Consider the following 56,524-nt stretch of genomic DNA (forward strand, 5'->3'; position numbering starts at 1 on the left):
GAAGCCTACCTCCAAACAGGAGCGGCAGGAACGCCTTCTGGTCAAAATCAAAGAAATCATCGGTGAACATGAAGACAATTGCAATTACGGCGTCCTTTCCGGAATCGTTCTCCCCGATAAAAATCGAAAACTTTTGAAGAGGCAGGTTTTCAATTTCTTTTAAACAACGAAAATTCCTAATTGAAACAGTCGCAATCCGCATTATTCTCCTCCTACCAAATACATTTCCTTAAATATTCCAGATTTTTCGACAAATTCCTTCAAAAAAAGAACGAAATCGACTGATTTCGTCCAGATGTTTAGTATTGATTTTGCATTAGATTTCCGATAACGTTCCTCGCATTCACGAACTCCCGTAGGGAGTTGTCGCAGCATCAACTTCCTCGAACCTACGTCTGCGACCGAGGGTGTCAGCCCGATGCGTGAATGCGGTGTTATGTGATGCCTCGGGCTTCCCTGAATTACTTACAAATTGTCTTTAAATATACCCTTTGCAGGAAAGGCTCGTTACTAGGCTCCTCAACTTCTTCTTGTTCTTGGATAGGTATACCATTAAGAAAAGGAGATAGTATAAATTCTGTAATAATGCTTTCAAGGTTATCAGTTATCTCGATATCACACCCAAACGGAAGTTTAGTATGATAATCTGAAATAAGGTTTAATCGCAATTGACCTGCAAGATGGTCAACCCAAACATAGAAGAGCATTCCATGATCTAGCGTTGATTGAGTAATCTGATGTTCTCGGTTCTGAATGACCTTATTCAAGAACAAAATAAAATCATTTGTTTCTATCCGAGCCGCAACTTCATTAGTAATTCCTATGCCCCAAGTATTGTTAGCTATTTCAGTCTTTAAATCATCTTTCGTTTTCCCTATAAATAATGTATCAATAATTATTTCATTCAGATTATTAAAATAATCGGCTTTGTTCATATACGCCCCTTTGTGTTTAAATAGTTTTTCCCGAGGATTCACATAACGTTCCTCGCATTCACGAACCTCCGAAGGAGGTTGTCCGCAGCACCGACTTCTCCGAAATCTCTTCTGCGGACCGAGGGCGTAAGCCCGATGCGTGAATGCGGTGTTATATGATGTTGTGGGGCTACCTGAGCTACTTTCAAAAATCACTTGGAATTTCAATATATTCTGACACTCTCGATTTCAAAATCTCAATTAGGTCTTCGTCCATAAAAGTATAATCATCAGGAATATCAAGACAAACTAATTGTTTGTACTGCAGTTCATGGTTAAATTTATCCCTTAATCTTCTAATATGTTTCTTCTCCATAACGAAAATGATATCCGCCCAACCAATATGCCCTTCTGTAACTTTAACCCTGGCTCCCTCTTCAGTACCAGCCGATCGAACATCATAAGCAGTTAAGACACTAAAGATCTTTTCTGCTGTTAAACTTCGCCATTTGTTTCTACTACATACGAAAAGTAATTTGATTGTTTCACCTTCTATTATTTAGTTTTTTTCTGTGTTTCCCCACAATTTCATATAACGTCTCTCGCATTCACGAACCTCCGTAGGAGGTTGTCCGCAGCTCCCACTTCTACGGAATTGCTTCTGCGGACCGAGGGCATAAGCCCGATGCGTGAATGTGGTGTTAGCTGAAGTTGACGTCATCTTCGATTATCCTTCAGAATCAATTCTTATGAGCTTATCGATCCTCATTTGCTTAAAATAACGCTTTAGTACCGGTGTATCAATATGGCTTACACTCGGGGGGAAGTTTTGAAAATGAAATAAAACTCCTGCTAATGTATCTTGTCCCCAACCCTCAAAATACCATCCTATTTTTTTATCATCTGGTATAGATCTGTTCCATACAAAATGTTCCTTAAATTTATAGTTATAAAAAATCCCTGAATTATTTATAGCAACCATATCCGCCTGTTCCTCAAGTGATACATTATTTTCTTTGTAGTACTTAATAATATCTTTGCCGGTACTTAATACGTCAGACTTCGCTCTTAATGAGAAGATAACGAACGGGAGCTGTTTGGAGTGTTCATATAAATGAGGGTGGTTTATTTCGAGAAACCCTGATCCTTTAGCTCTTCTTAATCTTTTAATTGATATTCCTTGGATCAAGCCTCTTGATAACTCAGCATAAGTAGATAGATCTGGCTTAACCTCTACGGCTATATCTACCCCATCGGCCAAGAGCAATCTAAACTTTCCTTTTGTATCAATTGTGTGTGGGTGAACAGGATTACAAATTACACAATCAATAGAGTCTGAACGGTTACCGAAACTATCAAAAATTCCACCCTTGGTTACTCTATATGGAAAAGGATAATACCGCTCTATAAAAGATTGAAAACTATTCTCCCTAAAATCAGCAATTTCCTGAGGTGTCCCTTTACCTTCAATGCTTGCTCTTTCAAAATCTATCTCTAATTGCTTTGAATCTCTTCTTAATATTTCCAAAAGTTCAGGTAGCATAACAATTCTCCTTCTTTAGTCAATTTCAGCTAACATCTCTCGCATTCACGAACCCCGTCAGGGGTTGTCCGCAGCACCGGCTACTTCGAGATTTCTTCTGCGGACCAAGGGCGTCAGCCCGATGCGTGAATGCGGTGTTATACGATGTGGTTGGCTCCTTCGAATAATCCTTCGTATCTGCTTTTAACAGTTATTTTATTATCAATTTTTGTCTTCATTTTTTACCAGGCGGGACTGGCGGTTCTGGCATACTTCTTTGAAAACACTCCGTTCAAACCCGGCTAGTTCAACTTTATTCTTTTTTCATTTTGTTCGTTTTTTCCGTTCAAACCTAGCCAGTCCCGATAATGTATTTAACAACGTAAGTCCATAAAGTTTTTATCCGTTTTTCAACCATGTCGTATAACGTCTCTCGTATTCACGAACCCCCGCAGGGAGTTGTCCGCGGCTCCTGCTTCCTCGTATTTACTCCCGCGGACCAAGGGCCGTCAGGCCCGACGCGTGAAAACGGTGTTAGCTGAAGTATCACACTTCTTCGAAATGCCCCTCAAAAGCTCTTCTTGATAAAAGGCAAGACTGAAAGCTCCTTAATGTTGTTGTTTATTTCAAGGAATATGTCTTCAAAATCATATTCCTCTTCGTCTAATTTAACTATCCAATGGTGACCGGCTGTAACTTTGGATACCCCAGCATTACCTTCAGGATTTACAAAAGCCTCCCATCTAATAAAGGGTAAATTGTTATGAACCATGTTTCCTTGAAAAGTATTTATTAATTCTCGATTTATAAAATCAGTATTATTTAAGTAGCTTTTATCTATCTCGAATTGATACTCAATTTCTAATTCAGTGAATGCCTCATTGGGAAGGTCATCATGAGTACACTCTTCGGTTTCATCATGGTAAAGAGAGCAATTACCCCCGTATATTGATTCAGCTGTCATCATGCTGTCCCAATGAAAACTTACTTCAGCTCTTATTAAATGCGGGGGATTTTCAATTGCCGGAACACAGAGGAATGAGAAACCTCTTTCTAAGCTTGTAGTTTCAATTTTATTTTTAATGTAATATGGTTCCAATCCAGAATCGCGGGCAGATTGTAACAATTGGTTTGTAAAATCTTCATATTTAATCATAGGTACCTCCGAGTGATTTCTTAATCTATCCTTTGTGATATTTCAGCTAACGTTTCTCGCATTCACGAACTCCCGGAGGAAGTTGTCGCAGCATCCGCTTCTTCGAACCCACGTCTGCGACCGAGGGCGTTAGCCCGATGTGTGAATGCGGTGTTATCCGAGTGAACCTTGAGCTACTCACAAATTTCTTTCATTGATCTTCTTGTACAGTACTGGCATCGCATCTCTAATATAATTCACGAGTTCTTCCATCTTTACGGCGAAATCGTCTTCTTCGGGGGAACCAATATTTACAGATAAAGATGTCCCGTTATACATCTCATTGAACAATGGAATTGTTCTGTTGTACTCTTGTTTTATATAATCCCTATGTAATTCACTCATTCCAACAATAATGTCCTGCGTATCAAAACATTCTTCAGTAAATTGTGTCCTCGTAAAACCTTCTAATTTAATACCTTTACTCTCCATAATGTCAAAATGCAGGTTTGAATATTTACTTATCTCACTTGATGCTCTTACCCCAGACGAACAAACATTGATTGACACATCATTGATTCGTTGCAAATAATCCTTTAGGCAAAATTCTGCAATCACACTTCTTGTAAAATTGTCAGTACAAACAAACATAATATTCATCAATTTCTTCCTTTCAGGGTTTATTTCATGCTTCGTTCTTTCGGATAACGTCTCTCGCATTCACGAACCCCGTAAGGGGTTGTCCGCAGCTCCAGCTTCTTTGAGTTCCCTTCTGCGGACCGAGGGCGTAAGCCCGATGCGTGAATGCGGTGTTATCGGAAGTTCTTGCCATCTCTGAGATTTCTATATTCTCTTATTCCACTTTGAACTCCTTGAGATCACTCGAGATATTAATTTGTTCTTGTTTACCTTCATTATTAATCGAAAATTCAACATGCATTTTAACTTTATAATATCCCGGCTCGTGGATAACAAATTCATAATACTCCTTACTTCTCTGCCCTTCACCATTATTTCTGTATTCTTCGTCGGCTTTGAGTTCCACCATATAGCCAATATCATTTCTTATGAAAATTGTAGTATTAGGGAGAATTTGGTCTCCGTCTTCATTATAGATCTCATATGTAAACATTCCTGAGCCATGGGATACCTCTAATGTTCGTTTTGACTTGTTTTTTAGATATCCTATTATTTCAAAGGCCTCGTTGGCCTTAACATTCTTAAGCTCGTCTACTCCAACTTGGAAGATGGAGTCATGTGTTTCTGATTCAATATCACTTGTACAAGCACTCAAAGTTATAAGTAATAATAGCGCACTTATTACAATTTTTATCCTCTTCATTGAACTACTCCCACCCCTATTGCAAGAATTTCCGATAACGTTTCTCGCATTCACGAACTCCCGTAGGGAGTTGTCGCAGCAACCACTTCATCGAACCCACGTCTGCGACCGAGGGTGTAAGCCCGATGCGTGAATGCGGTGTTATCTGAAGTAACCGACTTCTTCGAATTCACTCAATCCCAATTATTATAAATTACATCGCTCACTAACTGAGGCCTCCAATACTTCATAACACCTAGTTCTACAGGATTCAATTCACTAATCAACTCTTTATTCAATTCACGGTTTAAATCTAACTTTGAAAGAACTTTATAATAATCCGCCTCATTCTCTAGAATCTTCGCAAATCTATAATTCATTTTAGATATGTAATCCGATATGTCAGTATAATCAACAAAGTTAGCATTCCCATATACATACGAATTTGCAAACGATATGAATGGATAATACCGATTCATCAATATAAACAAATACTCATTGTCCGACAAAAACTTACCGAGGTAGTAGCTTTCATGAATAGTCTTAATCACATCAAATCCACGAAATCCAAAACTGTTTTGTAAATGAAAACATAACTGTTTGAATTCAATTTCTTCAATTCCTGAACCGACTATATCACCAAAGCCGGTGATTCCTTTGGGTAATCTTTGCATCATTGGGCTACCTTCTTTATATGTGTTTTACGGTTATTTCAGATAACGTTTCTCGCATTCACGAACTCCCGAAGGGAGTTGTCGCAGCAACCACTTCCTCGAACCCACATCTGCGACCGAGGGCGTAAGCCCGATGCGTGAATGCGGTGTTATCTGATGCCGCCCGCTTCGTTGAAAATACCTGCAACTTTCTTTTAGATTACATTCCATCCGACTGCCAATTCACTTAGTTCTTGTTCACCTATTTTTATCATCTTCTCACCCATCACAGTTCCACCAAAACTTTTGTAAAAACCGAGTGTTGGATTATCTTTTAACACCCATAACATCATTGATTTGTATCCACTTGATCTTAATCGTCTAACTGAAAAATCAAACAACATTCTCCCTATTCCTTTATTTTGGTATTCCTTTAAGAGATAAATAGCATATATCTCGCCTTCATGTTCATATTCTGTATTTCGATTTTTCCCTGAATTGGAGAAACCAACAATTCTCCCATTCAAATCTTCAGCAACACATATAAATTCATTTATGTTTAAATTGTTGAATGTCCAGATCCAGTTCTTTTTTCTTTGTTCTATTGAAAGGTTGGATAGATAAGATTCCGATATAATTCCACTATAGGTTTCCCTCCAACTTAATAAATGAACATGTGCAATACCTTCAACATCTTGAAGATTGGCTTCTCTTATTTTCAATCTATCAACTCCCATCTAATGGGTGTAACATTTTGGATCTTTGGGCGGTTTCAGATAACGTTCCTCGCATTCACGAACTCCCGCAGGGAGTTGTCGCAGCAACCACTTCCTCGAACCCACGTCTGCGACCGAGGGCGTAAGCCCGATGCGTGAATGCGGTGTTATGTGAAGTCTCACTCTTCCTGAATAAGCTTACGAAAATCATTAATCAATCCAGTCGCATTTCCTATATTCTTTAACCCCCACGAAGCAATTTTATCTGATTGCTCGAGGTTTCCTATGTAGTAATGAGTCTTTGCTATTAATAATGCCAATCTTAACTTTGGTGGGGAACCTAAATCATACAGTCTTCTACTGCCCGATATAATCTCGTCAAGAGTGATATCAGTTATTGAATTTGGAAAAGTCGAAAATTGAGAATAATATCCCATTAATTGTCCATTAACAAGATTCAACATGTCATGGATCGTATTAATTGCATCTTCCTCATTCTCAACATTTTCGTGCCACTTCTCCTGAGTATTCTTGAAAATCTTCTGAACTAGGGAAGGCCTTGCTCGCAACCTCTTCCTAAAGTCACAATCGTAAACTGTTATCTCACTCTGTTTCTTTTCCGTAACAAGAAAATCAAGTGTAGCTCCCATCTCCATAACGCAAGAACCACCATATTTGTTTGCTTGAATTACAAACATATAGATAAAGTGGTTGTCTGTTACCTTAACAAAGTGATGGTTAGAACCTTTGAAACCAAGCTCATTCATTCTTGGTTTAAAATGAATTTTTAAAAGTTCTCTAAACTCCTTAGTGTCCATCCACGGATCCTCGATTCGGATTGCTCTTTGTTTTAGTGAGATTTCACATAACGTCTCTCGCATTCACGAACTCCCGCAGGGAGTTGTCGCAGCAACCACTTCTTCGAATTTACGTCTGCGACCGAGGGCGTCAGCCCGATGCGTGAATGCGGTGTTAGGTGAAGTTCCCCGCATCTCCGACTATACCCTCAGTTTTAATCCTTAATGTTTTGAACAGGTTTACAATTGGTTTTTCATCCTTATCTATTTCCATCTTTTCAAGTCTTCTCTTTCCAAGCCTTTTATCGAACATTGACAATGCCCGAATTATTGGATCATCTGACGAAATAGCTTCATCTATTGATAAGTTGAGATATTGTTCAACAGCATTATAGAATTCATTTTGAGTATACTCACCTTAAGTTCCAATGTCTCTTCTGCCTGTTTATAAGCCTTCCAGTAACCGTCAGTATGATCTTCGTCTCGCCAATTCAAACTATTTGTTTTCTTTCTTAATTCGTAGGCTAATTTATTAAATTTATACGATCGTCTTACAGTGCAAAAATCGTAAATCACCTGTTTATCATAAGTTATCCATGCTCTTCCTTCTTGGTCATGGGCACCTCTATATCGAGTGCTTTGATATCCGATATGTTCTTTTAGCGAATCGCAAAGACGCTCCTCAAGTTGTTTTTTAGTTCTACTCCATGGCAATTGCTTTCACCCATTTCTTCGGGGAATTTCACCTAACGTCTCTCGCATTCACGAGCTCCCGCAGGGAGTTGTCGCAGCGACTACTTCTTCGGACCCACATCTGCGACCGAGGGCGTCAGCCCGATGCGTGAATGCGGTGTTATACGATGTGGTTGGCTTCTTCGAATATTCCTTCATCACTGTTTTTATCACGTTTTTTATTATTCATTTTGACTTCATTTTTTCCCAAGAGGCCTGGGCGGTTCTGACATGCATCCTTGAAAATACTCCGTTCAAACCCAGCCAGTCCATCATATTCTTTCATCATCTTGTTTGTTTTTGTTTTTTCAAGGACTGTCGGTTCTGGCATTCTTCTTCGAAAACGCTCCGTCCAAACCCAGACAGTCCAACTTATTCTTTCATCATCTTGTTCGTTTTTGCTTTTGCAGGACTGGCGGTTCTGGCATGCATCCTCGAAAAAAATCCGTTCGAACCCAACCAGTCCATCATATTCTTTCATCATTTTGTTCGATTTTGTTTTTCCAAGGACTGGCGGTTCTGGTATACTTCTTCGAAACGCTCCGTTCAAACCCAGCCAGTCCCGATCATATAATTATCTATGTCAGTTCAAAATGTGCTTTTATCTGTTTTTCAACCATATCGTATAACGTTCTTGCATTCACGAACTCCCGTAGGGAGTTGTCCGCTGAATCTGCTTCCTCGAATTACCTCCCGCGGACCGAGGGCCGGTAGGCCCGAAGCGTGAATGCGGTGTTAGGCGAAGGATCTTTGAGTTACCTACATTCATTGTTCTTCTATCTTTTCAATTATTCTTGGTATTGAAGAATTAATATAATCTACAAGTTCTTCCATCCGTTCTTGAAATTCTTCATGATCCGGTGCTCCAACTTGTACTGATACTTGAGATCCGTCAACCAATTCATTAAATAATACTATCTCTCTCCCAAATTTTTCTTTAATATAATCGACATGCAAATTGCTCATACCAATGATAATATCAGATGTCTTAAAACTATCTTCATCGAACATCGTCCTCTTAAATCCAGATGTATCAATTCCCATTCCTTTCATGATTATAAAATGTATATCTGAATATATGCTTATATCACTATCGGCACGTATTCCTGCAGACGCAACATTAATGGTATTTAAACTCTTTCTTTTAAGATAATCCCTCATACAGAATTCAGCGATCACACTTCTTGTGAAGTTGTCAGTGCAAACAAAAAGTATATTCATGTTTATTTGTTCCCTTCAATGGAATTACAAGGGTTAATTATATAGTCATCGATCTTTCGCCTAACGTTTCTCGCATTCACGAACTCCAGTAGGGAGTTGTCGCAGCAACTACTTCTTCGGACCCACATCTGCGACCGAGGGCGTCAGCCCGATGCGTGAATGCGGTGTTATACGATGTGGTTGGCTTCTTCGAATATTCCTTCATCTCTGCTTTTATCACGTTTTTTATTATTCATTTTGACTTCATTTTTTCCCAAGAGGACTGGCGGTTCTGACATGCATCCTTGAAAATACTCCGTTCAAAACCAGCCAGTCCATCATATTCTTTCATCATCTTGTTTGTTTTTGTTTTTTCAAGGACTGTCGGTTCTGGCATTCTTCTTCGAAAACGCTCCGTCCAAACCCAGCCAGTCCATCAAATTCTTTCATCATTTTGTTCGATTTTGTTTTTCCAAGGACTGGCGGTTCTGGTATACTTCTTCGAAAATGCTCCGTTCAAACCCAGCCAGTCCAACTTATTCTTTCATCATCTTGTTGTTTTTGGTTTTCCAGGACTGGCGGTTCTGGCATACTTCTTCGAATACTCTCCGTTCAAACCCAGCCAGTCCCAGGATGTATTTATCAACGTCAGTACATATTGTCTTTTTCCGTTTTCCAACCATATCGTATAACGTCTTTTCTGCGAACTTCGGATACTCCTCAACTCCAGCGGATACGCGAAGTTCTGAGATCCTCCCGACCCAGAAGATAGAGGAAGTTCGTGTATCCGCCTCAGACTCATCAGGACTCGGGCGACGGCAACAAGCGGTCCAGCGGGCTCTGGATGTGACGGATGTCCCGTACGCTGACATGCGTGTAGCGTTCCGTGGTCTTTAGGTTCCGATGACCGAGCAACTCCTGAATATAACGGATGTCCGTCCCCGCTTCTAACAGGTGTGTCGCGAAGGAATGTCGGAGCGTGTGGATCGTAGCTTCCTTCTTCAGACCGGATTTCCGAAGCGCTTGTTCGAACACCTTCTGCGCGGCGCGTTCGGTGAGCGGCTTTCGGGCGTCCTGCCCTGGAAACAGCCAGAACTGCGGGCGTTCCATAGCGACATACCGATTCACTTCATACAGCGCGGCGCCGGAGAGGATCGTGTACCGATCTTTTCGCCCTTTGCCTTGCCGAACCTTCACGGTTCGGCGTTCAACGTCGAGATCGTGAGGTTTCAGCCGCACGACTTCGCCGACCCGCAGGCCGGAAGCATAAGTGAGGTAGAGCAATGCTCGGTGCTTTACATTCGTAACGCAGTCAAGCAATCGAAGTACTTCTTGTAGACTTAACACGTTAGGGAGCTTCTGTTCTCGCTTAGGTCGGGCATACGCAACAGAAACCGGAGGCGCCTCGCACACATGACGAAGGTAGAACGTAATCGCACTGATCGCTTGATTAATGTAAGAATGAGAAAACGACCGTTCCTGCAAATACACGTTGTACCTCATCATTAGTTGTTCATCCCAATCCTCGTTCCCTTCTTGATAGGTTGCGAAAAACCGGGCAACATGACCGATGTACGCTTTCACGGTTCGGTCGCTGTAGCCCCTAGCTTTCAATTGGTTCCGCAGCTTAGCCTTGGTGCGAACATCCCAAGCGGGGGACGAACTCGGATCATCCAATCGCTGCAGCACGTTCCCGAACAAGCTCCCCCTTCGCTCCCACTCCGCGCTCAAAGCGGGTTGAATCGTAAGGGAAGTGCCGCGAAGCACATCTAACAGCGCCAAAACAGATCTCTCCGTATGCGGGACTTTCCACACCCGTTGTTCCCGCGACCAATGAGCGCCGGGCAACCCATGCATTGCCTTCACGATTTCCGGATGGTAAGGAATGCGAGCTCCGATGTGGGTTTCGTCCAGAAGGCCTAGTACGATCTTCACGCGTTTTCCAACCTTTCACCAAGGATTATATCAGTACTACCTGATTATGGAAACCATCCATTTCCCGTACCCTACCCCGCCAACCACCATCGCCAAAACATCAAATTCCAATTCCTCTTCAAGTAGTGAATCAACTCCCCCGCATCCTCCGTCCGATGAAGCAAAAACCAGTCCTTATCGTATTCGTACCTCCGATGCACAAACAAATCTCCATAACCATAGGCGAGCACCAAGTACGTCGGCCGGCGGTACACCTCCCACGCTTCCTCCTCGACGGCACGCCCCGGACGAATCGTCGCTTCTTCATCCACAGCCTCCAACACCGACAGCATAACGACCTCCGCCTGATCGGAGAACACGACGATTTGCACCTGCGGAAAGATCATGTCATACAGCAAGATAAACATCGCCGAGAAGAACGACACGATCAGGAAAGCCCACTGCTTCCAAGTCACGACCACCAATCCTACCCCCATCCGGAAAATGACCCCGAAAACAAAAAAAGGAGACTGCCGCCCTAAAGGCGTGCAGTCTCCGATGCTTTCGGAAGACATCTGTGAAATTATCCTTAGATTACCATGAACCCGCCGCGAAGTCGACGGAAAACAACATAGCCCATTAGAATGGCCGCACCCTTCCCGGTGCAAAATAACGGTGGCTTGGTAAAACGCCAGCCACACAACTCGAAAGGGGCAAATCGCTGCCATGGCAAAGCAAAACAGAAAGAACAACCAGAACAATCAGAACAACCAAGATCTCGGCGACATGGTGCAAAACGCGGCGCAAAAAGTGAAGAACGTCTTTACGGGCGACAACAACAACGGGCAAAACCGTCGCTAATTTCGGAACAAGCAAGGAAGGAGCGACCCGGCCAACACCGGTGTCGCTCCCTCCATACATATTGTCTAGAATAAGGACAGCTGATTCGACTCCGGCAAGCCGCGGAAGCAGCCCATGCCGGTGAGCAGCTCGATGATCGTCTTGGACGCCTTCGAGCGCTGCTGGAAGTCCTCGATCGAGAGATAAGGACCGTCCTCGCGAGAAGCGGCGATGTTGCGGGCGGCGTTCTCGCCGATACCCGCTACCGCCGAGAACGGCGGAATGAGCGAGTCGCCGTCGACGAGGAATTTGCGCGCATCCGACTTGTACAAGTCCAGAGGCTTGAACGTAAATCCGCGCGCCGTCATCTCCAAAGCCATCTCGAGCGGAGAAATCATATTTTTCTCTTTGGTCGTGGCGTTGAAGCCCTTTTCCTCGATCTCCGTGATCTTGGCGTAGATGGCGTCGTAGCCTTGCGCGAGCAAGTCCAAGTCGAAGTCTTCCGCGCGTACGGTGAAGTAGGTCGCATAATAATGGATCGGATAATACACCTTGAAATACGCCGTCCGCACCGCGGAAATAACGTAAGCGGCCGCGTGCGCCTTCGGGAACATGTATTCGATGCGGAGGCAGGAGTCGATGTACCATTTCGGAACGCCGCAGCGTTTCATCTCTTCGATCCACTCGTCGGTAAGACCTTTACCTTTACGCACGCTCTCCGTAATCTTGAACGCCAGCGACGCATCCATGCCCGCCTTGTAAATCAAGTACAACATGATGTCGTCGCGGCAACCGATAACGGTTTTGATGTTACATGTGCCGTTCTTGATCAGCTCTTGCGCGTTGCCGAGCCAGACCCCGGTGCCGTGGGACAAGCCGGAAATCTGGAGCAAGTCCGCGAACGTCTTCGGCTGCGTCTCTTCTAGCATCTGCCGGACGAACCGCGTCCCCATCTCGGGCACGCCGTACGTGGCGACGGGCGACCGAATTTGCTGCGGCGTCACGCCGAGCGCCTCGGTCGACGAGAAGATGCTCATCACCTTCGGATCGTTCATCGGAATCGTCGTCGGATCGACGCCGGTGATGTCCTGGAGCATCCGCATCATCGTCGGATCGTCGTGCCCCAGAATATCGAGCTTCAGCAGGTTCGCGTCGAAGGCGTGGTAATCGAAGTGCGTCGTCTTCCAGTCGGCCGACGTGTCGTCCGCCGGGAATTGCACCGGCGTAATGTCCTCGACTTCGACGTAATCCGGTACGACGACGATGCCGCCGGGATGCTGACCGGTCGAGCGCTTGACGCCGGTGCAGCCGAGCGCGAGCCGGCTCTCTTCCGCGCCGCGCCAGCGGACGACCTTTTCCTCTTCGTATTTCTTTACGAAGCCGTACGCCGTCTTCTCGGCGACGGTGCCGATCGTGCCGGCGCGGAAGACGCTCTTTTCGCCGAACAGCACCTTCGTATAGTTGTGTGCGTGCGGCTGGTATTCGCCCGAGAAGTTCAAGTCGATATCGGGGACTTTATCCCCCTTGAACCCAAGGAACGTCTCGAACGGGATGTCTTGGCCATCGCCTTTCATCGGTTCGCCGCAGTTCGGGCAGTTCTTGTTCGGCAGGTCGAAGCCGCTCGGGATGCTGCCGTCGGTGAACCACTCGGAATGCGTACACTTCCGGCATAAGTAATGCGGCGGCAGCGGATTGACCTCCGAGATGCCAAGCATCATAGCGACGACCGAAGAGCCGACGGAACCCCGGGAGCCGACCAGATAGCCGTCTTCGTTCGACTTCTTTACGAGCCGCTGGGAGATCAGGTACAACGCGGAGAATCCGGCTTTCGTAATCGGCACGAGCTCCCGCTCGAGCCGCGTGACAATTACCTCCGGAATCGGATCGCCGTACATTTCGCGAGCGGTCCGATAACACGTCTCGCGCATCTCCTCGTCCGCGCCTTCGATGATAGGGAAGAACGGCGTCGACGGGAACAGCTCGATGTCTTCGAACCGATCCGCTAGCGCCGAAGGATTGGCGACGACGACTTCGAACGCCGTCTCCTGACCGAGGAACGCGAATTCCTGCAGCATCTCTTTCGTCGTGCGGAAGTGCGCTTCCGGCTTGCGCTGATCCTTCAACGGGCTGAAGCCGGTGATGCCGTGAATCGTAATGTCGCGGAACAGCTTCTGCCGCGGATGCGCGTAGTGGACGTTGCCCGTCGCGATGACCGGCTTCCCTTGCTTCTTGCCGATCGCCAGCACCGTCTGGATCGCCGCTTGCAGCTGCGCGACGCTGGCGACGAGCCCCTTGTCCACCAGATGCTCGTAGAACGTAATCGGCTGAATCTCGAGCACGTCGTAAAACTCGGCGACGCTCTCGGCTTCCTCCAACGATTTATTGAGCACCGCTTCGAAAAATTCGCCTTTCTCGCAGCCCGAGACGACGAGCAGCCCCTCCCTCAGTTCGATGAGCTTCGACTTCGGAATACAGGCGACGCGGTTGAAATATTCGGTATGAGATAAGGATATTAATTTATATAAGTTCTTCTTGCCGACCGCGTTAAGCGCGTAGATGCAGCAGTGGAACGGTCTAGTGTTCGACAAGTCGACGCCGACGTAGTCGTTCAGCTGCGACAGCACCTTCATGTTGCGGGCGTCCGTCTCTTTGAGCAGGTGCATGAGCACCTCACCGAGAGCCTTCGAGTCGTCGATCGCGCGGTGATGACTCTCGAGCGTCACCTTGAATTTATCGGTAAGCGTGTTAAGACGGTGGTTTTTCATCTGCGGGTATAACAACCGCGCCAGCTCGAGCGTGTCGAGCACCGGGTTCGGCATCTCGGGCAAGCCGTGACGCTTGCATGCCGCTTGTAGGAAGCCGGTATCGAAGCGCGCGTTATGCGCGACAAGCACGGCGTCGCCTACCCACTCAACGAACTGCGGGATGACTTCCGATTCTTCCGGAGCGCCCGCCACCATCTCGTCCGTAATGTTGGTCAGCTGCGTGATGTTGTACGGAATCTTCTCGTGCGGATCGATGAACTTCGCGAACTCGTCGACGACCTTGCCGTCGATCATCTTGACGCCGGCGATCTCGATGATTTTGTTGTTCGTGACCGAGAGGCCCGTCGTTTCGACGTCGTATACGACGTACGTCGCGCCGGCGAGCGGGCGATCGTCCGCCTGTAGCACGACCGGCACGGAATCGTTCACGACGTTCGCCTCGAGGCCGTAGATCATCTTGATGCCGTTCTTCTTCGCCGCTTTCGCCGCCTCCGGGTACGCCTGCACCGCGGAATGGTCGGTGATGGCGATCGCCTTGTGGCCCCACTTCGCCGCGAGCTTCACGTATTCGCCGATGTCGCTGACCGCGTCCATCGTGCTCATCGTCGTGTGCAGATGGAATTCCACGCGCTTCTCGGCCGCGTCGTCCTTCCGCTCCGGCGGCGCAGCGACTTCGTTCAAGTCGTTCACCATCATGACGAGCTCGGGCGTCATCATGAACCGGTCGTACTCCACCTTGCCGCGCAGCCGCACCCACTTGCCGACCGAAAGCAGCTTCAGCGTCTTCAGATCGTCCTTCGTCTTCGCGAACACCTTGCACTGCAAAGAATCCGTGAAGTCGGTGATCGAAAATTGGAAGAGCGTGCTGCCGTTCCGCAGCTCCTTCGCTTCCAGCTGGAACACGGTCCCTTGGATAACGACCTTCTTCTCTTCTTCTTGGACGTTCTGAATCGGTACGGGCTGATCCTTGATGTCGTACCCGTACGTCAGCACCTCCGGCGCGTCGCCCGCGACCTCCGGCTCCTCTTCGTACGTCGCTTCGGCGAGCAGCTCCTGCTTGAACAGACGCTCTTCCTCCAGCAGCTTCGCTTGGAATCGTTCATATTCCTCCGCGCGCGACTCCCCCACGAGAAACTTGACGCGAAGCTCGCGCGCGAAGTTACGGGCGAAGTACGTCTTGAGCATCTCTTCGATGCCCTTCTTCTTCGCGAGCTCGAGCGCCGTCGCGTCGAGCAGCGTCACGGAGACGAGATCGCCCGTAGTCTCCACTTTCGCCTTCGCGAGCCAGCCGTTGACCGAAGCGACCTCGCGCTGCGCCCAATCGACGAACAACGGCCAATACGCTTCCATCACTTCGGCGGTCGTCACCGCTTCGTCGTAGGCGAGCACGAAGCGGATCGCCGCGATATGCGCGAAGCGATCGATGATCGCCTTGCAGAAGGCGCGGTACACGTCCCTCGGCACCAGGGTGGTTTTGTTTAAGACGAACGTCCACTCCCGATTCGATCTAGACGTCTCGACTCGTTCGATATACCCGTCTCGAAAGAAAGAATCGATGACGTCGGTCGGAATATTCGCTTGCTGCATGAGCAGCTCGAACCGACTACGTTTTTCAGCTACAACGCTCAAAAGGGTGTCCTCCCACAACGATTCTTGTATTACCGGCCCTCTTGACTCTGCAACTTGTCTCGAATAAAAAAGAGAAACCGGGCGCGGAACGCTTGCTAGAACCCGAATCGCGATTCGTCGATAGCGTCCACGCCACGGCTGATGTTGTTACCTAGTAAGCTCTTGCGAAAGCGACCGTATGCTTCGCGCCTTCGCCGCACACGAGGCAAGTCGACTTCGTCTCGCCCGGCTCGAACGGAATGTTACGGCTCGTCGCCCCGGTCTCTTCTTTCACCTTCGACTCGCATTCCCGCGAGCCGCACCAGCCGGCGAGCACGAAGCCGCGCAGCTTGTCGTCGTTCGCCTTGAGCTCCTCCAAGGAATCGACGCTCCGCAGGTTATCGTTCATGAATTGCAGCGCGCGATCGTACAACTCTTTATGTACGTCCGCAAGCATCTTCTCCACTTCCGCGACGAGGTTATCCAGCGCGACGACGCGCTTCTCGCCGGAGACGCGGGAGGCGAGTACGGCTTGTCCGTTCTCGAGGTCGCGCGGTCCGAGCTCGATCCGAACCGGGATGCCGCGCATCTCGTATTCGTTGAACTTCCAACCCGGGCTCAGATCGGAGCGGTCGTCCATCCGGACGCGCACGCCGGCCGCCTTCAGATCCGCGAGTACCTCAGCCGCCTTGGCGAGCACCGACTCGCGTTTCGCCGGCGGGCCGATCGGAATGAGCACCGCCTGCATCGGCGCGACCTTCGGCGGCAGGACGAGACCTTTGTCGTCGCCGTGCACCATGATCAGCGCGCCGATGAGCCGCGTCGAGACGCCCCACGACGTCGTATGCGCGAACTGCTGCGTGTTCTCGCGATCGAGGTACTTAATATCGAACGCGGTCGCGAAGTTCGTGCCGAGATAATGCGACGTGCCGGCTTGCACCGCGCGCCCGTCGCGCATCATCGCTTCGATCGAATACGTGTCGACGGCGCCGGCGAACTTCTCCGACTCCGTCTTTTGGCCGGCGATGACCGGAATCGCCAGAACGTTTTCCGCGAATTCCTTGTAAATCTCCAGCATCTGCATCGTCTCGCGGCGCGCGTCCGCTTCGTCCTCGTGCGCCGTATGGCCTTCCTGCCACAAGAACTCGCTCGTGCGCAGGAACGGCATCGTCCGCTTCTCCCAACGAACGACGTTCGCCCATTGGTTGATGAGCACCGGCAGGTCGCGGTACGACTGGATCCACTTCGCGTACATGTGACCGATCATCGTCTCCGACGTCGGACGGATCGCCAGGCGCTCCTCCAGCTTCTCGCCGCCCGCCTCGGTCACCCAAGGCAGCTCGGGGTTAAAGCCTTCGACGTGCTCCTTCTCCTTCTCGAAGAAGCTCTCCGGAATGAACAACGGGAAATACGCGTTCCGGTGGCCCGTCGCCTTGAACCGGTCGTCGAGCTGCCGTTGAATGAGCTCCCACAGCTCGTAGCCGTCCGGCTTGAAGACGATGCAGCCGCGCACCGGCGCGTAATCCATCAGATCCGCCTTGCGGATCGCATCGAGATACCAACGGGAGAAATCCTCGCTCTGCGGCGTGATCTCCCGGTTTCCTGCTTGTTGGCTTTCCTTACCCGACTCTTTCGTCATGAGAACCCATTACCCCCGAAACAAGCGCAGTATGTCGTTATACGTGACCGCCACCATCACCAGCATGAGCATCGCGAAGCCGATGAAGTGGACGAGACTTTCCCGATTCGGATCGACCGGCCGGCCGCGAATCGCCTCTAACCCTAGGAAGATCAAGCGGCTGCCGTCGAGCGCCGGTACGGGCAGCAGGTTGAAGATGGCCAGATACAAGCTCAGCATCGCGGCCCACCACGTGTAATACAGAATGCCGGCGTTCGCGAGCTGCAGCGTCATCTCCGCCATCCGGATCGGACCGCCGAGGTCGTCGAGCGTAAACTGCCCGAGCACCAACATCTTGAACCCTTCGAAAATGGTAACCGTCGCCGTCCACATCGTCGTCACGCCGTTCGTTATCCCTTCCTGGAACGAAGCCGGGCGCGTGAGCGGCATCATCTCGACGCCGACGCGAATTTGCGCGTTGCCGGCCTCGTCGATCGCCTCGATCGGCGTCATCTGCACGGCGACCGGCCGGCCGTCGCGCAGCACGACCCACTCCATCGGCTCGCCGGCGGAAGCCGTGACGAGCTCGCGGATCTTCGTCGTATCCGGTCCGATCGTCACGCCGTTGATCGACTGAATGACGTCGCCGGCCTGAATGCCCGCCGCGTCCGCCGGCTCCCCGGCGTTCACCTTGTTGACGGAGACGTTCACGGCGATGCCGTTAATGAAAGCGAACGCGATGAACAGGCCCGCCGCCAAGATGACGTTCATCATCGGCCCCGCGAAGATGGCCATCGCGCGCTTGCCCACCGGCTTACCGGCGAACTGCCGATCCCAAGGCGCGATCTGCGTCTCTTGGCCGCGAGAGACGGTCATCGCCTCCGGATGAATCCGGTACGACTCGTCCTCTCCGTCCACGTCGAGCGTAAGCGCGAGCTTGCGCTCCAGATCGATCGACCGCACTTCGCCGCGGACGGCGTTCATCCGCTCGTCGATGCGATCGAGGTAAATCTTCGTCACGACGTCGTCCGGCGTCGTCTCCACCGCGATCGTCTGGCCCGGCTGAATCTGCACCGTCTCCGGATCTTCGCCGGCCATGCGGACGTATCCGCCGAACGGCAGCAGCCGCAGCGTATATTTCGTCTCTCCGCGGCGGAACGCGAACACCTTCGGACCGAAGCCGATGGCGAATTCCCGAACGAGAATGCCCGCCCGCTTCGCGAAATAATAGTGACCCCACTCGTGAATCGTGACCAAGACGAAAAACAACAGCACCGTGAGTACGATACCTTGCGGCGTCAGCTGAGGCGTCATCAAGTAAGCCGTTCCCCCTTACGCTCCCGAACGAAGTCCATATGTCCGGGGCAGTATGTCCTTATAGCTTACCATTATTCCCGAACGAGCTTCAAGAGAACGGAAATCGGGGAAAATTAGCAACTTTTCGCAACGTCCCGCGCCCAAGCGTCCGCTTCTCGGATCGCGCCGAGGTCGGTCGCGGCGACGACGTCGTGCTTCGCCAGCGTCGACTCGACGATCGACTCGATTCTCTGGAACGGGATGTCCTCCGCGAGAAAGCGCGCCACCGCGATTTCGTTAGCGGCGTTAAACACCGCCGTCGCCGTCCCGCCCGCTCTCCCAGCTTCGTAGGCGAGCCTGATCATCGGATACCGCTCGAAGTCCATCGGTCGGAACGTCAGCTTGCCGAGCGCCGCCAGGTCGAGCGAGCTCGCCGGCGATAACGGACGATCCGGGAACGTAAGCGCATATTGAATCGGCACTCGCATATCGGGTTGGCCCAGCTGAGCGATAATGCTCTTATCATAAAATTCTACATAAGAATGAATAATCGATTCCGGGTGGACGAGCACGCGAATGCGATCGTAGTCGACGTCGAACAGCCAGCGGGCTTCGATGACTTCGAGCCCCTTGTTCGCCATCGTCGCCGAATCGATCGTCACCTTCGCGCCCATCGACCAATTAGGGTGCTTCAACGCGTCGGCCACCGTCACGTCCGCCAGCTCGTCCCGGCCGCGATCGCGGAAGCTTCCGCCCGAAGCGGTCAGCGTCAACGCGAGCACGTCGTCGATGCGCGAGCCGTTCAGCGACTGGAATATGGCCGAGTGCTCGCTGTCGACCGGAATGAGCGGCACGCCGCGGCGTCTCGCTCTCGCCGTCACGACGGCGCCGGCCGCCACGAGCGTCTCCTTGTTCGCGAGCGCGATCGCCTTGCCCGCGTCGATCGCCGCCAGCGTCGGCTCGCAGCCCGCGCTGCCGACCATCGCGGAGACGACGACGTCCGCGTCGTTGCCGGCCGCGACCTCGCGGACGCCCTCGTCGCCGTACAGCACGCGGATGCCTTCCGGGATCATGCCGGTCAGCTTGTCGGCGAGCTCCTTCGTCGCCACCGAGACGAGACGCGGCCGGAATCGGTTCGCTTGTTCGGCGAGGAGATCCACGTTCGTCCCCGCCGCCAGCGCTTCGACGCGGAAGCGTTCGGGGTGGAACGCCGCGATGTCGAGCGTCTGCGTGCCGATCGATCCCGTGCTTCCCAATATCGAGATTCTCTTCATCTCTCTCCCCCTCTATTGCGGCAGCAAACCGAGCAGATGCACGAACGGAAAGACGATGATCCACGAATCCGTCCGGTCCAGAATGCCGCCGTGTCCGGGAAGAATCGTTCCCGAATCTTTAATGTTGCGCACGCGTTTATACGCGGACTGGATTAAGTCGCCGAGTTGACCTAACACGGAGACGATCACGCCGATCGCGATCGCTTCCGTCCAGCTAATCAGCTCCGGCCGAATCGCGGCGAAGACGACCGCCGTCGCGACGGATATGACGACGCCGCCTACGGCGCCTTCCACCGTCTTCTTCGGCGAAATCGACGGCCATAGCAGATGCTTGCCGAGCAGCTTGCCGAAGAAGTAAGCGCCGACGTCGGTGAGCCAGATGCAGCCGAACAGCAGCAGCGTCCAGAACAGGCCGTCCGTCATCCACCGCGTGTAAATCATATAATGAAAGCCCACGCCTATGTACACGACTCCGATAAACAGGAGCGCGATTTTATCGATGCTCGTCCGGTTTTGCGAGAAGACGGTGAGCGCGAAAAACAGAAACATCAACAGCCAAACGACCGTCTGCTGCGGAGGGACCGGCCACCCGAACATCACGTTCCAAGGAACGACCAGGTACAGAATGCCGGCGAAGCCGACCAACGATGCCGGTTCCCGCGCCTTCGCGCCGTTCAGTCTTACGAATTCTTGATACGCAATGACCGCAAGGACGATAATTAACAGCGCATACCATTGGCTGCCGGCGGCCAGCATCGTCAAGAAAAAAAGCGCGGCAAGCACTCCGGTGACAATACGTTGACGCATGTGAGCCGTACTCCTCCTCCGCCGCCCGCGTTACAGCTTCCCGTATCGCCGCGCGCGTCCTTGATAAGATCGAATCGCTTCGTAGAAATGCTCTTCCGAAAACTCCGGCCAATAGACGTCCGTGAACCATAATTCGGTATACGCCAACTGCCACAACATGAAGTTGCTGATGCGCACCTCGCCGCTCGTGCGAATGAGCAGGTCCAGCTCCGGCAACCCTTCGGATTGCAAGTAGCCGCCGAACGTCGCTTCCGTCAAGTCGTCCGGATCCCGTTCGCCGGACTTCACCTCTTCGGCGAATCTTCGCATCCCGAGCAGCAGCTCGCGACGGCTTCCGTAATTGAGAGCGAAATTTAAGATGAGTCCCGTATTGTGCTTCGTATCCTCGATCGCCGCGTCGACGGCCCGAAGCGTATGCTCCGGCAGCCCTTCCCGTTCGCCCATCATGCGGATGCGGACGTTGTTCGCCTTCAGCTCGTCGATTTCCAAGGGGAAGAATTCCTGCGGCAGCTTCATGAGGAAGTCCACTTCCTCCTGCGGGCGCTTCCAATTTTCGGTGGAAAACGCATAGAGCGTCAAAGCCTTCACGCCTAAGTCGTTCGCCGCCATCGTGATCGTCTTGACGTTCTTCATCCCGGCGCGATGGCCGGCGATGCGCGGCATGCCGTGACTGCGGGCCCAGCGTCCGTTGCCGTCCATGATGATCGCCACATGCTTCGGGACGTTCTCTCCGAGAATCGGTTCGCCGCCCGGCGGCTTCTTGTTTCGGAACCACCCGAAAAGACGGTCCATGACGCCCCCCCTTCCGTTGCGTAAGTGTAACGGGTATGACGCAACAACCCCCTGCCGATTGCCAGGGGGCCGTAGGGTCGATCAAACTTCCATGATTTCCTTTTCTTTCGCGGCAAGCACCTTGTCGACCTCCGCGACGAAGCGGTCGGTCAGCTTCTGGATGTCGTCCTGGTGGCGCTTGGACTCGTCCTCGGAAATCTGATCCTTCTCCAGCTTCTTGATTTCGTCGTTCGCGTCGCGGCGAATGTTGCGGATCGCGACTTTCGCCTCTTCCCCGAACTTCTTCGTCATCTTCACGAGGTCCGTGCGGCGCTCTTCGGTGAGCGGCGGCATCGTCAGACGGATCGCCGTGCCGTCGTTCGTCGGCGTAATGCCGATGTCCGACTTCATGATCGCTTTCTCGATCGCGCCCATGGAGCTCTTATCCCACGGCTGGATCATCAGCGTGCGGGAATCCGGCGTGTTGATGTTCGCGAGCTGGTTGACCGGCGTCATCGCGCCGTAATATTCGACCTGGATGCGGTCCAGCAAGCCGGGCGTCGCGCGTCCGGCGCGCAGCGTCGACAGATCGCGCTTCAGCGCGCCGATCGCCTTCTCCATCCGTTCTTCCGCGTTCTTCTTTACCGATTGCGGCATCGTTGATTACACTCCCTTCAAGATCGTCGTTCCGATTTTCTCGCCCTGCACGACGCGGCGGATATTGCCTTGTTCGGAGATCGAGAACACTACGAGCGGAATGTCGTTATCCATGCATAAGGAGGATGCCGTCGAGTCCATGACGCCTAAGTTCTGGTTGAGCATCTCCATATAAGTCAGCGTTTCGTATTTGACGGCCGTCGAATCCACGAACGGATCCGCGGAGTAGACGCCGTCGACTTTGTTCTTCGCCATCAAGATGACTTCCGCTTCGATTTCGGCGGCGCGCAGCGCGGCCGTCGTATCGGTCGAGAAGTACGGGTTTCCCGTGCCTGCGGCGAAAATGACGACCCGCCCCTTCTCGAGGTGGCGCATCGCCCGTCGGCGGATGTACGGCTCCGCGACCTGCTGCATGTTGATCGACGACTGGACGCGCGTCGGCACCTCCAGCTTCTCAAGCGCGTCTTGAAGCGCCAAGGAATTCATGACGGTCGCGAGCATGCCCATATAATCCGCCGTCGCCCGGTCGATCCCCTTCGCGCTGCCCGAGATGCCTCGCCAGATGTTGCCTCCGCCTACCACGACGGCGACTTCGACGCCGAGTCGAACGACCTCTTTCACCTGTTCGGCGATCGTCGTAATCATCCCCGCATCGATGCCGTACCCCATCTGACCCGCGAGCGCTTCCCCGCTCAGCTTCAGCACGACACGCTTGTAAACCGGTTTACTCACCTTGCTCCAGCCTCCATTCGCTTCAAAGAAGAACCCATTCTAAAAAGGAAGGAACACGCCGTGTTCCTTCCATCCGTCTTACTTCTTCACTTGCGCCATAACTTCTTCTACGAAGTTATCTTGCTTCTTCTCGAGACCTTCGCCGAGCTCGAAGCGGACGAAACGACGGATCGAGATGTTTTCGCCGATCGTGGCGATTTTTTCGTTCACGAGCGTCTGGATCGTCTTGTCTTGATCCTTGACGAACGTTTGCTCGAGCAAGCAGAACTCTTCGTAATACTTGCTCATGCGGCCTTCGACCATCTTGTCGACGATGTGAGCCGGCTTGCCTTCGTTAAGCGCCTGCGCGCGAAGGATTTCCTTCTCCTTCTCGAGCTCTTCTTGCGGCACTTCTTCGCGAGTGACGTACTTCGGAGCGGCTGCCGCGATCTGCATCGCGACGTCCTTCACGAAGTCGCGGAACGAGTCCGTCTTGGCGACGAAGTCGGTTTCGCAGTTGACTTCGACGAGGACGCCGATCCGGCCGCCCGCGTGGATGTACGATTCGACCAAGCCTTCCGTCGCGATGCGGCCGGCTTTGTTCTTCGCGGCCGCGAGGCCCTTCTCGCGAAGAATTTCGCTCGCTTTCGTAACGTCGCCGTTCGCTTCTTCCAATGCCTTCTTGCAATCCATCATGCCCGCGCCTGTCTTCTCGCGGAGTTCTTTGACCGCTTGCGCTGTAACCGCCATTGTAAATTCCTCCTTAATTGTAAAGACGAAAGTCTATGTATCCGAAAAAAAGGGGAGTGATCGGTTTGATCAACCCCCACCCACCCTTTTCCTAGGTCTTACATTTCATTATGCGCTCGTTTGCTCGCCTTGATGCGCTTCGATGACCGCGTCGGCCATCTTCGCCGTCAACAGCTTCACGGCGCGAATCGCGTCGTCGTTGCCCGGGATGACGTAGTCGATCTCGTCCGGATCGCAGTTCGTGTCGACGATGCCGACGATCGGGATACCGAGCTTGCGAGCTTCCGCTACCGCGATGCGCTCTTTGCGAGGGTCGATGATGAATACGGCGTCAGGCATGCCGCGCATGTTCTTGATGCCGCCGAGGAATTTCTCAAGACGCTCTTGCTCTTTCTTGAGGATGATGACTTCCTTCTTCGGCAATACGTCGAACGTGCCGTCGGATTCCATACGCTCGAGCTCTTTCAAGCGGTTGATCCGCTTCTTGATCGTCTCGAAGTTGGTCAGCGTGCCGCCGAGCCAACGTTGGTTGATGTAGAATTGACCGCAGCGAGCGGCTTCCTCCGCGACGGAGTCTTGCGCTTGCTTCTTCGTGCCTACGAAGAGGATCGTGCCGTTGTTCTCGGCGACCGACTTCACGAAGTTGTATGCTTCTTCAACCTTCTTTACCGTCTTTTGCAAGTCGATAATGTAAATCCCGTTACGTTCCGTGAAGATGTACTTGTCCATTTTCGGGTTCCAGCGGCGAGTTTGGTGACCGAAGTGCACCCCTGCCTCCAGAAGCTGTTTCATGGAAATTACTGCCATCTTTCACGCACCTCCTCAAAATGGTTTTTTTGGCCTCCGCCCTTCGCATCTTTCCGTCGAGCTCCCGCCAGGCGAAAGCACCGCGATGGAAATTGAAAAGGCGTGTGATTTTTCACACCGTCTATAAATATAACATAACACCGGCGGCCTTCGCAACTTTAACTTCTTTCGTTGAAAATTACGGCGTGATCAACGCTTCGATCAGCTCGTCCATCGTCGGCACGCGGTCGAATCGGTAATGCTTGGCCTGGATTTTCCCGGCGAGGCCTCGCTCGTCCATCTCGATCAAAAAGCCGTTATAATCCGAGACGAGCCCGAGCTCGTACAGTAGCTTGGCGACCGTCGTCAGCTCGGTGCCTTCGGCGATCGTGAAGGCATAGATTTTGGCGGCTTCGGCCGGCGGAGCTTCGGCGGGCTGCTCGGCCGGCTCCGCCGTCTTCTCGTCCCCCGCGCCCGCCGCTGCTTCCTCCAGCGCCTTCTCGACCGCCTCCGCGACGCGAGCCTCAACCTCGGACTCGTTGAACCACGCCATGCGCGCGTCCTTCAAGACGTACCCGCCGGCAGTCGCCGCCGCTTGCAGCTCGGCCTCGGTCAACGCGCTCGTCGCGGACTGGCCGATGCTCGCCAGCTGCAGCAGCAGCGATCCGGCGATCAGCCCCGTTCCGAGCCCGTACAAATACGTCTTACGGCTGGCCATGCTGCGGTTCCTCCTGTTTGGCGAGTCCGATGATCAGCTGCACTTCGCCTTTGTTTTTGCCGAGCTTCTTCGCGATATGTTCGATCGACTTGCCGCTGTCGTGCAGGTCGAACAGTTCCTTATAACGGGATTTCACCGTATCGGCGAACCGGGACGCCGGTTCCGGGACGGGCTTGTCCTCGAGGTCGGGATCGCGCGGGGCCGCCGCATCGACGGGCGTAGGTCGCGATTCGGCGGCGGCATGCGTCACCGACTCGGGGCGCAGCCGATCCGTGCGAAGCGGCGGCGGCGGCAGCTCCGGAGCGACGCCCGCCGCGAACGGCCGAGGCGCGGCGGCGGGCGTCGCCGTCGCAGACTGCGGCGGCGCTGCCGGCGGCCGGCGCTCTTCCGAGGCGGCGGAATGCTTCTCGAGCTGCTCGATGCGGGCGAGCAGCTTGCCCGTCCGCTGTTCGTGCTCCCGCTTCATCTCTCCCACCATCCGGATGAGCTCTTTATTTTCGGACTCGATCTCTTCGGCGAACTGCTGCAGCGTGTCGCCCACGGAGTCGAGGAAATCTTCCTGCACCGGCTTGCGCTCGGGGGTGCGGGGCAGCATCGAGGCGTATAAAATAATGACGAGTCCGAGCAGCGCCACGATCATCCACATGTCCAACGAACATTCCCCCAACCGTCCCTATAATGAAATATCGATATGCTTTCCTTTGTAAGGATGACCCGAATCCGTACCGGGCAAACGGGCGTCCTCCTCCTTGCCGGCCGCGCGCGGCTTCGCCGCGTTCCGCCTTGCGGCGGAGCCGCCGTTCCCTTCTTCCTTCACGTTCAAAAACGCGGAAGCGTCCACCTCCGCGCTGACTTTCTTTCGTCGTTCCGCTAGCTTCGTCGTTTGGTTCGCCAATACCGCTTGATCGTAGGTAGGTTTATGATTCAGATGATTTTGCACGGACGTCGCTTCGTTCGTGCGAGGTATGGCGATCTGCATCTCGACGCCCTTCATGCTCATCTCTCGTTCCCCCGTTCGCGCCCGGCGCGGCCCTTGGGCCGCGGGCTAAAAATGAGAGGTTAACGTGATCTCGCCGCCTTGCAAATGGAAGGCGACCCGTGTCGTAGCGTCCTTGATGAAACGCGTATATCGGCCGATGACGACCTTCGTGCCGGAATACACCGTTCCGATGATTTCGACCTTCGCCTTCTCGATATCCTCAAGGCTCGTTTCGATTTCCCAAATGCGTTCCCTCGTCGCGCCGAGCTCTTCGGTCGACGTGCGCTTCGTGCTGATCAGCTTCGTCCGGAGCTCCATCTTCTCCGGCGTCAACGTGCCGGCGAGCGTCATCTGATCTAACAAATGAAGCGCTTTATCCGTTTTGTCCAGGTTATCCGCGATTTGCTTCGAGGCGGCCCTCAGCAATTGCAGCTCGCTCCGCAGCTCCGGCGCGACGCCGACCTCGAGCGCGGTGGCGGTGGATGTCGAGTTGCCGACCGTACGAGCCACGATCGTCTCGCCGGCTTGCAGATTGCCTCCGACGATCAAACCCTTGGAACCCTTACATAGGATGCTCTGCCCGGCGCGTACGTTCGAATGCAGGATGCTCTGACTGACGACGATGTTTTGCCCGGCGAAGACGTTCGCCTCCTGCATGAAGGAGCTCTTCACGTCGACGCCCGCTTTAACGAATCCCTTATTGCCCGCGAAGATGCCCGACGCGATGTCGATCGAGCCGTCCGCTTCCAGTTCCGCGCCTTCGACTCCGCCCGTGATGCGGATGTCGCCGGCCGCCTTTATACGAAACCCGCTCAGCACGTTGCCGCGGACGACGACCGTGCCGATGAAGTCGATGTTTCCGACGTGATAATCGACGTCCCCGTTCACTTCGTAGACGGGGAAGACGTTGAGCTTGCCCTTTTCCGTTTGGGTGACGAGGCCGTCGATGACCGCATACATCTTCATCTTCTCCGCGTCGACCACGACGTTCTTGCCCTGCTTGAATCTCGCTTCCTTCCCGTCCTTGCCGGGGATCGGCTCGCCGGTGACCGCCATGCCGGCCGTCCCCTTCGTCGCCAGTACGCGCTGAGCGATCAATTGCCCCTTCGCCGCGTTGTTCAGCTGCATCAGTTCGCGGTAATCCACCGCCCCGCTCTCGAGTTCGAGCGGTCTGCGGGCTTTATTTTCCAAACTGAAGAAATTATCGATATACCCGTCCGCGCCGGCGATCGGCGCCGCGCCTTGCGCGATCAATAACGGCGTAGTGACGTAAGATAACGGATGAAGCGCGAATGCGGACAATGCGTCTTCCTTCAAGCCGTAAACGACACGGTTCGCCTTCAGGAGCTCGACGAGCCCCGCCTTCGTGATCGATTGCGCCAAGTCCGGTTCCGCTAGTTGTATGAACACGCTCATTCGGTCCTCCGAGACGGACACCGCAACCGCCGCCCCGAGATTCATGTTGAACTCCGTCGCCACACCATTCCCCCCTCGCCCTTCTCCTTCGACGAATTCCGTTACTGCTGCATCAATTGCTCCTTCGCCCGGCCGAGATGACCCCGCAGCCGGAGAATCGCCTTCGAATGCAGTTGAGAAATTCGAGACGGAGACAACGACATTACTTCCGCAATTTCGCTGAGCGATAATTCTTCGAAATAAAACAGCGATACGACCGTTCGCTCTTTCTCCGTTAACCGTTCGATCGCTTTCGCCAAACTTTCCTTCAGATAGATGTCCCGCACGCTGTCTTCCGGGTTCTTCGCCCGTTCGTCCACGAGCAGCGTCATGCGGGTCTCCGATTCTTCCTCGCGGATCGGATCCTCGAGGGACACGAGCGAAGCGACGGATACTTCCTGCACCATCTGCTGAAACTCTTGCTCCGACACCTGAAGATACGCGCTAATCTCCCCGTCGGTTACGCTGCGCAGATGCTGCTGCTCCAGCCGCTGATACGCCTCTTCGATCTTGCGCGCTTTCTCCCGCACCGATCGCGGCACCCAATCGGCTTGGCGCAGCCCGTCGATGATCGCCCCGCGGATGCGCCAGGAGGCGTACGTTTCGAACTGCAAGCCGCGCTCCAGGTCGAACTTGTCGACGGCGTCGATTAATCCCATTATACCATAACTTGCAAGATCGTCTTTAGACACATTTCGAGGCAAGCCGATGGCCAATCGGCTCGTGACGTAATCGACCAAGCTTACGTAATGCTCGATCAGCTTGCGTTTCGCTTCCGGGTCGCCCGCGGCTTTCCAGCTTCGCCATACCGACGCGATTCCGTTCGTCTGCGTATCCGATAGCGTACTGTCCATCGACTTCCTTCGCCTCCTATTTATCCGACATGTGTCTTAACGCTTGTGCGAGCAATTCCGGGTCGATCGGCGATTCGGTCTTGGCGAGCTTCGGGGGAGAGAGCGGCTTGAAGCCGAGATCAAGCCCAGCCTCCTCCTCTTCGTCCTCCGGCGTGACGATGTCGATCGATCGCCCTTTGGCGGCTTCGTTCGCGGCTTCGGCGTCCCCTGTCCTCGCCGCGGCGGCGGAATCGGCGCTTGCCAGCGCTTGGCCGAGCAGCCAGCGCACCGCGAAACCGATCGCGAACGTCACGGCGAAGGCGATGCCCGTGCGAATGCCCGCCGTAACGAGCGGATTGCTTCGGTACGACAGCAAGAAGATGACCGCGGCCAAGGCGCATGCCGCGACCGCGTTCCACCGCCAAGAGCCGATCATGGCTTACAGCTCCTTCGCCCCGAGTTGTACGCTGCGAACGAACAGCTTGCCCGTCGCGCTTTCGATTTCGATCGTACGTCCATAATTCCCACCCGTATCTTCCGCTATGATCGGAATATTGTAACGCCACAGCGCTTCCTTGCAAGCCTCGACGTTCCGCGGACCGATCCGCATCGTGTCGGCCGCCGGGGACGAGAAGGTGAACATCTGCGCCCCGCCGGCGAGCTTCGCTTGCAGTCTGGCCGCGATCGCGCCGACCTTCTGCATGCGCAGGAGCAGTTCCGGCAGCGCGGTATCTGCGTATTTGGCTTTGTTCAACGCCGCATCCTTCGAGATCGAGGAGGACGGAAGCATGACGTGAGCCATGCCCGCGACGCGAACGACGGGATCGAACAGCGTCAGACCGACGCAGGATCCAAGTCCCGTCGTCCGCAGCGATTGTCCGCCGCCGGCGACGTTCAAATCCGCCATTCCTACTTTCACGATGACGGTTTCGCTCATTCGGGAGGCACTCCCAACGAGGCGAAGATCGTCGCGAACGCGTCCGGATCCGGAATCAGAAACAGGTTGCCTTCCACCCGATCGAACCCGTCGAAGAACGACGTCTCGATCAAGAGCGCTTTATCCCCCATATCCCCGAATTGAAGCAAGCCGTACGCCAGAATCGCGCCCGCCATGTCCACCGCGAAGCCCGGCACCGTCGGCGACAGGTTCAAGCGAGTGAGATCGGCGAGCGACGACAAATAAGAGCCTGCCAATATGTTTCCGATTTCGGACAGAGCCGATACCTCGAGCTCCGTGAAAGGCGCCCCTTCCCCCGTCTCCATAGCGACAAGCTCCAGCAGCAGCTGCTTCGCGGAATCGATCGACAGGAGGAAGAACAAATTGCCCGGCGCGTCCCCTTCCACTCGCAGGAACACCGCGGCGACGACCGCTTCCGCCCCGCCGACCTGCTCGGCGATGTCGTCGAACGGCACCAGGTTGACGCGCGGCACATCCATGTCCACGGGCTTGCCGAGCAGCTTCGACAGCGCCGTGGCGGCATGGCCGGCGCCGATATTGCCCACTTCTCGCAGGACGTCCATCTGCGTATCGCCGAACCGTTCGATATCGCTCAAGGTTAGTCCTCCATCTGCTCCAGCTGAATGATTTCGCTCTTGTTCAGCACCTCGGACAAGTTGAGCATCACCAGAAGGCGATTTTCCCCGACCTTCGCGATGCCGCGCAAATATTTCGCGCGGATGCCGCCCACGACCTCCGGCGGTTCCTCGATGCGATCCGCATTGACGTCGATGACGTCGTTCGCCGAATCGACGATGAAGCCGACCTCCAAGTCGCCGACGCTCACCATCACGATCCGCGAATTTTCCGTAGGCTCGTTCTCGGGCAGACCGAAACGCGAGGCCAGGTGAATGACCGGAACGACGACGCCCCGGAGATTGACGACGCCTTTCACGAAGGGCGGCGTCTTCGGGACCCGAGTCATCGGCATCATTCTTTCGATCGTCTTTACGTGCTCGACTTCGATGCCGTACTCCTCCGTACCGATGGAAAATACGATCGTCTTTGTATCTGCTGCCATTACGACACTTCCTCTCTTGACGAGGTTATTTAATCAGCGCGTTCGTATCGAGAATGAGCGCGACTTGTCCATCCCCTAGAATCGTGGCGCCCGACACCGCGAAGACGCGGTTCAAATATTTCCCGAGCGCCTTCAAGACGATCTCTTGCTGGCCGATCAGCTCGTCCACCGCAAGTCCGGCGATCCGGTCGCCCTTGCGCACGATGACGACTTCCGTCTCGTCTTCGCCTTCGTCGCTATAGTCCGGCACGTCGAACAGCTTGCTTAAGGATACAAGCGGGACGACGCTCGATCGGTAGTCGAACATCCGGTTGCCGTGCACGTTGCGGATGTCCTCCTTGCGGAGAATCATCGTCTCGACGATGCTGGACAGCGGGATGGCGTATTTCTCGCCCCCGAGCTTCACCATCATCGCCATAATGATCGACAGCGTAAGCGGAAGCTGGATCGAGAACTTCGAGCCCTTCCCGAGGGTCGACGTCACCGAGACGCGGCCGCCGAGCGATTCGATCTTCGACTTGACGACGTCGAGACCGACGCCGCGGCCGGAGATGTCGGAGATGACTTCGGCCGTGCTGAAGCCCGAGGCGAACAGAAGCATGTAAACCGCTTCGTCGCTCATCGCGTCGCCTTGCTCCTTCGTGACGATCCCGTTCTTCACCGCGCGCTTCAGCACGACGTCGCGATTAATGCCCTTGCCGTCGTCCTCCGCCTCGATGAATACGTGGTTGCCGCTGTGGAACGCGCGCAGATGGACCGTGCCGGTCTCCGGCTTGCCCGCTTTCACCCGCTCCTCGATCGATTCGATGCCGTGATCGACGGAGTTGCGGAGCAGATGCACCAGCGGATCGCCGATCTCGTCCACCACCGTGCGATCGAGCTCGGTGTCGGCGCCCGTAATGACGAGGTCGACCTTCTTGCCGAGCGACTTGGCGACGTCGCGCACCATGCGCGGGAACCGATTGAATACCGATTCGACCGGCATCATGCGCAGCTTCATGACGACGCCTTGGAGGTCGCTGCTGACCCGTCCCATATGCTCGACGGTTTCGATCAGGTCGGCGCGTTTGATTTCGCCCGCGAGCGACTCCAGCCGGACGCGGTCGATCAGCATCTCGCTGAACAAGTTCATCAGCGTATCCAGCTTCTCGATGTCGACGCGAATCGTGCGAGTCGCCGCCGCCCCCGCGGCCTTCGCGGCCGCTGGCGCGCCCGCCCTAGGCGCCGCGGGCGCGGCCGTCGCCGCTTGCGGCTGCGCCATCGCAGGCGCTTCCGGCGCGGCCGTACCGGCAGCCGCCTCGGCCGCCGCGGACGAATCGGCGCCGGCGAGGTCCTCCGCCGTAATCGGCTGCACCGTCGCTCGTTCGATCTCGGACACGCCGTTGATCGCCGCTTCGATCTCAGCCCCTTCGGAAGCGCTCAGGAAGACGAGCGTAAATTCGTAATCGAAGCGATCCGCTTCGATGTCTTCCGTCGACGGCGCCGACTTGATCACTTCGCCGAGCCGGCCGAGGGCGTCGAACACCATGTAGGCGCGAACCGCCTTCAGCACGCAATCCTTGCGGATCGCGACGGAAATCCGATACGCGCGGTGGCCGGACTCGAGCGATTGCTGCAGCACCGACGATTGGTATTCGTCCAGCAAATCTCGCACCGAACCTCCCGCCGCCGCGGCCCCGCCCGGCGTTCCGTCCGATTGCCCCGCCGCTCCGGCCTTCCGGTTCCCCGCCTTGCCGTACGTCCCGTTCACGATCGCCTTCAAATCGGTCACGATCGAGGAGACGTCCGACTTTCCGGTGCCGCCGTCGACGATATCGGAAACCATCGCCTCGAGCGCGTCCAAGCTTTGGAAGATCGTCTCGAACGTGTAATCTTCCACCTTCAGCTTCCCGTTACGGACTAGATCGAGCACGTTCTCCATCTCGTGCGTAAGCGATGCGATATCTTCGAAGCCCATCGTAGCGGACATTCCCTTCAGCGTATGCGCCGAACGGAACATGTTTTGTACGATGCCGATGTCGTCCGGAGCGTTCTCCAGAGCGAGCATGTTATCGTTCATCGCTTGCAAGTGCTCTCTGGACTCATCGATAAACATGGATAAGTATTGGTTCGTATCCATCCCTACACCTCCTCGGCCTGTTCTACTTCTTTGCGGATTTGGTCCGCGATCGATTCGAGAGGAACCGTCTTCGCGACGCATCCGAGCTCGACGGCGGCGCGCGGCATGCCGTACACGATGCAGCTCGATGCGTCCTCGGCGATCGTCCGGCGCACCCCTTGGTCGTATAACGCCTTCATCCCCTTCGCGCCGTCGCTGCCCATGCCCGTCATGAGCACGGCCGTCCGATCCAACTCCGGCGTCAGCGCGAGCGATTCGAACAGCGCGTCGACCGAAGGGCGATGGCCGCTTCTCGGCGGGTCTTCGTTCAGACGGATGCGATAAGATCCGCCTTCCTTCCGAAGGGTCATATGTAAGCCCCCGGGCGCGATATACGCCGCTCCCGGTCGAAGCTCCATCCCGTCCTCCGCTTCCGTCACCTCGATGGCGCACAACGTGTTCAGCCGCTGCGCCAACGACTTCGTAAAGCCTGCGGGCATATGCTGCACGACGAGAACCGGAGCCGGAAAATGTTCCGGCAGCCGCGTCAGCACCTGCTGCAGCGCCCGAGGCCCCCCCGTCGACGTGCCGATCGCCACGACGCGGTTCAACGCCGCGTTAGGCGGCTTCGGACGTTGCTTCGCGGGCGGCGGCGCTTCCGGTACGGGAGGCTTCGGCCTGGCCGCGGGCTTACCGACCGGCTTGGCCGACGGCGCGGCCGATGCGGAAGCCGCCGGTTTCGCGGGCGCCGGCGCGGCCGGCCGAGCAGGCGGCTTCGATGCGGCCGTCGGCTTCGGCTGCGTCGGCGGAGCGACGCCTCCCCGGACCAGCGGCTCCGTCGCCTTCGGCCGAGGCGGGGAAGGCGGAGGCAACGGCGCGGGCTGCAGCCGGCTGACCGTCTCCTCCCGTCGGAAAGCGACTGCCGCCCGAAGCGTGGCCGCCAGTGATTCCTGCAGCCGCCCGAGATCGCTCGTATTCGGTCCCGAAGGCTTCGGCACGAAGTCGAACGCTCCGAGCTCCAACGCTTGAATCGTAGCGGCGGCGCCTTCCACCGTAGAGCTGCTAAGCATGATGACCGGCGTCGGCGCCTCCTTCATCAGCATCGGCAACGCCTCGAGGCCGGTCATCACCGGCATCTCCAGATCCATCGTGACGGCGTCCGGCCGCAGCAGCTTGACGGCTTCGATCGCTTCCGCTCCGTTGCGTGCCGTGCCGACGACCGTCAGCGTCTCGTCGCTATTCACGATATCGGAAACCACCTTGCGCATGAAGGCGGAATCGTCGACCACCAGAATGCGGTACGGGGGCATTGCGATTCCTCCTTTATTTCATGAACGAAAGCATTCGAGACAGGAACCGCTTGACGCCTCCCGCCTCCGACGTCTCGCCTTCCGGCGCCGACATCGGCTGCGACATTTCGAAACGGCGAACGAGCTCCTTCAGCTCCCGAGTCGCGGCCGAATCCGGAAACAACACGGAGAACGGGATCTGCCGTTTGACCGCCTTGGAGACGTTCGCGTCGTCCGGAATATACCCGAGCGTCGGAATGTCGAGGTGCAGGAACTGATTGGATACCATGCGGATCTTATCCGCCGTCTGCTTGCCTTCCTTCCGGTCGGTCACGCGATTGACGACGAGCTGGAACCGAACGTCGGGCTGCTGGGCGTGAACCATCTTGATAATGGCGTACGCGTCCGTAATCGAAGTAGGCTCGGGCGTCGTCACGACGATCGTCTGTTCCGCCGCCGTAATGAACGTCATCGATTCCTTCGAAAGACCGGCGCCGGTGTCGAACAAGATGTAATCGACCGTCCCGCTCAGCGAAAGCACCTGCTCCGTGAAGTAATCCAGCTCTTCCTTGGTGAGAGAGAGCAAGTCGTTGAAGCCGGAGCCGCCTGCGATGAAGCGGAGATCGTTCGGCCCCAGGCAGACGATCTCCTCGATCGACTTCTCCCGCTTCAGCAAATGGTACAAGTTATACTTCGGCGAAGCGCCCATCAGCACGTCGATGTTCGCCATTCCGATGTCCGCGTCGAAGACGAGCACCCGATACCCTTGCGATTGCAGCTGCAACGCGAAGTTCAACGTGAAATTCGACTTCCCGACGCCGCCCTTGCCGCTGGTAATCGTCAAGATGCGCGTCTGACGTTCCGGCGCGGGCGCCGGCCGCTCCGCAGGCGGCATTCCGACGTCCCGTCGAACGAGATTGCGCAACGCTTCCGCTTGGTCATTCCTCATGAGGTTCACCTACTAGTTCGTCTGCCATGTTCCTCGCGTCGGCGATATGGATGTCGTCGGGCACGTTCTGCCCGTGCGTAACGTAAGAGAGCGACAACGGAAAATCGTGCAACAGGTTGACGATCGACCCGAGCGTGGCGGTTTCGTCCGCTTTCGTGAACAATACCTTCTCCACGCCGAACCGGAAGAAATTGTCGGTGACGGCTTTCATATCGCTGTACTTCATGCTGAGGCTGAGCACCAAGAACGTATCCTTGCGTTCTTCGATCCGAAGCAGCGATTGAAGCTCCGATACCGCCATCTCGTTGCGGAAGTTGCGGCCCGCGGTGTCCATCAGAATCATATCGCGGTCCTGCATCCGATCGAGCGCCTTCTGCAAATCCAGCGCGGAGAAGACGACCTCGAGCGGCACGTTCAAAATGGACGCATACGTTCGCAGCTGCTCGATCGCCGCGATCCGGTACGTATCCGACGTAATGAGGCCGATCGATTTCCGGAATTTGAGCGTCTGCTCCGCCGCCAGCTTCGCGATCGTCGTCGTCTTGCCGACGCCGGTCGGCCCGACGAAATGTACGATGCGCGCGTCTTGCCGAATTTGTTCGATCGGACGTTTGGTAAGCAGCTCGACGATCGCCGATTTCACGGCGGCGCCCGCTTCGACCGCGGAAAGCTCCGAAGCCGGCCTCCCCTCTTCTTCCAAGCGGAGAATCGAATCCTCGACGAGCTTCGCGGCGAGCTCAGACAATACGTCTTGCTCCACGAGGCGCGAACGAATCGCGTCGAAGGCGGGCGGCAACGCTTCCTCGACCGCCGTTGCCGCGCCCGTCCCCGTCTGCGCTTGGGCTAAGCGAAGCATCATCTCTTTCATTTGCTTCATTTCTTGAAGAAGAGCGTCTTCCTTCGCTCCGGACGGCGCGGCCGGAGCCGGCGCGTAAGGCGCGGGAGACGTTGCGGCCGCCGCGGCCTCGAAGCTTGGCCGCGGCTCCGGCCGAACCGAGGTGGCCGGTCTCGTCGCCGCGACGGGAGCCGGAGACATAATCGGCGCGGACAATCCGGCGAGGGACGAAGACGCGGCCGCGGTCGCAGGTCGAGCGGCAGCGATCGCAGGTCGCGCGGTCGCTGCCGATTCGGGATTCGAATCCGTCGCCGCGACGACTTCGACCTTCTTCTTCGTGAACATCCCGAGGAAACCGCCGACGCGAATTTCCTTCGTGTTGATGATGACCGCGTCCTTGCCGAGCTCGGTGCGAATTTTCTGCAGCGCGTCCGGCATCGAATCGACGATATACTTTTTCACCTTCATACGTTCACCACCCCTATGCTTTGGACTTCCACGTTCGGCTCAAGCTCGCTGTACGACAATACGGTAACGTCTTGCATCGCGCGCTCCAGCAGCTGTTTCAAGTACATTCGGATCGTCGGAGACGTCAGCACGATCGGCGCGCCTCCGGATTGCACGAGCTTCGACGCTTGCTCCGTAATTTTCTGAACGACGGTCTGCGAGCTGGCCGGGTCCAAGGCGAGGTAGCTGCCGTGATCGGACTGTTGGACCGCCTCCGCGATTTTCCGCTCCAAGGACGGACCGACCGTTACGACGCGAAGCGTCTCGTTGCCGGGCGCGTACTGCTGCGTAATTTGGCGGGACAAGCTTTGCCTTACGTATTCCGTCAGAATATCGGGATCCTTCGTGTACGTGCCGTAATCGGCCAGCGTCTCGAAGATGGTAACCAGGTCGCGGATCGATACCTTTTCCTTAAGCAGCTTCGCCAGCACCTTCTGCACGTCGCCGATCGTCATCACGTTCGGGATGAGCTCTTCGACGAGCGCCGGGTACGACTCCTTCACGTTCTCCACGAGCGCCTTCGTCTCTTGGCGTCCGATCATCTCGTGCGCATGACGCTTGATGACTTCGGTGAGGTGCGTCGCCACGACCGAAGGCGGGTCGACGACCGTGTACCCGGATATTTCCGCCCGGTCCTTCGCCGCTTCGTCGATCCAGAGCGCCGGCAAGCCGAACGCCGGCTCGACCGTCTCGATCCCGGTGACGCTGTCGTCGTCGATGCCGGGGCTCATCGCGAGGTAATGATTTAGCAGCAGTTCGCCGCGCGCGACCGTATTGCCCTTGATTTTGATGACGTATTCGTTCGGACGCAGTTGAATGTTGTCCCTGATCCGAATGACCGGCACGACGAGGCCGAGCTCGAGCGCGCACTGGCGGCGGATCATGATGATCCGGTCGAGCAAGTCGCCGCCCTGCTGCTGATCCGCGAGCGGAATGAGGCCGTACCCGAACTCGAACTCGATCGGGTCGACCTGAAGCAGATTGACGACGCTCTCGGGGCTCCGCACTTCTTCGATCTGCTGCTCCTCGACGAGCATCTCCTGCTCCGCTTCCCGCTTCTTCAAGACGCCGTCGATCCGATACCCCGCGAACGCCAGCGCGCCTCCGACGGGAAGCGTGAGAACGGGACCGATCGGCGTGAAGATGCCCAGCAGGGCGATCGTACCGCCGACGACGTACAGGAGTTTGGGAAACGATCCCAACTGTTCCATAATATCTTGCGCCAGGTTGCCTTCCGAGGAGGCGCGGGTAACGATCAAACCGGCCGCCGTGGAAATCAAGAGCGCCGGAATCTGGCTGACGAGCCCGTCGCCGATCGTCATGATCGAATACATCTCGACCGCTTGACCGAAATCGAAGCCCTTCATCGTCATGCCGATAATAATGCCGCCGATCAGGTTAATCACGAGAATGATAATGGAAGCGATGGCGTCCCCTTTGACGAACTTCATCGCGCCGTCCATCGCGCCGTGGAAGTCGGCTTCCGACTCGATCTTCTTCCGCCGCTCCCGCGCTTGCTGCTCGTTGATTAGCCCCGAATTCAGATCGGCGTCGATGCTCATTTGCTTCCCGGGCATCGCGTCGAGCGTGAATCGCGCTCCGACCTCGGCGACGCGTTCCGAACCTTTGGTAATGACGATAAATTGAACGATAACGAGGATGAGGAACACGATGAAGCCGACCGCGATGTTGCCCTGAGCTACGAAGGAGCCGAACGTCTCGACGACCTTGCCGGCATGCGCGTTCGCCAGAATGTTTCTTGTCGTCGACACGTTCAGCGCGAGCCGGAACAGCGTCGTGATGAGGAGGAGCGAGGGGAAGATCGAAAATTGCAGCGCTTCTTTCGTATTCATCGCGACGACCAGCATGGTAAGCGCCAGCGAAATATTAATGATCAACATGAAATCGAGGAGATGCGTATGGATCGGCACGATCATCATCAAGACGATCCCGATAATGCCGCCGAGCACCGCTAAATCTTTCAACTTCATCGCGTTCCCCTCCTCTCCTCGTACTAGGCGTTAATGACTATCTCCTGACCGCCGGCAGCTTCGTTCTCGCTTTGTAAACGAAGGCGAGCACTTCGGCGACGGCTTGGAACAGATCTTGCGGAATCGATTCGCCGATCTCGACCTGCGCGTACAACGCGCGAGCGAGCGGTTTATTTTCCATAAGCGGGACATCGTTGTCTTTCGCGACTTGCCGGATGCGCAAGGCGACGTAGTCGGCGCCCTTCGCGATGACGCGAGGGGCGTCCATCTCCGCCCCGTCGTATTTGATCGCGACGGCGAAGTGCGTCGGGTTCGTGATGACCACGTCCGCCTTCGGCACTTCCTGCATCATCCGCTGCATCGCCATTCGACGTTGACGCTCGCGAATTTTCGATTTAATGAGGGGATCCCCCTCGGTCTTCTTGTACTCGTCCTTGACGTCCTGTTTGGACATGCGAAGATTTTTCTCGTACTCCCACTTCTGATACGCGTAATCGAACAGCGCGAGAATGAATAACGCCCCTCCGGAAAATAACCCCAGCCTCAGCGTTAGCGACGCGAGGTATTGGAAGATCGATCCGATCGGGACCGAGGCCAGCGTCAGCAGCGTCGAGCGTTCGCCCCACAAAATCATGAAGGCGATCAATCCGATGACGAGCACCTTCAACATCGATTTCAGGAACTCGACGACCGAACGCATCGAGAAAATTTGTTTGAAGCCTTGTATCGGGTTAATCTTTTCGAACTTCATCTTGAGCGTCTCGCCCGTGAACAAGAAGCCGATTTGCGCGTACGAGCTTAACAACGCCATCAGCACGCCGATCGCCAATACCGGCAGCAGCAGAAGAAGCCCTTCCCGCAGTAACTGCGAAAACATCGCGATCACGTTCGTATCGGTGACGTCCCACAGAATGTATTCTTTAAGTCCCGCGGAGAACATCCCCGCGACGCCCTTGCCCATCGCGGAACCGTACATGGCCAACAGACCGAAACCGCCGAGCATGATCAACGCTCCCGGCAACTCCATACTTTTGGCGACTTGCCCTTTTTTGCGCGATTCCTGCCGCTTCTTCGGAGTCGCCGTTTCCGTCTTTTCTTGCGAGAAGAGCTGCAGGTCGAGCGTATAACGTAACGGGCGCGGCATCGGATACCTCCTTGCGGCTTGCTTAGACGGATCGCAGCGTCCGCATCATCTCGAACATGTTGTCGAACAACGTCGCGAACAGCGTTTGGAACAGAGCCAGAAAGCCGGGAATCAGCAGCAGCGTAATGCCGAGACCGACCAATATCTTTAGCGGCATCCCGACGACGAAAACGTTGAACTGAGGCGCCGTCTTGGCCAATATGCCGAGGGCGACGTCCACTAGAAACATCGAAGCGACGATCGGCGCCGCCATCTGAAACGCCAGCGTGAAGGCCGTCGATACGCTTCTCGTGAGCAGCTCCGTCGGCGGGCCGTCGGCCAGCGCCGCGAAGAAAGAATTATTCAACGGAATCAATTGGTAGCTGTCCATGATGCCGAGCAGCAAATAATGATGACCGTTCAGCGTCAGAAACAAGAGCATGGCGATCATATATTTAAAGCTGCCGAACACGGGACTTTGCGCCCCGGTCATCGGATCGATGACGTTGGCGATGCCGAAGCCCATCTGCATGTCGATGAACGATCCGGCGATTTGGACGACGGTAAAAAACAGATAGGCGACGAAGCCCAGCAGCACGCCGATCAGCGTTTCCCGAATGACGTAGTACACGTATTCGACGTCGATCGGAATCGCGCCGTCCGTACCGGACGTAAAAAATACCAGTAAAGAAACGAACACCGAAATGCCGATACGAAATTGTGGCGGTACATTGTTCTGCGTGGCGAACACCGGCGCCGTAATAAAGAAACCGGTCATTCGACAAAATATAAGCAATAAGTTCGGGTAATACGCCAATACGAGTTCCATATCCGGTTACCCGATAAAATTGTGCAGATTATCAAGCAAGTGGAATGTAAAATCGACCAGCTTGGACAAAATCCACGGACCGAAAAACAAGATCGCCACAAGCACGACGACGATCTTCGGAACGAATGCCAGCGTTTGCTCTTGAATTTGCGTCGTCGCTTGGAAAATGCTGATCGCGAGACCGACGACGAGCGCCAAAATCAACATCGGACCGCTGGCCATTAATGTCGTATAGATCGCTTCGCCGGCGATGCGGATGACCGTATCGGATCTCACTCGCGTCCCCTCCGTTCGTCAGGTATTGAAGCTTAAGAGCAGCGACTTCACGACAAGGTACCACCCGTCGACCAAGACGAACAGCAAAATCTTGAAGGGCAGCGAAATCATGACCGGCGGCAGCATCATCATCCCCATCGCCATCAATGTGCTGGCTACCACCATGTCGATGACGAGAAACGGGACGAAGATCATAAAGCCCATTTGGAACGCGGTTTTCAGCTCGCTGATCGCGAAAGCGGGAATGAGTGCGGTAAGCGGAATGTCCTCGTACGAGGTGGGCCGCGGCATATTCCCGTAATCCAAAAACAGCAGCAGGTCCTTCTCCCGCGTCTGGCTCGACATAAACTTCTTCAGAGGGACGGCCGCTTCGTTCAGCGCTTCGACCTGCGTCAGTTCCCCCGCCAAGTACGGCTTCAAGGCGGTTTCGTTAATTTCGCCGATCGTCGGCGCCATGACGAACAAGCTCAGGAACAGCGCCAATCCGATCAACACTTGGTTCGGAGGCATCTGGTTCGTGGCCAGCGACGTTCGTACGAAGCCGAGCACGATGACGATCCGCGTAAAGCTGGTCATCATAATGAGGATCGCCGGCGCCAAGCTAAGCACCGTCAGCATCAGAACGATGCTTAACGTGGAAGAGACATCCTGAGGCTCGTCCGACGTACCGATCGACAAGTCGATGCCCGGAATCGGAGACTCTGCGGCGATCGCGGCCCCCGGAACGGCGAACAGAGAGGCGCCGAGCAGCGCGATGCCGAACGCCATCGCCGGCAGCAGCTTTCGTATCATCGGTCCTCTTCCCCCATCCAATCCTTCATCGCGTCCTTCCTCGCGGAGACGCCCTTCAGCTTCTGAGACAGCAAATCCTTGAACGCTTCGTTCGATTGCCATTCCGGCGGTTCCGGGTCGGCGCGTCGACGATTGCGCCATCCTTGGATCATCCCCGCAAGGGCGGCGACGGCGGTTCCCGCTGCGGGAATCGGTTTCGCCTCCAGCGAAGCGAGGAGCGCCTCGGCCCGCTCCGGGTCGTCGATCTTATCGAGCAGCGTAATATTGTCGCCGACGCCCACGATATAGACGGCGTCGCCGATCTCGACGACTTGCATCGACTTGTTTTGTCCGAGGGGGACGCCGGCATGAACCTGGAGCGAGCGATCCCCCGACCAACGCTTATTCCTTGCGGCCAGAAACCGGATCAATACGACGATCAGTCCGATGACGACGGCAAGGACGACGATGACTTGAAAGAAGTTGCCGTAGAAATCACCTGTGGAAAAGTCCGCCGGCGCCGTCACGGACGGCGCGTCAGACGAACCGCCGAACGTACCGATCAAGGTTCCGTACATGGAATCAGCCCAACGTCTTCTTAATGGCTTCGATGACGCGATCGGCTTGGAACGGCTTGACGATGAAGTCCTTCGCGCCCGCTTGGATCGCGTCGATGACCATCGCCTGCTGGCCCATGGCGGAGCACATGATGACTTTCGCGCTCGGGTCGAGCTTCTTTATTTCTTTCAATGCGGTAATGCCGTCCATCTCCGGCATCGTAATATCCATCGTAATCAGATCCGGGTTCGTCTCTTTGAATTTTTCGATCGCCTGCGCGCCGTCGCTGGCTTCGCCTACGACCTCGTACCCGTTTTTGGATAAGATGTCCTTGATCATCATGCGCATGAATGCTGCGTCGTCCACTACTAAAATACGGTTCGCCATTCGATACAATCCTTTCGATCGTTAGTTTGTTTATTTTCAAGTACGAAGACATACGAATTGCTTCCGCCGGATCTTACTGAAGCTTCTGGATTCGATCCCAAGGGCTGACGATGTCCGTTACCCGCACGCCGAAGTTCTCGTCGATAACGACGACTTCTCCCTTGGCGATCAGCTTGTTGTTGACCAAGATGTCGACCGGCTCGCCGGCAAGCTTATCGAGCTCGACGATCGAGCCTTGGGACAGCTCGAGAATGTCTTTGATTTGCTTCTGCGTCCTACCTAATTCAACAGTAACCTTGAGGGGTATGTCCAGAAGCAAATTCAGGTTGGAGTTTTCCGTATTCGCAGCCCCGAATCCGGACAAATCCGAAAACTGCGCCGCCTGCACGTTTCGATTCGGCGGCGGAGGCGCGTAGCCGTGCTGCGGCATCTGCGGAGCCCCGTAGGCCGGCGCTCCGTACGGAGGCGCGTATGGCGGCGCATAAGGCGGCTGCTGATGTCCCGGCGGCGGATACCCTCCATAGTTCGGCGCGGCAGGCGGCTCGCCGTACTGCGGCGGCTGAGACGCAGGGGCCGGGGTCGGAGCTGGAGCAGGCGTCGACGCAGGCGGCGGCGTCGCTGCTTTCGGCGCAGGCGTCGACGCGGCAGCGGGTTCGCTCGCGGCGCCGCCCATCAGGATCGATACCATGTCCTTCGCGAACCAGACCGGAAGCAGCTGCATGATGCTGGAATCGATCAGGTCGCCGATCGCCAGACGGAACGATACCTGGATGAACGCGTCTTCCGTCAGCAGCCGGTCCCCCTCCCCTTCCGCGAAGTCGAGCACGTCGATGCCCGGCGGGGAGATGTTGACGAACCGGTTGAAGATCGTCGACATCGACGTCGCGGAGGAACCCATCATTTGGTTCATCGCTTCTTGGACGGCGCTGACGTGGATTTCGTTCAGCTCCGTCTCCTCCGGATGGCCCGTTCCGCCGAGCATCAGGTCGGCGATGACCTGAGCGTCGCGCGTCTTAATGACGAGCAGGTTAATGCCGTGGAAGCCGTCGACGTAGTTGACATGGACCGCGACGTGCGGACTCGGGAACGTCCCGGACACTTCCTCCTTGCCGATGACGGACACCTTCGGCGTCGTAATATCGACCTTGCGGCCGAGCAGCGTGGACAACGCCGTCGCGGCGCTGCCGAACGTAATGTTGCCGATCTCGCCTAAAGCGTCCTGTTCGATCGGCGTCAAGTAATCGTCGATCGACAGCATCGAGCCGGAAGCGGATCCGCCGGCGAACGCGTCCAGCTCGTCGTTCGAATCCGACGAAGCGCGGAGCAGCGCGTCGATCTCCTCTTGCGATAAATAATCTTTATTCGTCATGCTCTTCTACTCCTTCGGTCACATAGTCCGTGATTTGAACGGCCAGCTTGCCCTTGACCGTGCCCGGGGTGCCGGTGTATTTCGAACGGTCGCCAATTTTAATATCGAGAGGTTCGTCCACAGATTTCGACAACGCGATGACGTCGCCGGTCGTCAAACTTAAAAATTCCCGAATCGTAATCGTCGAGGAACCCAGCTCAGCGATAATCGGTAACGACGCCCGGTGAAGCCTCTCTTGCAGCACTTCCATTTCTTCCGGCGCCCGCGTCTTCTTCGGAGAAAAGAACAGATTATTCACGGATAGTCTCGGCATGATCGGCTCGAGAACGACATGCGGGATACAGAGGTTGATCATCCCCGTCGTATCACCGATTTTCGTGCTTAAGCTGATCAGCGCGATCGTTTCGTTCGGGGAGACGATCTGCATGAACTGCGGATTCGTCTCGAGCGCCTCAAGTCTCGGATTGATCTCGATGACCGTCTTCCAAGCTTCTTGAAGGCTGTCGAACGCTTTGCTGAAAATCCGCTCCATGACGATCGTTTCGATTTCCGTCAGGTTCGTGATTTTCGAAGGCGACGTCCCGGTACCGCCCAACAGGCGGTCGAGCATCGCGTACGCGACGTTCGGATGCACCTCGAGCACCATGCGGCCCTCGAGCGGTTCGGCTTCGAAGATGTTCAAGATCGTCATCTTCGGGATGGATCGGATGAACTCGTCGTACGGGAGCTGTTCCACTTGAACGACGTTGATCTGCACGAACGTTCGCAGCTGCGCCGAGAAGTACGTCGTCAGAAAGCGGGCGAAGTTTTCGTGGATCCGCGTAAGGCTTCGGATATGGTCCTTCGAAAACCGGACGGCGCGCTTGAAGTCGTAGGAGCGGACTTTCTTCTGGGTTTCTTCTTTTTTTAGCTCTTCGGCGTCCATTTCGCCCGAAGACAACGCGGCAAGTAACGCGTCTATCTCGTTCTGCGAAAGTACGTCCACCATGGGGGTCACCCTCTTTTTTGCGCAAAATCAAGTCGACAAGCTGTCAAACCCTGTATAGCGTGTAACGGTTTAATTCTCGGTAACGATGAATTTCGTGATGTACACATGTCTTACTTTTCCTTTGTGAAGCAGTTCGTTCGTCTTGTTGAGCAACGCGGAGCTGATCGCGTCGATGCCGGCGCTGCCTTGCACTTCGTTCGGCGCCATATCCGTCAGCGTCGTGTTGATGACGTCCTTCATCTTGTAGCTCAGGAGCTCGAATTCGTGCTTCGCGTCGACGCTGTCCATTTCGAACGTGAAGCTCGCGCTCACGAAATAGGCGGGATCGGAAAGATTCGTGATGACGTCGTCGATGGCGAACGTCATCTCCGCCAGCTTTTCGGCGCTGACGTGTTCGGTTTCCGTTTGGTCCGCTTGCTCTCTTGCGGCCGCTCTCGGATCCGACGGAGACGATTCCTTGAAGCTGTTCCAGAGCACGAAGGCCGCTCCGACGATGAGCGTGACGGCCAGCAGGATCACGATGATCCAAGGCAACATTTTTTTCACTTACGACCCCTCCGATTGCTGTAACTCGACGGTTGTACGAACGAGCCCGATCCCCGATAAATAGGCTTGAACGAGCGCGGCCAGTTCCGTCGTTTTTTCCGTGACCACTAATTTTTTGCCTGTCGTCAGCGTAATGATCGTATCCGGAGTTTCTTCCACCGTCTCTATGAGTAGAGCGTTCACGGTCACGCGCGTTCCGTTCAAGCGGGTCACGGTGATCATAAACCATTCCTCCTTCGCGCCCGTCCGTCGACCGGGAGGAGACGTCCTCCCGGTCCGGAGCGGTTTCCTTAGCCGTTAGCCGTTATTAACGCTTCAGGTTGACGACTTCTTGCAGCACTTCGTCCGATGTCGTGATAATGCGCGAGTTCGCTTGGAAGCCGCGCTGCGCGACGATCATTTCCGAGAATTCGTTCGTCAGGTCTACGTTCGACATCTCGAGCTGACCGGAGATGATCGCGCCCGTGCCGACTTCCGGATCGTTCGCGACGCTTATTTCGAACTCGCCGTCCGGATTCGCGTTCGCGTTCATGCGATACATATTGCCGCCGATCTTCTCGAGCGCCGCCGGGTTCGCGACCTTCACGACGCCGACTTGAAATTCCGTCGGCTCGCTCGTGCCGTCCGCGCCGATCGCGATGATCGTGCCGTCTTGCGCGATCGTGAACGCGGTCACTTCTTCATCGAGAACGATGTTGCCGCCGCCAGCCGTCTGTACGAAGTAACCGTCCGCGGTGACGAGCTGGCGAGCGCCGTCGAGCGTGAAGTTACCCGCACGGGTTAAGTATGGGATGTCTTGATCTTCGCCCGTCGTCACGGCGAAAAATCCGTCGCCGTCGATCCGAAGGTCGGTAACGACGTTCGTCGTCATCGCGCTGCCGGGCGTATGAACCGTATCGATCGCGCCGAGCGTTACGCCAAGACCGACTTGCTTCGCGTTCACGCCGCCTCGTACGCCGTCCTCCGGCGCCGTGATCCCGGAGATCGTCTGGCTGAGGATGTCTTTGAACATGACGCGGCCGGATTTGAAGCCGACCGTATTGACGTTCGCGATGTTGTTGCCGATGACGTCGAGCTTCGTCTGGAAACCGCGCATGCCGGAAATCCCTGAATATAGCGATCGTAACATGGAATAGCCTCCGCTTTTTTAATTAGGTATGTCGTTACGCTTCATTCGGTCCGCGTAACCGGTGGGCCTCCGTTAGGGCCAGCCCTACTTCACTAAGATGGTGCTGTCGATTTGCGTAAAGACGTGATCGTTCATGGATGCCCCGTCCATCGCCGTGACGACGGTCCGGTTTTTCACGTTGACGATGAACGCCAGATCCTGAAACAATACGAGCGAATCCTTCGCGCCCTTGGACGCCGCCTTGTCGATCGCCCCTCCGAGCCGATGCAGCTGCTCCGGTTCAAGACGGATGCCGCGCTGGGCAAGCCGCTGCTCCGCATGATGACTGAACTTGACGAGGTGGCCGTCGAGCACGTCCTGGAACGCCGGTCCGTTCGACGATGCCGCCGGTTTCGCGGGCGATTGTTTCGGCGCTATGAAACCTACGCGATTCGGAAACATCTGTCCTATCGTCTGACGGTCGCTCATGGCGTCGCTTCCTCCGTCACCGTCCGCATGCCGACGATGTCGCTTACGGCGATCTGCTTGCCGCCGATTTCCGCGTACTGCGCGCCTTCCTTAATGACGATGCCGTCCACGACCCCCGTGCCCTGTCCGGTCGGTTCGCCGCTCTCGTCATACGTCAGCCACGTCACCTCGCGTCCGATCATGCCGGATGCGATGCCGAGCGATTGACGCAAATCCTGGATTTCTTTCGTCATGTTCATCATTTGTTCCAGGGACGAAAATTGCGCCATTTGCGCGATAAATTCGCGGTCCTGCATCGGCGCCGCCGGGTCTTGGTTTCGGAGCTGCGTGATCAAAATTTTCAAAAATTGATCCTTGCCCATGACGTTACCGCTTTGCCCGTTCGATCCGTTCGTCGTCGATGTCGCGTTCACTTTCGAATAATTAGGCCATTGCACCGCGCCTGCCATAGATTCACCTCCCGATTACGCCTGAGCCCGGAACGAGCTTCCGTCATTGCCCCGTTCAACCGCATCCGCCCCGGCGTTCACCGCGAGCGCTTCCGCCCAATCTTCGGCTTCTTGCTCCTTGTTTCCACGCTCGCCGCGAGCTCCGTCCCGTTCGGCCGGCTGCCGTTGCTGGCGCCCTTCCTGGAACAAACCGGACTGGAAGCCGCTAGGCTGCTGCTGCGACACGACCAATCGCTCTACCGTCACGCCTTGGCTTTGCAAGCTGCTGCGAAGCGTCGCCAAATTCGATTCAAGCGCTTCCTTCGCCATCGCCGATTCCGTCGTGATCGCCGCGGTCAATTGGCCGTTCGCGATCGACAGCTTCACCTCGACTTGACCGAGATGCTCCGGCATAAGCTTCAGCACCGTCTCCGCTTTCAGGCTGCCGGTCTTCGCGGAATGCTTCAGCATCCACTCGTTCAACCGCTCCGTCGCTTCCGCGAGCGGCATGCGCGGGGCAGCTTCCGTTCCCTTGGCCGCTTCCGCTTGCGTCGCCGCCTTCGCCGCTTCGGACGCGCTCGTATGCAACACGCCGTTCGTCTCGCCGGCCGTCGGCTCCGCGCCTTTCGCCGACGTGTCGACGGCGGCGGCCGCTGCCGCGTTCGTCTCCCCGTTCGCGACGCGAACCATCGCGGTCTTCGCCTGCATCGCGGTCAAGTGCGACCAGCGAACGTTCGCGGACGGCGTCTCCGCCTTCGGCTGCGCCTCCGTCTCGACCGTCCCGTTCGTCTTCGTCAGCAAGTTCGCGATATCGGATTCGACGGCCGAGGTTATGACTGCCTTCGCCTGCTTCGCCGCCGCCGCTAAGAACGGTTGCGCCTCGTTGGATTTCAGAACCTCCAGCAGCCGGGTAAACAATACGGAAAGCGGTTTTCCTTTTTCCTCCGCATCCATCTGTTGCCCCGCCGCCGGATGACCCGCCATCGTCAGCTCCGCGTCCGTCATCGCCATCCATTCCGCGACCTTCGGATCCGCGGCAAGCTTCTGCTGCTGTTCCGCCGAGAGCGAACCGATCCAAGCCGCGAGCTGCTCCAGCGCCGCTTCGAGCGCCTCCTCGTCCGTCGCGCCTTCGCCCGTCTCCGTCGTCCCGAGCGTCGCGCCGGTCAACAATCCGAACAAAGTCGTCTCCTGCGCCATCGCCGGCATCGCGTCGCCGCCGAGCAAGCTGGCTACGAGCGCCGCGAAGGCGGAGCCGCTCGCGGACTGTCCCGCGCCGGACATTCCGGTTTGCGTCAAGCCGTTCGGCATCGATTGGGTCGTCATGCCCGCGAATAAAGTCTGTACTCCATTCATCTTTGTGTTTCACCTCCTTCCCCGTCTTCGTTCCCATTCAGGACGCAGGAACTATCCAAGACGGGCGGTGATTTGCGCCGTCCGTTTCTTGTCAAGCTTCGAGAGCGAGTTCAAGATCGTCGCCCGAGACGCCTCTTCCATGCCGCGCAAGATGTTTACGACCTGCGACTGGTCCATCTCGAGCAGCACCTCGGCCGCCCGATCCGGCGTCATCTGCGCGAACGTCCGGCTCAATTCGTCGATCGTGAGCGCCGCGGACGATGCCGTCTGCGTTCCGCTAAGGGCGAGGCGCTCTTGCAGCGCCGCGATTTGCAGGTCGCGCACGGCGACCACGTCCTTCATCAGGATCGAGGTTTCGGCCGCGATCGTCGGATCCATTTTCTCGAGGATATCGACTTGCTTCTCTTCCTTCATTTCCTTCAGCACGAGCACCCGCTCGCTGAGCGTCAAGTTTTCCAAGACGGGAGCCGCCTTACTCGGCTTCATCTCGGCGTATACGTTCGCCAGCTTCTTGATGTTCGCCGCGTATTCCGCCTCGGATGCCGCTTGCCGCGCCTCTTCCTCCTGCTTCACTTCGAGCTCGGCCTGCAGGTCCGCGATTTGCTGCTCCTTCGTCTCGGTCTCCGACCGCAGCGCCGCCATCTCGGCTTCCTTCGCCGACAACGCCGCTTCGATCTTCGCCGCTTCTTCCTCGTTCGTCTCTCCCTCGTCGTCCCGCTCCTCGGCTTCGAGCATCGCCGCCCGCAACTCCTCCTCGGTCGGCTTCGGGTCGGGCAGCACGGCCGATACGCCCGGCACTTTGTTGCCGACCCGCAGCAGTTCGTTAACGACGTCATAACCGAATACCGTGAGCAGAACGCCGGTCAGGAGCAGCGTAAACAAAACCGGAAGCGTATAAAACAGCAGTCGTTCTATGAAGCTGTACGATCGCTCCTCTTCCATGTCCGCCACGCGTCTCCCCCCTTTCCTCTATGCCGCGTCCTTAACGGGCGAATCGGCTTCGCAGCGCGGCCATCTCGTCCAGCTCGTATTGCGAGCGGCGTTCGACCTCGGCGCGATGGACGGCGAACGCCCGATCTTTCATATTGAGCCATACCTTCTCGTCGACCGAACGGTCCGTCAGCTTCTCCCGCAGCTCGTTCACCGCTTTCTCGGCGGTAAGCAGCGCCCGCTTGCTCGTACGGATTCGCTCTTCGAGATGATCGACGTATTGCTGTCCCGCGATCATGTCGGCCATCGGCCGCCCCTTCGTCGCGTCGTCCGCCAGCTTCTCCTGATATCTGTACTTCGCCAGCATCAGGTCGGACAGCTCCCGCTCCGCTTGCGTCATGGCGCCGATCGCCTGCGATAGAAGCGATTCCGCTTGCTTCTTCTCGTTCGTCTTGACGTCCAGCACTTTCTGGAAAGCATAAACGAACTTCATAAGTTCTCATCAACCTCCGGAAAACTGGCGAGTCAACGCCTGCTGCGCATCGAACAGCGTCGACTTCTCGTCGGTACCTTGTCTCGTAAATCCCCAGATGTCTTTGATCGATTCGATCGCCATGTCGATGTCGGGGTTCGACCCGGATTTGTACGCGCCGATATTGATCAAGTCTTCCGCGTCGCGGTACACGGACAGCAGCTCCTTCATCCGGTTCGCGGATGCGATCTGCTCCTTCGGCGCGATCTCGTTCATGACGCGAGAGACGCTCGCGAGCACGTCGATCGCCGGGAAGTGGCCGCGGTTCGCCAGCTTCCGGTCCAGCACGATATGCCCGTCCAAGATGCCCCGCACCGCGTCGGCGATCGGCTCGTTCATATCGTCGCCGTCGACCAGCACCGTATAAAACGCCGTGATCGAGCCCTTCGGTCCGGTGCCAGCCCGCTCCAGCAGCTTCGGTAAGCTCGCGAACACGGAAGGCGTATATCCTCTCGTCGCCGGCGGCTCGCCGACCGCGAGGCCGACCTCGCGCAGCGCCATCGCGTAACGCGTGACGGAGTCCATCATCATCATGACGTTCAGTCCCCGGTCGCGGAAATATTCCGCGATCGCCGTCGTGATCAGCGCCCCCTTCATTCGGATGAGCGCGGGCTGATCGGAGGTGGCCACCACGACGACCGACCGGGCAAGCCCTTCCGGGCCGAGGTCGCGCTCGATGAAATCCAGCACCTCGCGGCCGCGTTCGCCGATGAGACCGATCACGTTCACGTCCGCCGACGTGTTGCGGGCGATCATGCCGAGCAGCGTCGACTTGCCGACGCCCGAGCCGGCGAAAATCCCGACCCGTTGGCCTTTCCCGATCGTCAGCAGCCCGTCGATGCAGCGTACGCCGACCGATAACGGGTCCAATACGCGGGGACGCTTCAACGGACTGATCGGCACGTTGTTGGCGGACACCTCCGGCATTCGGATCGGCAGCGAGGAGCCGTCGAGCGGAACGCCGAGACCGTCGAGCACCTTGCCGAGCAGCTCGTGGCCGGCCTTCACCGAAAGCGGCTTGCCGGTGCCGACGACGTCGCAGCCCGGTCCGATCGAATGCAGATCGCCGAGCGGCATCAAGATGACCTTGTTGTTACGAAAGCCTACGACCTCCGCCTTCACCGGCGTCGCGCCTTTGCCCGGATGGATCAGGCAGACGTCTCCCAGCTTCACGTCCGGCCCCTCCGACTCGACCGTCAGACCGATGACTTGCGTCACCTTGCCGTTGATTCGAACCGGGTCGACCGGACGGAGACTGTCCAAATATCTAGCGATGTCTAGCCGCTTCGCCGCTGCTTCGTTCAAGGCGCACCCGCTCCTTCGTCAGACTCCGAAGCGACTTCCATAAGCGCCGCCTTGAGCTCGGACAATTGCGTGTCGATTCGAGCGTCGATGCTGCCGAAGCTCGTTCGTACGACGCAGCCTCCTTCGTCGACCGTCGCATCCGGAACGATCGTTAAATCCGCTTCCGAATCGACGGCGAGCAGCAGCTCCGCCCGAGCGTCCTGCATCTTCGCGAATTGGGACGGCGCGACGCACAGCGTAATAAGCCCCTTCTCCCGTCGGCGTTCCAACGTTCGCTTGACCTGCGACTTCGTCCAATCGGGATCGACGGCCAGATGTTCGCCGATGATCTTCTTCGCCACCGCGGTCGCGAGCTCCACCAAGAACGGCTCCGCTTCCGAGATGACGCGCTCCTTCACGAGATGCGCCTCCTCGACCAGCTGACGCGCCTCGCGAAGCAGCGACTCGTACTTCTCCGCCGTCTCGGCTTCGGCTTGCTGCAGGCCTTCCCGGTACCCAGCTTCGTAGCCGGATCGGCGGCTCTCTTCCACGACGCGCAAGTCTTCCATGCGCCGTTCGTCCCACCATCGTTCGACCTGCGCGTTCGCTTCGTTCATGAGCCGGTTCGCCTCGTCCGAAGCTCCCTGCAGCAGCTCTTCGGCCGCCGTCTTCGCGTCCTCGATCAGCTGCTCCGCCACCGCCTCCGACTGCTTGCGACGCTCGGAGGCGTACGCTTGCTCCGGATCGAAGGAATCGCCTTCGGCTTCAGGGGACGGCGGTTGATAGATGAAAGCTTCCAGCTTTCGGATTTCTTCCAGGGAAATATATCGATTCGACTTAATCACGTTAGACAATGATATCGTCTCCTCCGCCGCGCGCGATGATAATTTCTCCGGCTTCTTCCAGACGACGCACCGTCGCTACGATGCGAGTTTGCGCTTCCTCGACGTCGCGCAGACGGACGGGACCCATAAATTCCATCTCTTCCTTGAACGAATCGGCCATGCGCTTCGACATGTTCCGGAAGATCGCCTCGCGCACTTCCTCGCTCGCCACCTTGAGGGCAAGCTGCAAATCGGCGTTCTCGATGTCGCGAATGATGCGTTGAATCGAACGGTTGTCGAGATTGACGATATCTTCGAAGACGAACATCCGCTTCTTGATTTCTTCGGCCAGCTCCGGATCTTGAATCTCGAGCGAATCGAGAATCGTCCGTTCCGTGCCTCGGTCGACGCCGTTCAAAATTTGAACGATCGCTTCGATGCCGCCCGCGGACGTATAATCCTGCGTCACCGTAGCGGACAGCTTCTGCTCGAGCACGCGCTCGACTTGCGAGATGACCTCCGGCGACGTGCTGTCCATGAGCGCGATTCGCTTCGCGACGTCCGCTTGCTTCTCTTGGGGCAGCGAAGAAAGAATGATCGCCGCTTGCTCCGCATGCAAATACGAGAGGACGAGCGCGATCGTCTGCGCGTTCTCGTTCTGAATGAAGTTCAAAATTTGACCGGCGTCCGCCTTGCGAGCGAAGTCGAAAGGACGAACCTGAAGCGTAGCCGTCAAGCGGTTGATAATGTCCATCGCCTTGCCGGCGCCGAGCGCCTTCTCCAAAATTTCCTTCGCGTAGTTGATGCCGCCTTGCGTGAGGAACTCTTGCGCGACCGCGATCTGATGGAATTCCGCCATGATCGCGTCCTTCTCGGCCGGATCGACCTTGCGGACGTTGGCGATTTCCAGCGTCAGCTGCTCGATTTCTTCGTCGCGCAGATGCTTAAATACTTGCGCGGATACTTCGGGACCGAGCGTGATGAGCAAGATCGCCGCTTTCTGCCGGCCCGTCAGCATTTGTTGTTGCATCTGACCCTTCGCCATTCAAGTTCCACCTCTATTCATCCGCCAGCCAGGTGCGAAGGAGATTCGTAAATTCTTCGGGCTTGCGCTTCGCAAGCTGTTCCAGCTGCTTGCGGATTTGACTGTCGTTGCCGACTTGTTCGATATCGAGCACGACCTCCGGCTGACTCGCCGCCGCCGCGGCCGCCGCTTCGAGCTCCGCTTGCGCGATCGCCTCCGCCTGCGCTTTCCGTCGACGGACGAGGAAGAACGCGCCGCCTGCGAGAAGCGCCATGACCGCCGCGCCCGCGATCGCGTACAGCAGCGTCTGGTTGTCGTTCGCCGCCGTCGTCGTCGACGACCCGCCGAACGAACGCGAGATGACCGAAACCTTGGAGGCCAGTTGTTCGTCAGTAAGAGTGACGCCGGTGTTCGCGAGAGACGTGCCTACGATGTTCTTGAGGAGCGCTTCGACTTGGGCGACCGTATCCGGATCGTTGTCCGCATTGATACCCACGGAGATGCTTAAGTCTTGCACGACGTACGGACTCTTCACGATCTCGTTGGTAATACGGTTCACTTCGAAATTTTCCGTAATGTCGCTCTTCTCGGATTCCAAGTTGCCTTGCGACGTCGTACCCGGGTACCCCGGCACATCCGTCTCGCCCGTGCCCGTCGTTCCGCCGGTTTCGCCGCCGGTGCTGTTGACCGACTCTTCGATAGCGTTCCGGGAAATAATAATGCCCGTGCCGTCTTCTTGGTTGACCGGAGTGACGAGATTCTCTTGGCTTTTCCGTTGGTCGAAGTTCAAGGTCGAGAAGACGCTCACGATGACGTCCTCTTGTCCGAGCAACGGCGCCAAGAAGCTCATGACGTTGCGCTGCAGATCGAGCTCGAATTGCTTCTTGAACCGCATCTGTTGTTCGAGCTGTCCCGCCGAAGCGCCGGCGCCCGCGCCAAGCTTGGAGGACGGAAGCAATTCGCCGTTCTGGTCGGAAATCGTAATGTTGTCGAGCGTCAAATTCGGTACGCTCTTCGCCACGAGATTGTAGATCGTATCGATCTTCGCTTGGTCCGGCGGGAAGCCGGGAGTGAAGTTGACGACGACCGAAGCGGTGGATTGCTGGCCGGCGCCGTCCGGGTTTAAAAACACGCTTTGCTTCGGGGAGTTGATCAACACCTCAGAGCTGGAGACGCCGCTGATTTGATTGATCAACCGCTGGATCTCGCCGGATCTCGCGTCCGCGTTCAGAACGTCGAACTGCGAATCCGTCATGCTCCAGCTGTTCATGTTTTCTCTGAAAATCTCGTAGCCGATCGAACCGTTCGTCACGAGCCCTTGCGAAGCCACGTCGATCTTGACGGACGACACGTCGGTGCTCGGGACGCCGATCGTACGCCCGTCAAGACTCAGTTTGTAGGGGATTCCGGAAGATTCCAGGTAACCTTTCACATTGGCGGCATCCGTCGGATTCAAATCGGTGAAAGCGACGGAATATTCCGTTTTGGAAAATTGAAACACAAGCAGAGCGATCGTCGCGACGCTGAGAACGAAGGCGCCGATAAACATGAATCGCTGCTTGTTACTATATTGACCCCAGAACCGTAGAATGGCTTCTCGGTACCGGACGAGCGTTTCGTTCACTATTTCACCTCATTACCAGGGCTCAGTCGTTGCCGAAAATTACAGCTGCGTTCTCATGATTTCTTGATAAGCTTCGATCACTTTGTTGCGCACTTGAACGGTAAGCTGCAAGCCGAGCTGCGCCTTTTCCGAGGCGATCATCAAGGTATGCACGTCGGAGATTTGACCCGTGACGAATTGTTCGTTTAACGCCTTCACTTGCTTCTCTTGATTATCTACCGCTTGTAATGCATTTTCTAAGATATTGCCGAACGATTCTGTGACCTTAGTCACATCGCCGAGCTTCGCCGCGCCGGTACCGCCGTTACTTGCGATGCCGGATATCGCCAATGGTTTCACGCCCGATACTTCCATCGGTTTCTCTCCCTCGTATCCTCTAATAAGTAAAGTCTTACCGATTATCTTCCGATTTCGAGCGCCTTCGTAATGAACGACTTGGACGCGTTCAGCGCGGTCACGTTCGCCTCGTAAGAACGGGTGGCGGATATCATATCCACCATCTCCTTCAGCACGTCGACGTTCGGCATCAAAACGAAGCCGTTCTCGTCGGCGTCCGGGTGCGTCGGATTGTACACTTGCTTATAGGGCGCGGGATCGTCGTAAATGCGAGTCACCTTCACGCCTTCCCCCGTATTTTCGCGCATTTTGCCGTTCAAGACGTCGGCGAAAGAAGCCTGTCCTTTCGGCTCCATGACTACAAGTTTACGAGAATACGGAACCCATTTGCCATCTACAAATTTTCCCCTCGTTGTTTCGGCGTTGGCAATATTGGAAGCGATGACGTCCATGCGCAAGCGCTGGGCCGTCAATGCCGAAGAACTAATGTCAAAGCCGTTCGTAAGCCGCATTATCTAGCCTCCAATGCCGTCTTCGTTAATTTGATCTCATGAGAAACTTGCTGCACTAACGTGTTATAGCGGAGTTGGTTTTTCGCCATGGCCGACATCTCCGAATCGATGTCGACGTTGTTCAAGTTATTATTCATGACAGAATTTTCATCAATTGTAATAATTGGCTCAACTTCTTTCCCGCCTCTGCCGATATATATATGGCGGGGGTCCGTACGACGGCCGACGATGCCGCCGGGCATCCCGTTCATGGATTGTTGAAGCAGCGTCTCGAATTGAACTTCGGAGCGCTTGAAGCGCGGCGTGTCGACATTCGCGATATTGTTCGCGATGACGGCTTGCCGCAGACTCGACGCGTCGAGCGTCCGCTCCAACAAGCGGAAGTGGCTTCCGTTTACGTTAAGCACAAGGGTCCCCCTTCCTATACGAAAGTGATATAGATTTCCTAAAAAACTCGCACTTGATTTAGGTCAGATAATCTTATTCCACAGTCCTTGTTTTTTTTCCTTCTTTATTCGACATTTTTTATCGAAATTTCTGCTCCCTTTGTAGGATTTTGTTGGAATTGCGTCGAAAGGCGCAAAAAAAGGCCCGCCTCGCAAAAACGAGGTAGGACCTTTCGCCTATATCGACCAAGTCTCTAGGTAGTTGCTTCTCGAGAAATCCCAGGTTTTACAATTTGCTCGACGAGCTGATCGTTCAGGATCTTAATGTACGTTCCCTTCATGCCGAGCGACCGCGTTTCGATGACGCCGGCGCTCTCCAGCTTGCGCA

At 55.6% G+C, this 56,524-nt stretch carries 63 protein-coding genes and 1 pseudogene (1 of these 64 cut by a window edge); 1 reads left to right on the top strand and 63 read right to left on the bottom strand.

The annotated features are described in order from the left end of the window. The 15 genes and pseudogenes from FE782_RS22600 to FE782_RS22665 all read right to left on the bottom strand — a co-directional run. A partial coding sequence (locus FE782_RS22600; RefSeq protein WP_138196622.1) for an AAA family ATPase occupies positions 1–202 on the bottom strand: 202 nt, incomplete at its 3' end. 259 nt (positions 203–461) lie between these two features. After that, entirely contained in the window at positions 462–935 is a 474-nt protein-coding gene (locus tag FE782_RS22605) for a hypothetical protein (RefSeq protein WP_202914588.1), read from the bottom strand. A 184-nt stretch (positions 936–1,119) separates the two neighbouring features. Beyond that, complete coding sequence (locus FE782_RS32990) at positions 1,120–1,455, bottom strand: low molecular weight protein tyrosine phosphatase family protein (protein WP_138196779.1); 336 nt, start codon at positions 1,453–1,455, stop codon at positions 1,120–1,122. Between the two features lie 186 nt (positions 1,456–1,641). Beyond that, positions 1,642–2,457 carry a DUF6602 domain-containing protein gene (locus tag FE782_RS22615; RefSeq protein WP_138196623.1) on the bottom strand — a complete coding sequence of 272 codons (816 nt, stop codon included), beginning with the start codon at positions 2,455–2,457 and terminating at the stop codon, positions 1,642–1,644. Positions 2,458–3,004: 547 nt separating this feature from the next. After that, positions 3,005–3,592 (bottom strand): hypothetical protein, encoded by a 588-nt coding sequence (locus tag FE782_RS22620; protein WP_138196624.1) that lies wholly within the window; start codon positions 3,590–3,592, stop codon positions 3,005–3,007. Between the two features lie 177 nt (positions 3,593–3,769). Continuing rightward, positions 3,770–4,291 (bottom strand): arsenate reductase/protein-tyrosine-phosphatase family protein, encoded by a 522-nt coding sequence (locus FE782_RS22625; protein WP_138196625.1) that lies wholly within the window; start codon positions 4,289–4,291, stop codon positions 3,770–3,772. Between the two features lie 133 nt (positions 4,292–4,424). Continuing rightward, positions 4,425–4,913 (bottom strand): outer membrane protein assembly factor BamD, encoded by a 489-nt coding sequence (locus tag FE782_RS22630; RefSeq protein WP_138196626.1) that lies wholly within the window; start codon positions 4,911–4,913, stop codon positions 4,425–4,427. Between the two features lie 173 nt (positions 4,914–5,086). After that, positions 5,087–5,569, bottom strand: a complete 483-nt coding sequence (locus FE782_RS22635) for a hypothetical protein (RefSeq protein WP_138196627.1) — start codon at positions 5,567–5,569, stop codon at positions 5,087–5,089. A gap of 191 nt (positions 5,570–5,760) precedes the next feature. Then, positions 5,761–6,267, bottom strand: coding sequence for a GNAT family N-acetyltransferase (locus FE782_RS22640; RefSeq protein WP_138196628.1), 507 nt, complete (start codon positions 6,265–6,267; stop codon positions 5,761–5,763). 173 nt (positions 6,268–6,440) lie between these two features. Next, a complete protein-coding gene (locus FE782_RS22645) occupies positions 6,441–7,142 on the bottom strand; it encodes a DUF4304 domain-containing protein (protein ID WP_138196629.1) in 702 nt (233 codons plus the stop codon). A gap of 91 nt (positions 7,143–7,233) precedes the next feature. Continuing rightward, a pseudogene (locus tag FE782_RS33430) lies at positions 7,234–7,772 on the bottom strand (SF0329 family protein). 139 nt (positions 7,773–7,911) lie between these two features. Continuing rightward, positions 7,912–8,340 carry a hypothetical protein gene (locus FE782_RS22650; RefSeq protein WP_138196630.1) on the bottom strand — a complete coding sequence of 143 codons (429 nt, stop codon included), beginning with the start codon at positions 8,338–8,340 and terminating at the stop codon, positions 7,912–7,914. Between the two features lie 215 nt (positions 8,341–8,555). Continuing rightward, on the bottom strand, positions 8,556–9,011 hold the full coding sequence (locus FE782_RS22655; RefSeq protein WP_138196631.1) for an arsenate reductase/protein-tyrosine-phosphatase family protein: 456 nt from the start codon (positions 9,009–9,011) through the stop codon (positions 8,556–8,558). A 780-nt stretch (positions 9,012–9,791) separates the two neighbouring features. Beyond that, complete coding sequence (locus tag FE782_RS22660) at positions 9,792–10,772, bottom strand: tyrosine-type recombinase/integrase (RefSeq protein ID WP_238392622.1); 981 nt, start codon at positions 10,770–10,772, stop codon at positions 9,792–9,794. A gap of 224 nt (positions 10,773–10,996) precedes the next feature. Beyond that, positions 10,997–11,401, bottom strand: coding sequence for a hypothetical protein (locus FE782_RS22665; protein ID WP_138196632.1), 405 nt, complete (start codon positions 11,399–11,401; stop codon positions 10,997–10,999). A 229-nt stretch (positions 11,402–11,630) separates the two neighbouring features. Here FE782_RS22665 and FE782_RS33140 point away from each other — a divergent pair, with 229 nt between their 5' ends. Beyond that, complete coding sequence (locus FE782_RS33140) at positions 11,631–11,765, top strand: hypothetical protein (protein WP_274388746.1); 135 nt, start codon at positions 11,631–11,633, stop codon at positions 11,763–11,765. Between the two features lie 65 nt (positions 11,766–11,830). Here the strand turns inward: FE782_RS33140 and FE782_RS22670 are convergent, their stop codons facing one another. The 48 genes from FE782_RS22670 to codY all read right to left on the bottom strand — a co-directional run. Continuing rightward, entirely contained in the window at positions 11,831–16,138 is a 4,308-nt protein-coding gene (locus tag FE782_RS22670; RefSeq protein WP_202914589.1) for a PolC-type DNA polymerase III, read from the bottom strand. A 151-nt stretch (positions 16,139–16,289) separates the two neighbouring features. Continuing rightward, complete coding sequence (proS, locus tag FE782_RS22675; RefSeq protein ID WP_138196633.1) at positions 16,290–17,756, bottom strand: proline--tRNA ligase; 1,467 nt, start codon at positions 17,754–17,756, stop codon at positions 16,290–16,292. Positions 17,757–17,765: 9 nt separating this feature from the next. Further along, entirely contained in the window at positions 17,766–19,049 is a 1,284-nt protein-coding gene (gene rseP, locus FE782_RS22680) for an RIP metalloprotease RseP (protein WP_138196782.1), read from the bottom strand. A 116-nt stretch (positions 19,050–19,165) separates the two neighbouring features. Further along, a complete protein-coding gene (locus FE782_RS22685) occupies positions 19,166–20,305 on the bottom strand; it encodes a 1-deoxy-D-xylulose-5-phosphate reductoisomerase (RefSeq protein ID WP_138196634.1) in 1,140 nt (379 codons plus the stop codon). 12 nt (positions 20,306–20,317) lie between these two features. Further along, positions 20,318–21,112 carry a phosphatidate cytidylyltransferase gene (locus FE782_RS22690; RefSeq protein ID WP_138196635.1) on the bottom strand — a complete coding sequence of 265 codons (795 nt, stop codon included), beginning with the start codon at positions 21,110–21,112 and terminating at the stop codon, positions 20,318–20,320. Between the two features lie 30 nt (positions 21,113–21,142). Beyond that, positions 21,143–21,904: an undecaprenyl pyrophosphate synthase gene (gene uppS, locus FE782_RS22695; protein WP_138196636.1), complete on the bottom strand. Its 762-nt coding sequence runs from the start codon at positions 21,902–21,904 to the stop codon at positions 21,143–21,145. An 81-nt stretch (positions 21,905–21,985) separates the two neighbouring features. Then, positions 21,986–22,540 carry a ribosome recycling factor gene (frr, locus tag FE782_RS22700; RefSeq protein WP_138196637.1) on the bottom strand — a complete coding sequence of 185 codons (555 nt, stop codon included), beginning with the start codon at positions 22,538–22,540 and terminating at the stop codon, positions 21,986–21,988. A gap of 6 nt (positions 22,541–22,546) precedes the next feature. Next, positions 22,547–23,272 (bottom strand): UMP kinase, encoded by a 726-nt coding sequence (pyrH, locus tag FE782_RS22705; protein ID WP_138196638.1) that lies wholly within the window; start codon positions 23,270–23,272, stop codon positions 22,547–22,549. 78 nt (positions 23,273–23,350) lie between these two features. Continuing rightward, positions 23,351–24,001, bottom strand: a complete 651-nt coding sequence (gene tsf, locus FE782_RS22710; RefSeq protein ID WP_138196639.1) for a translation elongation factor Ts — start codon at positions 23,999–24,001, stop codon at positions 23,351–23,353. 108 nt (positions 24,002–24,109) lie between these two features. Continuing rightward, entirely contained in the window at positions 24,110–24,808 is a 699-nt protein-coding gene (gene rpsB / locus FE782_RS22715) for a 30S ribosomal protein S2 (RefSeq protein ID WP_138196640.1), read from the bottom strand. Positions 24,809–24,986: 178 nt separating this feature from the next. Beyond that, positions 24,987–25,505: an endolytic transglycosylase MltG gene (locus tag FE782_RS22720; protein WP_138196641.1), complete on the bottom strand. Its 519-nt coding sequence runs from the start codon at positions 25,503–25,505 to the stop codon at positions 24,987–24,989. Beyond that, the gene (locus FE782_RS22725; protein ID WP_138196642.1) at positions 25,492–26,157 is read right to left on the bottom strand and encodes a hypothetical protein; all 666 of its coding nucleotides are present in this window, start codon (positions 26,155–26,157) and stop codon (positions 25,492–25,494) included. The genes FE782_RS22720 and FE782_RS22725 overlap by 14 nt, the downstream gene beginning before the upstream one ends. A gap of 21 nt (positions 26,158–26,178) precedes the next feature. Then, complete coding sequence (locus FE782_RS22730) at positions 26,179–26,505, bottom strand: hypothetical protein (protein ID WP_138196643.1); 327 nt, start codon at positions 26,503–26,505, stop codon at positions 26,179–26,181. 45 nt (positions 26,506–26,550) lie between these two features. After that, positions 26,551–27,945, bottom strand: a complete 1,395-nt coding sequence (locus FE782_RS22735; protein ID WP_138196783.1) for a flagellar assembly protein A — start codon at positions 27,943–27,945, stop codon at positions 26,551–26,553. 56 nt (positions 27,946–28,001) lie between these two features. Next, positions 28,002–28,793: a FliA/WhiG family RNA polymerase sigma factor gene (locus tag FE782_RS22740; protein ID WP_138196644.1), complete on the bottom strand. Its 792-nt coding sequence runs from the start codon at positions 28,791–28,793 to the stop codon at positions 28,002–28,004. Positions 28,794–28,809: 16 nt separating this feature from the next. Continuing rightward, positions 28,810–29,208 carry a hypothetical protein gene (locus FE782_RS22745; protein ID WP_138196645.1) on the bottom strand — a complete coding sequence of 133 codons (399 nt, stop codon included), beginning with the start codon at positions 29,206–29,208 and terminating at the stop codon, positions 28,810–28,812. Positions 29,209–29,211: 3 nt separating this feature from the next. Beyond that, on the bottom strand, positions 29,212–29,709 hold the full coding sequence (locus FE782_RS22750; protein ID WP_138196646.1) for a chemotaxis protein CheD: 498 nt from the start codon (positions 29,707–29,709) through the stop codon (positions 29,212–29,214). After that, the gene (locus FE782_RS22755) at positions 29,706–30,293 is read right to left on the bottom strand and encodes a chemotaxis protein CheC (protein ID WP_138196784.1); all 588 of its coding nucleotides are present in this window, start codon (positions 30,291–30,293) and stop codon (positions 29,706–29,708) included. Before FE782_RS22755 ends, FE782_RS22750 begins: the two co-directional genes overlap by 4 nt. Before the next feature lie 35 nt (positions 30,294–30,328). After that, complete coding sequence (locus tag FE782_RS22760; protein WP_138196647.1) at positions 30,329–30,790, bottom strand: chemotaxis protein CheW; 462 nt, start codon at positions 30,788–30,790, stop codon at positions 30,329–30,331. 25 nt (positions 30,791–30,815) lie between these two features. Then, positions 30,816–32,909, bottom strand: coding sequence for a chemotaxis protein CheA (locus FE782_RS22765; RefSeq protein ID WP_138196648.1), 2,094 nt, complete (start codon positions 32,907–32,909; stop codon positions 30,816–30,818). 2 nt (positions 32,910–32,911) lie between these two features. Further along, positions 32,912–34,198, bottom strand: coding sequence for a protein-glutamate methylesterase/protein-glutamine glutaminase (locus FE782_RS22770; protein ID WP_138196649.1), 1,287 nt, complete (start codon positions 34,196–34,198; stop codon positions 32,912–32,914). Positions 34,199–34,211: 13 nt separating this feature from the next. Next, complete coding sequence (locus FE782_RS22775; protein WP_439116452.1) at positions 34,212–35,126, bottom strand: MinD/ParA family protein; 915 nt, start codon at positions 35,124–35,126, stop codon at positions 34,212–34,214. Further along, positions 35,116–36,429: a flagellar biosynthesis GTPase FlhF gene (flhF, locus tag FE782_RS22780; protein WP_138196650.1), complete on the bottom strand. Its 1,314-nt coding sequence runs from the start codon at positions 36,427–36,429 to the stop codon at positions 35,116–35,118. Before flhF ends, FE782_RS22775 begins: the two co-directional genes overlap by 11 nt. Beyond that, on the bottom strand, positions 36,426–38,459 hold the full coding sequence (gene flhA / locus FE782_RS22785; protein ID WP_138196651.1) for a flagellar biosynthesis protein FlhA: 2,034 nt from the start codon (positions 38,457–38,459) through the stop codon (positions 36,426–36,428). Before flhA ends, flhF begins: the two co-directional genes overlap by 4 nt. 37 nt (positions 38,460–38,496) lie before the next feature. Next, the gene (gene flhB, locus FE782_RS22790) at positions 38,497–39,603 is read right to left on the bottom strand and encodes a flagellar biosynthesis protein FlhB (RefSeq protein ID WP_138196652.1); all 1,107 of its coding nucleotides are present in this window, start codon (positions 39,601–39,603) and stop codon (positions 38,497–38,499) included. 22 nt (positions 39,604–39,625) lie between these two features. Continuing rightward, positions 39,626–40,411, bottom strand: a complete 786-nt coding sequence (fliR, locus tag FE782_RS22795; protein WP_138196653.1) for a flagellar biosynthetic protein FliR — start codon at positions 40,409–40,411, stop codon at positions 39,626–39,628. A gap of 6 nt (positions 40,412–40,417) precedes the next feature. Then, complete coding sequence (fliQ, locus tag FE782_RS22800; RefSeq protein ID WP_138196654.1) at positions 40,418–40,687, bottom strand: flagellar biosynthesis protein FliQ; 270 nt, start codon at positions 40,685–40,687, stop codon at positions 40,418–40,420. 18 nt (positions 40,688–40,705) lie between these two features. Further along, positions 40,706–41,479 (bottom strand): flagellar type III secretion system pore protein FliP, encoded by a 774-nt coding sequence (gene fliP / locus FE782_RS22805; protein ID WP_138196655.1) that lies wholly within the window; start codon positions 41,477–41,479, stop codon positions 40,706–40,708. Next, positions 41,476–42,036, bottom strand: coding sequence for a FliO/MopB family protein (locus tag FE782_RS22810; RefSeq protein WP_138196656.1), 561 nt, complete (start codon positions 42,034–42,036; stop codon positions 41,476–41,478). Before FE782_RS22810 ends, fliP begins: the two co-directional genes overlap by 4 nt. 4 nt (positions 42,037–42,040) lie before the next feature. After that, positions 42,041–42,403: a response regulator gene (locus tag FE782_RS22815; RefSeq protein WP_138196657.1), complete on the bottom strand. Its 363-nt coding sequence runs from the start codon at positions 42,401–42,403 to the stop codon at positions 42,041–42,043. Between the two features lie 73 nt (positions 42,404–42,476). Continuing rightward, positions 42,477–43,772, bottom strand: coding sequence for a flagellar motor switch phosphatase FliY (fliY, locus tag FE782_RS22820; protein WP_138196658.1), 1,296 nt, complete (start codon positions 43,770–43,772; stop codon positions 42,477–42,479). Next, on the bottom strand, positions 43,762–44,760 hold the full coding sequence (gene fliM, locus FE782_RS22825) for a flagellar motor switch protein FliM (RefSeq protein WP_138196659.1): 999 nt from the start codon (positions 44,758–44,760) through the stop codon (positions 43,762–43,764). The genes fliY and fliM overlap by 11 nt, the downstream gene beginning before the upstream one ends. 69 nt (positions 44,761–44,829) lie before the next feature. Beyond that, positions 44,830–45,297 carry a flagellar basal body-associated FliL family protein gene (locus FE782_RS22830; RefSeq protein WP_238392631.1) on the bottom strand — a complete coding sequence of 156 codons (468 nt, stop codon included), beginning with the start codon at positions 45,295–45,297 and terminating at the stop codon, positions 44,830–44,832. Between the two features lie 9 nt (positions 45,298–45,306). After that, positions 45,307–45,528 (bottom strand): flagellar FlbD family protein, encoded by a 222-nt coding sequence (locus FE782_RS22835; RefSeq protein ID WP_138196661.1) that lies wholly within the window; start codon positions 45,526–45,528, stop codon positions 45,307–45,309. Between the two features lie 85 nt (positions 45,529–45,613). Next, on the bottom strand, positions 45,614–46,435 hold the full coding sequence (gene flgG / locus FE782_RS22840) for a flagellar basal body rod protein FlgG (protein WP_138196662.1): 822 nt from the start codon (positions 46,433–46,435) through the stop codon (positions 45,614–45,616). Between the two features lie 84 nt (positions 46,436–46,519). Continuing rightward, complete coding sequence (locus tag FE782_RS22845; protein WP_138196663.1) at positions 46,520–46,903, bottom strand: TIGR02530 family flagellar biosynthesis protein; 384 nt, start codon at positions 46,901–46,903, stop codon at positions 46,520–46,522. Beyond that, a complete protein-coding gene (locus tag FE782_RS22850) occupies positions 46,900–47,352 on the bottom strand; it encodes a flagellar hook capping FlgD N-terminal domain-containing protein (protein ID WP_138196664.1) in 453 nt (150 codons plus the stop codon). The genes FE782_RS22845 and FE782_RS22850 overlap by 4 nt, the downstream gene beginning before the upstream one ends. Before the next feature lie 15 nt (positions 47,353–47,367). Further along, entirely contained in the window at positions 47,368–48,684 is a 1,317-nt protein-coding gene (locus tag FE782_RS22855) for a flagellar hook-length control protein FliK (RefSeq protein ID WP_138196665.1), read from the bottom strand. Between the two features lie 51 nt (positions 48,685–48,735). Beyond that, positions 48,736–49,626: a magnesium transporter MgtE N-terminal domain-containing protein gene (locus FE782_RS22860; protein ID WP_238392632.1), complete on the bottom strand. Its 891-nt coding sequence runs from the start codon at positions 49,624–49,626 to the stop codon at positions 48,736–48,738. Between the two features lie 40 nt (positions 49,627–49,666). Beyond that, a complete protein-coding gene (gene fliJ / locus FE782_RS22865) occupies positions 49,667–50,107 on the bottom strand; it encodes a flagellar export protein FliJ (RefSeq protein ID WP_138196667.1) in 441 nt (146 codons plus the stop codon). Between the two features lie 9 nt (positions 50,108–50,116). Next, the gene (fliI, locus tag FE782_RS22870) at positions 50,117–51,451 is read right to left on the bottom strand and encodes a flagellar protein export ATPase FliI (protein ID WP_138196668.1); all 1,335 of its coding nucleotides are present in this window, start codon (positions 51,449–51,451) and stop codon (positions 50,117–50,119) included. Beyond that, entirely contained in the window at positions 51,448–52,275 is an 828-nt protein-coding gene (locus FE782_RS22875) for a FliH/SctL family protein (RefSeq protein WP_238392633.1), read from the bottom strand. The genes fliI and FE782_RS22875 overlap by 4 nt, the downstream gene beginning before the upstream one ends. A gap of 1 nt (position 52,276) precedes the next feature. Further along, complete coding sequence (gene fliG, locus FE782_RS22880) at positions 52,277–53,299, bottom strand: flagellar motor switch protein FliG (protein ID WP_138196670.1); 1,023 nt, start codon at positions 53,297–53,299, stop codon at positions 52,277–52,279. A gap of 13 nt (positions 53,300–53,312) precedes the next feature. Then, on the bottom strand, positions 53,313–54,902 hold the full coding sequence (fliF, locus tag FE782_RS22885; protein ID WP_138196671.1) for a flagellar basal-body MS-ring/collar protein FliF: 1,590 nt from the start codon (positions 54,900–54,902) through the stop codon (positions 53,313–53,315). A gap of 39 nt (positions 54,903–54,941) precedes the next feature. Continuing rightward, positions 54,942–55,256 carry a flagellar hook-basal body complex protein FliE gene (gene fliE / locus FE782_RS22890; protein WP_138196672.1) on the bottom strand — a complete coding sequence of 105 codons (315 nt, stop codon included), beginning with the start codon at positions 55,254–55,256 and terminating at the stop codon, positions 54,942–54,944. Between the two features lie 44 nt (positions 55,257–55,300). Then, a complete protein-coding gene (gene flgC / locus FE782_RS22895) occupies positions 55,301–55,750 on the bottom strand; it encodes a flagellar basal body rod protein FlgC (RefSeq protein WP_138196673.1) in 450 nt (149 codons plus the stop codon). Further along, complete coding sequence (gene flgB, locus FE782_RS22900; RefSeq protein WP_138196674.1) at positions 55,750–56,157, bottom strand: flagellar basal body rod protein FlgB; 408 nt, start codon at positions 56,155–56,157, stop codon at positions 55,750–55,752. The genes flgC and flgB overlap by 1 nt, the downstream gene beginning before the upstream one ends. Before the next feature lie 233 nt (positions 56,158–56,390). Further along, on the bottom strand, positions 56,391–56,524 hold the 3' end of the coding sequence (gene codY / locus FE782_RS22905) for a GTP-sensing pleiotropic transcriptional regulator CodY (RefSeq protein WP_138196675.1). 664 nt of this gene lie beyond the right edge of the window; the window shows 134 of its 798 coding nt (coding positions 665–798); the start codon falls outside the window, past its right edge; its stop codon occupies positions 56,391–56,393.

The sequence above is a fragment of the Paenibacillus antri genome, assembly GCF_005765165.1.
GTDB classification, from domain to species: domain Bacteria; phylum Bacillota; class Bacilli; order Paenibacillales; family YIM-B00363; genus Paenibacillus_AE; species Paenibacillus_AE antri.

What these genes read in the sequence shown, in the direction of transcription:
- FE782_RS22605 (WP_202914588.1), bottom strand. Translation starts at nt 935, where the DNA reads ATGAACAAAGCCGATTATTTTAATAATCTGAATGAAATAATTATTGAT.
- FE782_RS22615 (WP_138196623.1), bottom strand. Translation starts at nt 2,457, where the DNA reads ATGCTACCTGAACTTTTGGAAATATTAAGAAGAGATTCAAAGCAATTA.
- FE782_RS22620 (WP_138196624.1), bottom strand. Translation starts at nt 3,592, where the DNA reads ATGATTAAATATGAAGATTTTACAAACCAATTGTTACAATCTGCCCGC.
- FE782_RS22625 (WP_138196625.1), bottom strand. Translation starts at nt 4,291, where the DNA reads ATGCGAGAGACGTTATCCGAAAGAACGAAGCATGAAATAAACCCTGAA.
- FE782_RS22630 (WP_138196626.1), bottom strand. Translation starts at nt 4,913, where the DNA reads ATGAAGAGGATAAAAATTGTAATAAGTGCGCTATTATTACTTATAACT.
- FE782_RS22635 (WP_138196627.1), bottom strand. Translation starts at nt 5,569, where the DNA reads ATGATGCAAAGATTACCCAAAGGAATCACCGGCTTTGGTGATATAGTC.
- FE782_RS22645 (WP_138196629.1), bottom strand. Translation starts at nt 7,142, where the DNA reads ATGCGAGAGACGTTATGTGAAATCTCACTAAAACAAAGAGCAATCCGA.
- FE782_RS22655 (WP_138196631.1), bottom strand. Translation starts at nt 9,011, where the DNA reads ATGAATATACTTTTTGTTTGCACTGACAACTTCACAAGAAGTGTGATC.
- FE782_RS22665 (WP_138196632.1), bottom strand. Translation starts at nt 11,401, where the DNA reads ATGGGGGTAGGATTGGTGGTCGTGACTTGGAAGCAGTGGGCTTTCCTG.
- FE782_RS33140 (WP_274388746.1), top strand. Translation starts at nt 11,631, where the DNA reads ATGGCAAAGCAAAACAGAAAGAACAACCAGAACAATCAGAACAACCAA.
- proS (WP_138196633.1), bottom strand. Translation starts at nt 17,756, where the DNA reads ATGACGAAAGAGTCGGGTAAGGAAAGCCAACAAGCAGGAAACCGGGAG.
- rseP (WP_138196782.1), bottom strand. Translation starts at nt 19,049, where the DNA reads ATGACGCCTCAGCTGACGCCGCAAGGTATCGTACTCACGGTGCTGTTG.
- FE782_RS22685 (WP_138196634.1), bottom strand. Translation starts at nt 20,305, where the DNA reads ATGAAGAGAATCTCGATATTGGGAAGCACGGGATCGATCGGCACGCAG.
- FE782_RS22690 (WP_138196635.1), bottom strand. Translation starts at nt 21,112, where the DNA reads ATGCGTCAACGTATTGTCACCGGAGTGCTTGCCGCGCTTTTTTTCTTG.
- uppS (WP_138196636.1), bottom strand. Translation starts at nt 21,904, where the DNA reads ATGGACCGTCTTTTCGGGTGGTTCCGAAACAAGAAGCCGCCGGGCGGC.
- frr (WP_138196637.1), bottom strand. Translation starts at nt 22,540, where the DNA reads ATGCCGCAATCGGTAAAGAAGAACGCGGAAGAACGGATGGAGAAGGCG.
- tsf (WP_138196639.1), bottom strand. Translation starts at nt 24,001, where the DNA reads ATGGCGGTTACAGCGCAAGCGGTCAAAGAACTCCGCGAGAAGACAGGC.
- rpsB (WP_138196640.1), bottom strand. Translation starts at nt 24,808, where the DNA reads ATGGCAGTAATTTCCATGAAACAGCTTCTGGAGGCAGGGGTGCACTTC.
- FE782_RS22720 (WP_138196641.1), bottom strand. Translation starts at nt 25,505, where the DNA reads ATGGCCAGCCGTAAGACGTATTTGTACGGGCTCGGAACGGGGCTGATC.
- FE782_RS22730 (WP_138196643.1), bottom strand. Translation starts at nt 26,505, where the DNA reads ATGAGCATGAAGGGCGTCGAGATGCAGATCGCCATACCTCGCACGAAC.
- FE782_RS22735 (WP_138196783.1), bottom strand. Translation starts at nt 27,945, where the DNA reads ATGAATCTCGGGGCGGCGGTTGCGGTGTCCGTCTCGGAGGACCGAATG.
- FE782_RS22740 (WP_138196644.1), bottom strand. Translation starts at nt 28,793, where the DNA reads ATGGACAGTACGCTATCGGATACGCAGACGAACGGAATCGCGTCGGTA.
- FE782_RS22745 (WP_138196645.1), bottom strand. Translation starts at nt 29,208, where the DNA reads ATGATCGGCTCTTGGCGGTGGAACGCGGTCGCGGCATGCGCCTTGGCC.
- FE782_RS22750 (WP_138196646.1), bottom strand. Translation starts at nt 29,709, where the DNA reads ATGAGCGAAACCGTCATCGTGAAAGTAGGAATGGCGGATTTGAACGTC.
- FE782_RS22755 (WP_138196784.1), bottom strand. Translation starts at nt 30,293, where the DNA reads ATGGACGTCCTGCGAGAAGTGGGCAATATCGGCGCCGGCCATGCCGCC.
- FE782_RS22760 (WP_138196647.1), bottom strand. Translation starts at nt 30,790, where the DNA reads ATGGCAGCAGATACAAAGACGATCGTATTTTCCATCGGTACGGAGGAG.
- FE782_RS22765 (WP_138196648.1), bottom strand. Translation starts at nt 32,909, where the DNA reads ATGGATACGAACCAATACTTATCCATGTTTATCGATGAGTCCAGAGAG.
- FE782_RS22770 (WP_138196649.1), bottom strand. Translation starts at nt 34,198, where the DNA reads ATGCCCCCGTACCGCATTCTGGTGGTCGACGATTCCGCCTTCATGCGC.
- FE782_RS22775 (WP_439116452.1), bottom strand. Translation starts at nt 35,126, where the DNA reads ATGAGGAATGACCAAGCGGAAGCGTTGCGCAATCTCGTTCGACGGGAC.
- flhF (WP_138196650.1), bottom strand. Translation starts at nt 36,429, where the DNA reads ATGAAGGTGAAAAAGTATATCGTCGATTCGATGCCGGACGCGCTGCAG.
- flhA (WP_138196651.1), bottom strand. Translation starts at nt 38,459, where the DNA reads ATGAAGTTGAAAGATTTAGCGGTGCTCGGCGGCATTATCGGGATCGTC.
- flhB (WP_138196652.1), bottom strand. Translation starts at nt 39,603, where the DNA reads ATGCCGCGCCCGTTACGTTATACGCTCGACCTGCAGCTCTTCTCGCAA.
- fliR (WP_138196653.1), bottom strand. Translation starts at nt 40,411, where the DNA reads ATGGAACTCGTATTGGCGTATTACCCGAACTTATTGCTTATATTTTGT.
- fliP (WP_138196655.1), bottom strand. Translation starts at nt 41,479, where the DNA reads ATGATACGAAAGCTGCTGCCGGCGATGGCGTTCGGCATCGCGCTGCTC.
- FE782_RS22810 (WP_138196656.1), bottom strand. Translation starts at nt 42,036, where the DNA reads ATGTACGGAACCTTGATCGGTACGTTCGGCGGTTCGTCTGACGCGCCG.
- FE782_RS22815 (WP_138196657.1), bottom strand. Translation starts at nt 42,403, where the DNA reads ATGGCGAACCGTATTTTAGTAGTGGACGACGCAGCATTCATGCGCATG.
- fliY (WP_138196658.1), bottom strand. Translation starts at nt 43,772, where the DNA reads ATGACGAATAAAGATTATTTATCGCAAGAGGAGATCGACGCGCTGCTC.
- fliM (WP_138196659.1), bottom strand. Translation starts at nt 44,760, where the DNA reads ATGGTGGACGTACTTTCGCAGAACGAGATAGACGCGTTACTTGCCGCG.
- FE782_RS22830 (WP_238392631.1), bottom strand. Translation starts at nt 45,297, where the DNA reads ATGTTGCCTTGGATCATCGTGATCCTGCTGGCCGTCACGCTCATCGTC.
- FE782_RS22835 (WP_138196661.1), bottom strand. Translation starts at nt 45,528, where the DNA reads ATGATCACCGTGACCCGCTTGAACGGAACGCGCGTGACCGTGAACGCT.
- flgG (WP_138196662.1), bottom strand. Translation starts at nt 46,435, where the DNA reads ATGTTACGATCGCTATATTCAGGGATTTCCGGCATGCGCGGTTTCCAG.
- FE782_RS22845 (WP_138196663.1), bottom strand. Translation starts at nt 46,903, where the DNA reads ATGAGCGACCGTCAGACGATAGGACAGATGTTTCCGAATCGCGTAGGT.
- FE782_RS22850 (WP_138196664.1), bottom strand. Translation starts at nt 47,352, where the DNA reads ATGGCAGGCGCGGTGCAATGGCCTAATTATTCGAAAGTGAACGCGACA.
- FE782_RS22855 (WP_138196665.1), bottom strand. Translation starts at nt 48,684, where the DNA reads ATGAATGGAGTACAGACTTTATTCGCGGGCATGACGACCCAATCGATG.
- FE782_RS22860 (WP_238392632.1), bottom strand. Translation starts at nt 49,626, where the DNA reads ATGGAAGAGGAGCGATCGTACAGCTTCATAGAACGACTGCTGTTTTAT.
- fliJ (WP_138196667.1), bottom strand. Translation starts at nt 50,107, where the DNA reads ATGAAGTTCGTTTATGCTTTCCAGAAAGTGCTGGACGTCAAGACGAAC.
- fliG (WP_138196670.1), bottom strand. Translation starts at nt 53,299, where the DNA reads ATGGCGAAGGGTCAGATGCAACAACAAATGCTGACGGGCCGGCAGAAA.
- fliE (WP_138196672.1), bottom strand. Translation starts at nt 55,256, where the DNA reads ATGGAAGTATCGGGCGTGAAACCATTGGCGATATCCGGCATCGCAAGT.
- flgC (WP_138196673.1), bottom strand. Translation starts at nt 55,750, where the DNA reads ATGCGGCTTACGAACGGCTTTGACATTAGTTCTTCGGCATTGACGGCC.